We start from the raw sequence: 57,671 nt of genomic DNA, 5'->3' as shown, positions 1-57,671 counted from the left end.
CAGTCCATGATCCCCATCTCGCCTTTGTACTCACCGTTTGGACCGCCGGTCCAGAGCACCTCGTAGGAGGAGTAGTGCTCTTCAGGGACCTGATTCGTATTGACCGTCAACGTGTCCCAGCCCCACCGAGTCGGAAGCGCGTACATATCGTCCTCGTACGCGAACGAATCGAACGGCCACTGGAATTTCTCGAGGAAGTTGTCCATCTCCGAGAAGTCGTCAGGATTCAGTGATTCGATCGTCCCAGCTTCGGCGTGGCGGGCCGCCCAGGTATTGTTCACTGTGAGCAGGTCGTAATCGGACGTCCCGCCGCTCTTCAGGATGTTGAACCCTTCCGAGTCGCTAGCGAGGAGACTGATATTGACAGTGGCATCATGTTCTGACTCGAACTCGTTGACGATCGTATCGGTTCCGTATCCCTCCCACGTCAGTACATTGAGGGTAGTACCACCGCTCAACGTATCTCCGAGACAGCCCGCCATCGCCGCCGTTCCGGCGAGGCCGGCAGACTGAAGAAAGTTTCGTCGCGATGCTCCGATACTTGCACGTTCGTTCCCGTCCCCCGTTATTTCTTCGAATTTCCTCATTACAGCTCGTGTTACGTTGTCTCATAGAGGTATATAATACTTTCCCACACGATCCAACACACTGGATTGTGATCTGACAGCATCCAGCTATTACTTGCAATACTGGATCTAAGACAAGAGACCGTCGCCGTTCGTTCGGAATATAGTACGATATAATCTGACGGTGTACTCGCTTCTGTAGAAATCCACGCTCAGTACAAATTCCTCCTGGCAACGAGTTCAGTGAGTGAATCACAAGCTATATTGTGCGCCGTTTTAACATAGCGAATATGGTAGCCGATTCAAGGGAAAATGATGGTCTATCTCGGACTATAGTCAACCGAATCAGGGGATCGAACGGGTTCCTCGCAACAGGAGGGCCGATTCTGTTCCTCGAACTGTTGTTCTTCATCGGTCCGCTCGCGATCATGTTTTTCATCGCGACGATGCGGATGGAGGACTTCGCGCTGCAATACGCCTACACGCTCGAGAACTACGTCGGGGTGTTCTCCGGTTCGGCCAACCGCGCCGCGTTCATCAATACGACGACGATGGCGGTGCTGACGACGGTCACCGCAGTGGTCGTCGCTTACCCGTTCGCCTACTACATCGCCAGACGCGGCGGTGAGTACCAGAATCTCCTCCTGATTCTGGTCATGATCCCGTTCTGGACGAACTATATCGTTCGAATCTATGGCTGGCAGGTCATCCTCGGGTCGAAGGGCATTCTGAACAGCATGCTCATCTGGATGGGCGTGCTTAACGAGCCGATCCAGTGGATCATCAACACGAAGTTCTCCATCTGGCTGGGGCTGACCTATCTCTGGCTACCCTTCATGGTCCTGCCCCTGTACTCCAGCCTCGAGAAGATCGACGAAAGCCTGATCGAGGCTGCGTACGATCTCGGCGCGTCACGGGGGGCGGTGTTCCGTCGAATCGTCCTTCCGCTATCGATCCCCGGACTCGTCGGCGGGATCATTTTCGTCTTCATCTTCAGCATGGGCGCGTACATCGTACCAGCGATGATCGGCGGCGGCGAGCTGTTCGTCGGAACGCGGATCGGGTACGCGTTCGGTATCGGCGGCGACTGGCCGGTGGGCGCGGCGCTGGGGAGCGTCCTCATGCTGATCGTCGCCGGCGTCCTCTGGTCGCTTATGGGATACACTGATGTGGAGGAGATGTTCTAACGATGAGTACCGAAACGTCCGAGACCAACGCTGGCGGCGAAGCCAGGACCGCCCCGGTCAATTCGATCCTCGCAGTGGCGGAGCAGTACTGGCTCCCGATCTGGTCCGTGCTCGTGTTCTCGTTCCTCTACGCGCCCATCGCCGTGTTGATCCTTTTCTCCTTCGAGAAGGGGACGTTTTCGTCGATCCCCTGGGACGGGTTCACGACGCATTGGTACGCGGAGATGGCGAGCGACACGCGTCTCATCCGCGCGACGATGAACAGCCTGTACGTCGGCATCGCCGTGACGTTTGGAGCGACGACCCTCGGAACGCTCGGTGCGATCGCCCTCGTGCGATCCGATTTCCGGGGTAAGGGGCTCTACCGCGCGCTCGTGATCGCGCCCATGACGATTCCGGGGCTCATCCTCGGGATTGCCCTCCTGCTCTGGTTCAACTTCCTGAACATCAACACGTCGCTGCTGACGGTGATGATCGGACAGCTCGTGTTCGTCACGCCGTTCGTCTTGATCACCGTCAGTGCACGCCTTCGCGGCTTCGATCCCGAACTCGAGGAAGCCGCTCGCGACCTCGGTGCCAGCAAGTGGCAGACGTACCGCCGGGTGACGCTCCCGATCCTGATGCCCGGTATCGTCAGCGGCGCGTTGTTCGCCTTTACCCTGTCGTTCGACGACTTCCTGATCGCGTTCTTCACCAGTGGTGTCCAAAACACGCTCCCCATATACATCTGGTCGAAGGTCCAACACGGAACCGACCCCGTGATCAACGCGATCAGCACCATGGTGTTGCTGTTCAGTATCGGACTCATCGTTGCGAGCGAACTCATCCGCCGGCGCTGATCTCACTCGATCCCCCGTTTGCTCCTCGTTTTCGACAAAACATCTTCGATTGATAGGACATAGTCCTACCAAGTGGCATCCTTTTGAATCTAGTATAAATATTTATTACGATACGAACGAACGGGCGACACATGGAAATCTGGGACAGTCTCGAATCGGAATACGTCGATCGTACCCCAAAGAGCAAGGAACGGTTCGAAGAAATTCGGAACCACGTCCCCGCCGGCGTGGCCAGCACGTACCGCGCGTGGGATCCGCATCCGTTCGTGGTCGCCCGAGCGGAGGGCGTCCACCTGCACGACGTCGACGGGAACTCCTACCTAGACTTCGATATGAACAACGGTGCGGGGATGGTCGGACATTCCCATCCCGCCGTCACCGACGCAGTCAAAACCCAACTCGACAACGGAACGCTATTTACGCATCCGCACGACCTCCTCGCGGAGGCTGCCGAGGAACTCAAGAACCGGTGGGACTCCATCGATCTCGTTCGGTTTACGAACAGCGGGACGGAAAGCACGATGCACGCCATCCGGATCGCGCGGGCATACACGGGCAAGGACAAACTCCTGAAGATCGAGGGGTCGTATCATGGCGTCCACGACGCCGTCCTGATCAGCAAGTCCACGCCAGAAGGGAAGCTGGGCCATCCCGAACGTCCGACGAAGCTGATCGAGAGCGAGGGGATCCCCGAGGCGATCGCTGAGACGGTCGAAGTCGCCCCGTTCAACGACCTCGACGCCGTCGAGGCGATTATGCGCGAGCACATCAACGAGATCGGCGCCCTCATCGTCGAACCGATCGTGATGAACGTCGGCGTCACACAACCGTACAAGGAGTTCCTGCAGGGGCTCCGCGAACTCTGTGACGAGTACGGCATCGCCTACATCTTCGACGAAGTGAAGACCGGCGTCAAGGTCGCTCCCGGCGGCGCGGCCGAGTACTACGACGTCGAACCCGACCTCGTCGCGATGGCCAAGAGTATCGGCGGTAACTTCCCCGTCGGTGCCTTCGGCGGTCGCGAGGAAGTCATGCGGACGATCGAAGACGGCGCGGCCCACTACGGAACGTACAATGGGAGCCCGCTCGTGCTGCAGGCGGTTTCGACCGTCCTCCGCGACGTGCTCACCGACGACGCCTATCAGCACGTGAATGCGCTCGGCGAGAAACTCGTCGCCGGCTACGAGGACATCATGGCCGACGCCGGAATCGCCGGCCACGTCGAGAACGTCAACTCACAGGGGATCGTACACTTCACCGACGAACGCATCGAGAACTACCGCGATTTCATCGAGCACGTCGACACCGAGTTCCACGAGAACTACTGGTTCGCGATGCTCAACCAGGGCGTCCTGCCCCACCCGCACGACGCCTCCCAGCAGTGGACCATCAGCGTCCAACACGAGGAAGAACATATCAACGAACACCTCGAGGCGTTCAAATCCGTCGCCCCACTCCTCGCCGAGAACCAGTAACCGAGGATCGACGACCCTCGAACCGCTGCGTCAGTCGATATTCAGGCGGACCCGCCCGCCGATCGGACCGAAAACCATTCATCGTCGACCGCTGACCGTTAGAGCGTCTCTACGCACCGGTTTCGCTCCCACTGCATCACGCAGTCCCGAACCTCCTCTAATTTGCGTCGTTTGGTTGCTGATACACCCGGACGATCCCCAGGACGAGAATCCCCACAAGCGTGTCGTATTCCTCCAAGGCTCGCAATGCGAGTTCTGACGCCCGAAGAAGCTCCGACCGCCGTCCGCTGGGATCGCCGTTGACGCCCTCCGACGGTTCGGTTTCCCACAGATGCTGTGGAACCCCGCGGTGATCGTGCTCGTGATGACGATGAGGACAGTCGGAGAGTGGTATCGCCCAATCGGGTCCCCGGCCCCGGGTTTTTGTAGAGTCCCGTGTGAACAGATCACTACCTATCTTTTCGTTTTTTGTATATCGACCACGGAGTGATTTTTCACGTCCTGAGGCTCTGTTCCGAGAGGACATCGTTTAGCGCTTCCAAGAGGCGGTCCGCGTGCTCTTTTTCGAACACCAGCGGCGGACGAATCTTTAGCACGTTACTGTCTTTGCCGGTCGAACCGATGAGAACCCGACGCTGACGGAGTCCGTTAACTACTGTCGTCGTCTCACTCGGTGCCGGTTCCCAGGTCTCTCGGTCTCTGACGAGTTCGACGCCGATCATCAGTCCTCGTTGACGAACCTCGCCAATGAGTTCGTATTTGACGGCTAGTTCTTGCAGCCCATCACGCAGGTACTTGCCGACCTCGACGACGTGAGTCAACAGCGCTCGCTCCTGAATTTGGTCCAACACCGCCAGTGCGGCCGCGCAGGACACAGGATTCCCGCCGAACGTACTGAAAAAACCCGTCTGGTCGTACAGGGTCGACGTGATGTCTGACCGTGTCACGACGGCCGCGATGGGATGCCCATTGCCCATCGGCTTGCCTATCGTGACGATGTCGGGAACGACGCCTGCGCTCTGGAACCCCCACATGTTCGAGCCACATCGTCCGTACCCGGTCTGTACCTCGTCCGCGACGACGACCCCTCCCGCCTCACGGATGCGATCGATCATCGATCCTAATCGCTCTTCCCCGGGAGGGTAGATACCGTCGCTGGTGAACAGCGAGTCGAATACGAACGCAGCAGTTCCCGACCCTTTTTTCTCGAGGGTCTCCAACGACTTGCTTATGTCTTCGACTGGGTCTCGATCTGTGTGCATCCGGCGGCAAATTTCATCAATCGGTGGCTGGACTGTCTCGACGTGGTCCGGACAGAAACTCTCGGGCCAGATTGCGGGCGATTGCGCTGTCGTCGCATCGGTAATACCGTGATACGCGTTCTCTGAAACGATTGCGCCGTTGTTTCCGGTGGCTGCCGTAGCCAGCCGCCAGGCAGTGTCGGTCGCCTCGCTTCCGGAGTTAACGAACAGGACACGGTCCAGTTCGTCGGGCATCGTCGCCAGGATACGTTCGGCCAGCGTGACCGGAGCTTCGTGCAGGTACCGAGTGTTGGTGGCCAGTTTGCACGCCTGCCCCCCGATAGCGTCCGCGACTGCGGGGTTTGCGTGACCCACGACCTGTACGTTGTTGTACGCGTCCAGATAGCGATGGCCGGACGAATCATACAACCACACCTTCTCGCCGGCGACGAAGTGGACGGGGTCGCGGTACGATAGTGGTGACGATCCGAGAACCTGACGTCGCCGAGACGCCAATTCGGACGTGTCCATTCGGGAATACGGAATGTTACTGGCTAGCGCGACGGTTCGGAGGCGCCGACCGACGACGTCCAGTCCCCATTCATCAAGTGATCGCAATAGTTCCCATCCGTCGTCGACGCCGGCGATGCTGTGGTCGTCGGTCTTCTCAGGATGTTCGTCGACCCGCCACGCAACCGTGACTCCCCAGGTGAGGTGCCGTGCCGCGACGAGATCAACCAGTAGGTTAGCCTCCTCCTCTTCGAGTGGTGTGACGCTGACATAGCCCCGGATCACTGCCTGGGCCGCCTCGATCGGATCTTCGCGGCGATACATTACGCTCGCGAGAGCCATCACGAGGTCGCTTACGAGGGCCGTGTGGGTGAGATCGCCGAAATCTACGATACCACTGACCTGATTGCGCTCGTCCAGCAGTACGTTGTCGAGCGTGAGGTCGTTATGGATCACTTGCGCACGGAGTAAATCGAAAACCGGTTCGACCCGATCCTCGAATCGATCGAGGATGCGCTCGGCGAGTTCGCGTCGCTCATTGTCGGTAACGTAGTCGAGTAGTGATCGAAGCTCAGAGGTGTGCCGCAGGTCCCATAGTATGTCGTAGTCTGCGTCGGGATGGAAGAAGCCGCGGAGCGCCTTTCCAAGTCTAGCCACTACTGCCCCGTACTCGTATAGGGCCTTCTCGTCGAGTTCCTCCCCGGAAATAGTTCGCCCCGGTACGTGCGTAAACATCCGCACGAGGTATGTCTCGCCGTCATCGACGGACGTCCAGGGCGAACCATCGACCGTCGGAACGATCTCCATCACCGGGAGGTTGGGATCGATCCGATGAACGTGGCGCAGGGCCTCGGTCTGCAGGTCGAGTGACGAAACGTCATCGGCCGGACTGGAGATTTTCAGTACGTACGCCTCGCCGTCGTCGGCATCGATTCGAAAGTTCTGGTCCCGCTCCCCGCCGAGTTCCGTCACCGTCCCTTGCTTACCGAACTCCTGTTCGGCGATCCGTGCTGCTCGCTGTTCGTCTAACGCCGGGGGCTGTACAATAAATGGTTCTAACAACATGGGCGTGTCCATCATCGGTCGTTCACCGTCCGATCGTAGATAATCGAATCTAATAAAATTTCTCTTATATGTTGTCGAAAATTCACATTCGCTCTCGTGGGAAGTATTACGCTAATAACATTGTCCTAGCGAGCAACGGTTTGGAGGCACGATTTGGCTGCTCTTGGTTCAGTGCGACTGCAATAGTTCAAAATCAGGCTTTAGTGGCCACTGAACGACGGTGCACGTCCGATCGCACGACGGCTATGCGATCTGTGTGTAAATCTTTCAGTCGTTATTGTAGTCGCTACCATCGATGAGGCGGACGGTTGGCAAAATAGATCAACGAGCACTTCTCCCACTTCAGACGCTTTTGGCTGTAATTGAGGGCGCTAAGCCCCCTTCTGCTCACGGCAACGCCGTTCGCATGGTCAGCGGGACCGACGGTCCCGCGCTATCCTCAGCGAGCGCCGAAGGCGCGAGCAGAGAGGGGAGACAGCGCCTGCACGTCTTGGTTTCGTGTGAATCGGCACCCTTATTATCCCTTCGGTCGAAGGTGAGAATAAGATGCTCACCACGTTTCCGGCGGTGTTCACACGTGACAACAAGCGTGCATCGTCGGTTGTGGCCGAGTGTCGAACCGGTAGGAGTGGGACACTCCGAACCACCTGTCAAGGGAAGCCGCCTGTGGAGTCTGGAACCGCTGTGGGGACGTTCCCTGCACGTTCCGACACCGAAGCAGGAAGTCCTGTCCGTAACAAGCGAGGGCTGGGTAAGCCCGAGCGCGGTAGGGCAGGGTAGTTCACCCAAGTGCGACTGCCGCAACTCTCTGTGACCGCGCTTCCGAGGCGAACTCTTAGACCGTCTTTACATACTGGTCGCGTTCCCAGTCGGTGATGTGGTCCCGGAACGCCTGCAGCTCACGCCGCTTCGAGGCTGCGAACATGCGCACGACGTCCTCGCCGAGGAGGTCGACGAGCGTGTCGTCCGTTTCAAGCGCTCGCAGAGCGAGTTCGGGCGAGCGCGGGAGTGTAGGGCGGTCACCGGTCGGGTCACCTTCGGTCGGCGCCTGCGGCTCCAGTTCGCGCCGGAGCCCGTCGAGGCCCGCGGCGATCGTCCCGGCGATGACCAGATAGGGGTTGGCGTCGGCACTGGCGATCCGCGTCTCCAGACGGGCATCCCCTAACGGGACGCGAACCGCGGTCATCCGGTTGTCGTACCCCCACGAGGCGGTGTAGGGGACGAACGAACTCGGCTCGAACCGCTTGAATCCGTTGATGTTCGGTGTGCCGAGCGCGGCCAGCGCGTCGGCGTGTTCCATCAGGCCGCCGACGAAGTGCTGGCCCCGCTGGGAGAGCGTTCCGCTCTTGTCGGCCTCGAAGACGTTCTCCCCGTCGTCGAACGCGCTTACATGGAGGTGATAGCCACTGCCCGGTCGGTCAGCGAAGGGCTTGGCCATGAACGTCGGCCACTGATCGAAGCTCCGGCCGACCTGCTTGACGAGCCGCTTGAAGTCGAAGGTTGTGTCCGCCTGTTCGAGCGGTCGGCCGTAGTCGAACAGCACTTCGAGTTGGCCGGCTCCGTGTTCGTGGTGGAGCGCGGTGAGTTCGATTCCGTAGTCGCCGGCCCACTCGACGAGCCGGTCGTAGAAGTCGGCGACTTCCTCGGTCGCCCAGGAGACACACTCATGATTGCCGCCGGTCGCGGGGACGTACTCGTCCCCGGGGCCCTCCTCGAGAAGGTAGAACTCGAGTTCGCTTCCGGCGTAGAAGTCGAACCCGAAGTCGTTGGCCGCGAGCACCGACTCCAGGGCGGCCCGCGGCGAGCTCGCCAGCCGCTCGCCCTCATGGGTGAACGTACACAGGACCCGGACGGCGTTCTCGCGCCAAGGCAGCCGTGTTGCCGTCCCCGGGATCGGGTGGACGATCCCGTCACCGTGTCCGATCTCGGCGCCGAGTCCAGACCCCTCCGGGACGTGATTGCGCGCCGTCTGAGCCAACAGCACGAGGTTCATCGTGAATCCGTCCGCCCACTTTTCCAGGAAGGTGTCGGCGGTGAGTTGCTTCGACCGGGAAATCCCGTTGACGTCGGCGAACTCGATGAAGACGTGGTCGATCGCCGGGTCCTCGATCATCTCGACCATATGGTCGGTCGCGTCGCTCATTCGAGCATCGCCTCCTCGCGGATCTGTCCCCCGCGGTTCGGTCCCTCACGGATCGATCGGTGTGTGGTAGATGGTTTCATGGAAGGTGTGACACTGTCTGAATGGGGATTGCGGTAGAGGTACTATAATTTATTGTTCTCCACTCAATACCGGATACTGATGATACTAGTCCTCGACGACGAAGTCAGACCGGAGTATCGCTATCTCGGTCCAGAGATCGAACGCCTCACCCCCGAAAGCGACTATCACGTGTACGCGGAGGATCGCGATCATCCACCGCTCGAGGAGTACGATGGGGTCGTCATCAGTGGGAGCACAGCGAGCGTCTACGAGGAGGGGTATCCCTGGTTCGAAACGCAGATGGACCTGGTTCGGACGTGTCGCGATCGGGGTCTGCCGCTGCTTGGCGTCTGCTTCGGTCACCAATTGATCAACGCCGCGCTCGGCGGCGAGGTCGTCGAGGACCGGCGCCGATCCACGTTCGTCGAGATGACGACCGTCGAATCGTCGGATCCCGTTCTCGAGGGGGTCGAACCGATCGTGCCCGTCCTGCACTCCGATCTCGTCATCGAACCCGGCTCCGGGATGGAGGTCATCGCGGAGACCGAGTACAACGAGTACTTTTGTACGCGCCACGCCGAGGCGCCGATCTGGACGGTGCAGTTTCACCCCGAGTTCACCGAGCGTGTGCGAGACGAGCCCAGCGACTGGTCCGACGGGGAGCACTCGTTCGACGAGTGCAACGCGACGGCCGTGCTCGAGAACTTCGAGGCGTGCTGTCCGCAGTAGGACTCTCGTTGTTCGAGGGGAACGACGACACCGATTCGGTCGGAAATTGCCGGTACTGAACGACCCGGAACGGACCTTCAACCAGTGTCACGGACGTCCGTGTGACGACGCGATGTCAGAGTGATTAGCGTACCCATTGAACGTCCCAGGTTTGCAACTGCGCCTCTCATATCGTCGAGCCCAGTCTCGGCCACAACGTGTTCAAACGGTGCGCAGACCATTTAGCCATCGTGTCTCAGTTCTCCGTCGCGAACATCGAGGCAAACTCGAAGTCGGTCCCGCGGACGTCGAAGCGGTCGAGTCTAAACGGTTCGAGATCAAAGGGGGCCTCTTCGACGGTCGCCAGCGACCGGATCGCCGTTCCAATGCTACCCGCTGCCATCACTCCGGCGCCGTGGAATCCGGCCGCAACCACGAGGTCGTCGGGACCCTCCTTCGGCGCGTCGATAATACCTTTGGCGTCGGGGGTCGTCGCGTCGGCCATCGGACATACTTCGTAGCGGACCACGTCTGTTTCGGCGTCGACAGCGGCGAGCAACCCGCCCAGTTCATCTCTGATGAACGCGTCGAGCCGGTCGCCGAACGCCTCCTCCTCGCTCGGAGGTTCAGACTCATAACAGTGTTCGACGCCGACGAGCAGCTGTTCGTCGTCGGTCCCCCGCCAGTATGCTCCGTAGTTTGGGTCGCCCCCCATCGGGTACCCGTCATCGAGATCCGCGTCCAGGTATGCGACGTTCCATGTGAACGTCCGTATTGGCAGTTCTAGCACGTCCGCAAGCAAGTTCCGAGTTGTCGACCCTACCGCCACGACGACGGTGTCGGCCTCGACGGTGCCGTACTCCGTCTTGACAGCCGTCGCAGCTCCGTCCGTAACGCGTACCGAAGTGACAGTGGTGTCCGGGCGGAACTCGACGCCCCGTCGGCTCGCCTCGCTGTACAGCGTCGCCAGCAAGTCGTCCACGTCACAGTAGCCACAGTCTTCCCAGACCAGAGCACGGTCGTAGGGGGCGTTGTCGTCGAACACGTCACCACACTCTTCGACATCGACGATTTCGATCCCATCAACCGCTGCACTCTCTTCCGCGTTGTCGCGGTCGTCCGGTCGAACCCCGCGGACGTACTCACGGTCGATCCAATCGAAGGTCCCCGTTCCGTCGAGGTCGCGGAAGAACTCGGTTGCGTGTGCTGCCCACTCCGGCTGGTCGGGGTAGTCGACCGGTGCCGTCAGGACGCCGGATGCGCGACTCGATGTCCCCTCGCCGATGCCGGCGCGGTCGACGACCAATACGTCGTGATCCGGAGCGAGCCTATACGCCGCCGAGAGGCCAGCAATACCCGACCCGACGATGACCGTATCGTAAGTCATATCCATCGATTGGGGCTTGTTAGCAAAATAACTACGTGCGGCGGATTGTCGATCGGTTCTCAGCAGTAGCTGGAAGTCACAGCGTGCTAAGATGGCACGAACATGCCACCCGACGAATCACGGTGCCTATCGAGACGTTCGACTCGGAGCGTCGGGCTGCGAACCTGCCGGCACAGGTTCGCTGGCGCGACGGCGTCTTTCGCCTGCGCCGCCGTACTGAATCACAGATTCGAAACGGCAGCTATCGGGTGTTCCGGCGGCATCTGTGTACGGGTTGCGATCGCTCGTTCGACGATCAGACTGGCACGTTTTTCGAGCACTCCTCGGTTGCACTCAAAAATCCAGCTTCGCCGTGAAGCCTTCCGGAAGCCAGGAGAGGAAGCGCTCGAAACTGCGCTCTAACTCGCCGGCAATATACGCTACAAGAGGTTACTCGAAGACGGTCGCGAACGCGTCGTCGAGGATCTCGATTGCGTCGGCGACGTCGGATTCGTCGATGCAAAGCGGCGGGGAGAGGAGGAGCTGGTAATCCGGCCGGCCGACGGCGATCAGGAGTCCCATCTCCCGCGCGGCGTCGGCGACGTCGGCGACGGGATTTTCCTCCTCGTCGTCGACCCAGGAGTTCGTGAACGGTTTGCCGGTCTCCGGATCCTTGACGACGATTCCCCACAGAAGGCCGCGGCCGCGAACGTCGGCGATGACGTCGTGGTTCGCCTGCAGCGAAGCGAGTTCGTCCTGGAGAACGGGCGCCAGCGATCGGGCGTTGTCGATGAGCCCGTTCTGGTACTCCTGAATCGCGGCGTATCCCGCGGCGCAGGCCACTGGGTGGCCGGCGAACGTCTGGCCGACCGTCGTCCCGCCGTCTCGCACGGCGTCCGCGATTTCCTCGCGCATGACGACACCGCCCAGCGGCACGTACGATCCGGTGACGCCCTTCGCGAACGTGATCATATCGGGATCGACGCCCTCGGTTTGCATGCCGAACATCTCCCCGCAGCGACCGAACCCGGTGATCACCTCGTCGGCGATGAGGAGAATCTCGTACTCGTCGCAGATCTCCCGAACCCGCTCGAAGTATCCCGGCGGTGCCGGATAGCCACCGCTCGACCCGGCGACGGGTTCCATGACGATCGCTGCGATCGATTCCGCCCCTTCGTTTCTGACGACGAACTCGAGGTGATCGGCGGCTTTGTCGGCGAGTTCGCGCCCTTCGGCGTCGAATGCCTCGGGTATCGGGGGCAGAAACTTGCCGCCCCCCGTCGTCGCCGCGTGGGCCTGGACCGCGTTTCGCGTGGTCGGATCGCCGGTCAGGTTGGCTGCGCCGTACGTGCTGCCGTGGTAGGACTGCCATCGAGTCAGCACCTTCGGCGCGTCCTGAGTTTCGCGGGCGATCTGGATCGCCAATTCGTTTGCTTCGCTCCCCGACACGGAGAACGTCACGTCCGTGAGCGGCTCCGGGGCCACGTCGGCCAATTCATTTGCCAGTCTCGTCCGCGTGTCGTTTTCTTTCGCCGAGGAGACGTAGGGAATCCGTTCGAGTTGATCGGTGATCGCCTCGATGATCCGTTCGTTGTCATGACCGGCGTTGACGCAGTATAGCGACGCAACGAAATCGAGGTAGGAATCGCCGCCGGCGTCGGTCACCATCGCTCCGGTCCCCTCGGTTACAGGGACGCCGTCACGTTCCGGATCGTGCCAGTGCGAGATGTTTCTTGAATTCTCATCCGATTTAATAGCGAGATTGTTGGATTTCATTCTAACTAACCCATTGCAGTAGATGATATATATTATTATCGGCGCTCCAGACAGAGGGATATCGGTTCCATCCGGCCGGTGGCGCGTCGGCGCATCTAGTAGTCACCACCAATTTCTCCATTATTGGACTGAATACGATATTATGTATATTTATTGGACATGAGACTATATTGCCGGTATGAATCGTACTATAACGGTATATGATATGTCTTGGTGTATGTCTGTACGCCTGCTTTCCAGTGAGGATGTCCGTGAGAACGCACAAATGGCCGACGTAGTTCGTGCCGTCCGAGAGGCCTTCGCCGCGTACGAGCGAGGGACAGCCCAGATGCCGCCGAAGTCGTACGTAGATCTCGAGCGTTACAACGGCGACTTCCGCGCTATGCCCGCTTACTTGGACACTGGCGACTGGGACGCTGCGGGCATCAAGTGGGTTAACGTTCATCCCGACAACGGCGAAAAGCACGACCTCCCGACGGTGATGGGGACGATGATCTATTCCGACCCGGAGACGGCCCTCCCCCTCGCCATCATGGATGGGACCGAACTGACGATGAAACGGACCGGTGCTGCGGCGGCGGTCGCGACCGACGAACTCGCTGTCGAAGACGCAACGAGCCTTGGTATCGTCGGTGCCGGCATCCAGTCGTACACGCAAGTTGAGGCGATCGCCGAGGTCCGGCCGATCCAAGAGATTGTTGTCAGCGATCTCGACGAGAGTCGGGTCCGAGAGTTCGTTGACCACTTCGACGACCAGTTCGCCGTCCGCGAGGGCGACGTGAGCGACGCCGCGTCCTGCGATATCTTATCGACGGTAACGCCCGTCAGAGACCCAATCGTCGAATTAGACGATGTCGGCGACCACACGCACATCAATGCGATGGGTGCTGACGCTGCGGGAAAACAGGAACTCACTGACGATGTGCTCCTTGAGGCGACACTCGTAATTGATGACCACGCCCAGACGACCCATTCTGGCGAAATAAACGTTCCCTACTCGGTAGGCACGCTTTCTGACGAGGATATTTACGCCGATCTCGGCGAGATCGTTGTCGGAACAAAAGTAGGGCGCACAAGCGACGACGATATCACGGTCTTCGACAGTACCGGCCTCGCGATCCAGGACGTCGCGACCGCACGCATCGCATATCAGTCAGCGATTGAAAACGGGAACGGAACACCGCTCAACCTTCTTGACGTCGCAGAATCGCACGCCGAATCGTAGAACTAGTTCAGTATCGCTCTGTTCTTGTCACGTTTCGGCCGCGTTCGATACCAGTTTGTGGCCGACAGGACTCACGCGAAGTATCGTTCAGCGCCAGTTTACGGCCGTCTGATTCGTGATCGTCCGTCTGACGATACCCATCGACTTTATCCAAATATATCATATATAACTGGATTGAGTCCGATAGATATATGTCTCATCGGTTTGTATTCAGTCTAAAGTGAACACCGCTGTTTTTACATCCCTATGGGTGTAAAAATAGGTTTCAGCGTCCAACTGCCAGGTTATTTGTCCGACGAGCGATATCATTTCGGTTAAATGAGCGGGATGCTAAAACATTTCACTTCAACACGCTGACCGGTTAAGCGGAGTCCCTTTCCTACTCACTCGCTTCGCTCGTTCCTTGAGGAAAGGGAGGAGCGCACGCAAATTGTTAAGACTGGCCGCATCGTTGGAGTAACTGTCCATGACGGGCCACAGACAGTCCGCGAGGGTTGGCGTGCCAACGGAGCCACGGTGCGTTTCTCGACATGGACGGGTCGCGGTCAACCGACCCCGAAAGACGGACCGACGAAACGAACGTGACGCCCTGTGCCTCTCCGTCGCTCGTGACCGAACGGGCGTAGAGTAGAGGTCACGTCTAATTAAATTGCCTCTGGCGTCTGGCTGTGCGCTACAAGCGTCTTTCGTCGGCATGAGTCCCATGCCGAGAAGACACACGCAAGCCCCGTCCTCGACGAGCGCATCAGCGCGAGTAGGGCGGGGTAGTTGACTTAGCATTCTTGCTTGTAACAATACAATAAAGTAGATGCGATACAACATTCCGCGTAACCGATAGCACGGGCCAACATCTATGGACAAAAAAGATATCCGGATTCTGAACGCGATTGCGAAAATCGGAACGGGCAGCGCCGAAAAAATTTCTGAAGAAACCAACATCCCGAAATCGACCGTCCATTATCGGCTAGATAACCTGCAGGAGAAGGACGTAATCAGTAACGACCTGTTCGATTTGAACCTCGAGAAACTCGGGTTGAATATTATAGTTATTACGGAGGTTTGGGCAGACTACAACAAGGGATACCACAACAAAGTCGGAGAGAAGTTGAGCGAAGTTAACGGTGTTAATCAAGTCTACTTTACGATGGGCGAGACGGACTTCGTGGTCATCTCACGACTGGCGAACCGAAATATGGTGGAACATATCGTCGAACAATTTGAATCAATTGAGGAGATAAATCGGACGAGTTCCAAATTCGCTATCAAGACCATCAAAGACGAGAACCGTCCGCTCAACGACTTTGATATCGAGCTGCTATTTGACAACCTGAAACCGCTTCAGGAGTGAACTACTCCGCCCTACCGCGCTCGGGTCTCCTCGGCCCTCGCTTGTTGCGGACGGAGCGTCCTGTTTCTGTGTCGGAACGTGCAGGAACAGATCCCACAGCGTCCACAAGACGCTCCGCGTCTCGTGCGGCCCGGCAGAACGCCATAATGAGTGACGGAAGTTATGGGCATAGACTGAGACGGGCGAGTAATGGGAGGAGACCGGCGAGGCGATCTTGTTCGTCATCTAAGTGAGCAGGAATTGGATCGTCTGCTGAACGAAGCAGACGATCCAAAGATCATCAAGCGACTCACCTTTGCCAAACGTCTCTACAAGGGAGCAACGTACGAGGAAGCAGCCGACGACGTTGGCAAATCTGCGTCGACTGGAAGTCGCTGGGCGCGTCGATGGAACGATGGCGGACTTGGTCAGTTGACACCGAACTTCGGGGGCGGAAGGCCCCCGAAGCTCGGTGACGAGGAACAAGAGCGTCTTTTAGAACTTCTCCGGGAGGGGCAACCCTGGAAAGCACAGGAAGTTCATCAGCTCTTGGACGAAGAGTTCGGTGTAGAGTACCATCCGGATTATCTCGGTCGATTCCTCCGGAATCTCGGACTGTCCTACGCTAAACCACGTCCAAAGCGCCCCTCTCGGCCAAAAACGCAGATGAAATCCTCGAAGAACGCGTCGCAGACGCGTTCGACGAGGAGACAGAGACGGCACATAACAAGCGTCCTGATGATGAGGACGAAGGATGGGTCCTCGACGACGATATTTGCACGGATGGGGGAACTGTCGTCGGTTTTTGTGATGCTTCGCATCCACAACCATACGACAATTCGCATCGACTGTGGTACGTTGATGATCCGACACTGGAACGACCGCTGGTGAAGCTTGACGAACCAGCGGTCGGATGCTATACGCTCAACGGCAAAAGTGTCCTGACGTTCCCTGAAGATCAATCGAAAGAGAACATCTGTGCGCTCTTGGAGCAAGTCCGCGAGCAGAATCCGGGAACGCGGATTCTGCTCGTCTTGGATAACTTCTCGTCTCACATCTGTGAACACACGCGCAAACGCGCACATCAACTCGGTATTGATCTCGTCTTTCTTCCGGTCGGCTCACCGCATCTCAACCCGATTGAACAGGTCTGGAAAGTCCTCAAACGCACTGCCTCGCCAATCGTGGTGGCGAGCGAGAGCGCGTTCCGAACTCTCGCTCGCCGTCTCTTCGACACCCTTACCGACCGACTCGGATTTGCCAAGTCCTGGATCGATCAATTCCTCAGTCCATATTTGCAAAAGTTATCTTGATCATTACGGCGTTCTGCGGACGGTTCCAGACTCCGCAGGCGGCTTCCCGTTACGGGCGGTTCGGAGTGTCCCGCTCCTCCCGAATCGACACTCGGCCACAACCGACGATGCACGCTTGTTGTCACGTGTGAACACCGCCGGAAACGTGGTGAGCATCTTATTCTCACCTTCGACCGACGGGGGAGGAAGGGTGCCGATTCACACGAAACCAAGACGTGCAGGCGCTGTCTCCCCTCTCTGCTCGCGCCTTCGGCGCTCGCTGAGGATAGCGCGGGACCGTCGGTCCCGCTGACCATGCGAACGGCGTCGCCGTGAGCAGAAGGGGGTGCTTCGTAGGATCGCTAGACGAAGCTTGATTTCGGCGTTTTCACTAATGCCACCGCCGGTCGAAAACCGATACACTGCGGTTGATTCTACGGATATCTAACTGTTCGACGAAGATTGTAGACGGCACATTTGAGCACCATCTCGCGGAATTCGAGGTGCCAGCTTCGCGCACGCACGGCGGAGCCGAGCGTGCGCTTGATCGACGAAAAGACAGTCTCAACCATCCAGCGGCGATTGTACCAGCAGCTGCTCATCCGGGCGTTGTGTGCCCGGTCGAGCGAGGAGTAGATCCGGTGTTTGATCAACGGTCGGATGCGATCAAGATGAAGATCGTCTCGGAATGGCTTTCCATCGTAAGCACGGTCAGCGGCCAATGACCGCAGGTCCTCGGCGTTTCGCCGAGCGACCTGCGGACCAATCTTCGCATCATGTTTTTTCGTGGTCGTACAGTGAACATCGTAGACGTACAGCGTTTTCACGTCCACGAGGGCAGTGACTTTGAGCGAGCGAACGCGGTAGTGTTTTCGCGTCGCGTAGTACCGCGAGGGCTGGTCGCGGTCGAAACCAGTCGAGTCGATCGCGGCATGGCCAGTGCGTTTCTCGGCTGATTCGCCGAGAAACGCACGATAGGTCTCCATCGAGATAGTCTCAAACCAGTCACGCAGGACGGTAAAATGCGGAAGCCGCGTGAGGCCGATTTCGTCGAGAATGCCGGGCATTTCGCTCAACAGATCGATTGTCTGGCGGTAGGATTTCCCGAGTTCGATCCGCAGTGCTTGCAACGTGAGCATCGCCCATTCGGCGAACCCGCCACCCCCTACGGGGTCGGCGGGTTCGTCCGGATTCTCGACAACGTTTTTAGCTTTCGCAACGATTTCTCGGGTGAGGAGACGGAATTCGGATACCAAAGTAATCCGTCTCTTCGCTTTCTACGAAGATAACGAGATTGAGGCGACGCCGTCTAGCGATCCTACAGAGCAGAAGGGGGCTTAGCGCCCTCAATTACAGCTAAATTGCTGACGCCTTCACTGGTATCCTCTTGGCGATCCTTCCCTGTCGAAACGTTCGTATCTTGGAAGAATTTATAACTCATGTCTACCATAGTTGACTCATGTACCAAGCAAGAAGAGAATGTCGAACCATTCGACAGAAACTCGATCTGACCGGGCGTGTATCGACTCCTACGTCGGTCTCTAACTACCAATGACGAACAACGGCTTCAGCGACACGCTGCGTCGGAATCATGAACGGGCAATCTCTGAGGCAACAGCGGATGTTCAGTTCAATGCCTGGATCGATGGGGTGTCCACTACGTCTGATACCGGCCGACGCTTCGAGACGCGAACTCCTACAGTTGACGAACCAATTACAGCCGTCCCGCGCTGTGATGCGGACGACGTCAACGCGGCCGTTGATGCTGCTGAGGCGGCATTTGACGGCGTGTGGGGATCGATGTCAGAAGACGAGCGATCAGATGCCATCCTCGAATGGACGTCGGTCCTCCGGGCGAACAGCAAAGAACTTGCTTTGCTCGAGAGTCTCGACGCAGGCAAACCGATTGCGAACGCGAAGTACGAAGTGGGCAAGGCGCTCGATTACATCGAGTACTACGCACACGTCGTCCGGGGCGAACAAGGTAACCAGATCCCGGTCGCCGACGATGTCCACGCGTTCACGAAACGTGAGCCATACGGTGTCGCCGGCCTCATCGTTCCCTGGAACTATCCCCTCATACTGGCGGCGTGGAAGCTCGGCCCGGCGCTTGCGGCGGGGAACACCGTCGTATTGAAACCCGCAGAGCAGACACCGCTTTCGGCGACGCGAGTCGCTCAACTCTCTGAGGATATTCTCCCGGCCGGCGCGCTCAATGTCGTCCACGGGTTCGGTGATGAGGTCGGCGCTCCGCTGACGCGTCACGAGGACGTTTCCAAAATCTCGTTTACCGGCGAAGACATGACCGGTGAAACAGTGATGAAAGCTGCCGCCGAGGGAATTACCCCTGTGACGCTCGAACTCGGGGGGAAATCGCCATTCGTCGTCTTCCCGGACGCGGACCTAGAAAAGGCGGCTTCAATCGCTGCCGAAGGAGTTTTCTATAACACAGGTCAGTCATGCGAGGCTTTCTCTCGAACGCTGATCCACGAAGACGTCCACGACGAATTCATGGAATTTTTCGAAGCCGAAGCCGCTGCGCGGATTGTCGGTGATCCGCTTCGAGAGGAAACTACGACCGGACCGCTTGTGTCGAAGCAACAATTCGAGAAGGTTAAAGAGTACGTCAAACTCGGCCGGCGCGAGGGTGCTACAATGGTCCGTGGCGGTTGTACCGATTCACTCGATTATGAACATGCCGGCTGGTACATAGAACCAACCATCTTCGACAATGTCACAAACGACATGCGGATCGCACAGGAGGAAATCTTCGGACCAGTGGCGTCCGTGCTCACGTTTTCCGACTATGATGAAGCGATCACCATCGCAAACGATGTCGACTTCGGTTTGGCCGCGGGGGTGGCAACGACGAACCTCTCAATTGCCCACCGTGCTGCAGACGACATCCGAGCTGGCACGGTTTGGGTAAACCAATACGGACGTCTGGTTCCAGGGACACCGTTCGGTGGATACAAACGGTCCGGTATCGGGCGAGAATGTGCAAAAGAGACGCTCAAGGAGTATCAGCAAACGAAGACGATTAACATCCAGATCGATGACCCTAAACTCTGATTGACATTCATCCTTACTGAGACGCCGATCAATGACGGCTGTGAAGAGGTACCCCTTCGTATCAAGTAGCATATTTAGTCGGTGATGGATTGCTTACTAATTCAAGATACATATTAGCTCCTGTCACCGCCTAGTTAGGCCAGTTTGAGAAGTGAGCAGGTCGTGAAGATGGGTTGGAACAACGCTCGCAGACCTGCTCAGCAAGAGCTATGCGGCGGAATTTGACGAGTCTTAGGAACGGGAGCGGATGGTGACGTGCGAGCGTGACCAACCGTCGCGCTCGCGGCCTTTTAGCCCAGCAGAGACGTGGACCTTGTCACTCTCAACTGGGCCATTGAGAGTGAGAGGTAGCGCTTCAAGCGTTCTGGCGAACTGTTCGATGCACCGGTGAAGCGTTCGGTAGGAAACGTCGAGTTCAGCATCTATAGTACCCGTTAGATATTTTTACTCAGAATATGTTACTGAATACAGTGGATCATCTCGACAAGATCGCTGTCGAGGAATTGCAAGATGCCCTCGATAACGTAGAGGGAAAGGAGCCGATACAACGGCTGCTGCAGCAATAGCGTACAAGAACGGCGTCACGCAGACTAAACTCGCTGAGTGGCATGGTGTGCACCGACGCACAATCTAAGCTTGCTCGAGCGACTCGTCAATGTCGAGTCGCTTGAGCAGGCTGTTACTGATGCTCATTGATCTGGAAGAAAGCGAAAGCTCAAAGAAACAGAGCAACAAGAGTTTGACGAGACTGTCCACGACTCACCTGAAGAAGTTGGGTTAACGCGCCGGCGCTCATCCAACAGTACCTTGACAAAACCGACGATATCGAGTACTCACTTCCGAGTTGCCGGCGGTTGCTCAAGGAGGCGGGATTGAGCTACCAGAAACCACGCCGTACAGACGCCGAGTCTGACGCTGACGAGCAAAAGATGTTTGGCGACGAGATCAAAAAAGCGGCGGGAGATGGACGTCACAGGAGTCTGTATCGATTAAACCAAGAAATCCGTCCAAGTTGAGTCACTTGCCGAACTTCCAACAGCGATTGACAATGCTCTTGACCAACTCTCGGTTCAAAAGTGGGCAACTATTTCTAATCCCTACTATAGCCGGCGAATATTCGTGTTGAACCGACGGAACGAGTAGAACGCGAACAAGAGGTTGTCGAGACCGATTTTCTCGCGCGCGAAGATCGTGCCGGAATGCAAATGAGAACATATCGGGTGGCCTGAACGCGTCACTCGTGCCCACTACGATTTCCCAGCGATAGCGTTACCCGACCAGCAATCTGCTTCTGAAGAGGGTTGCCGGAATTCTCATGGAGTCACGTTCGGGTTATCAAAACGACACCAAACGGTGTCGCTACGAGTCCATGACCTTGAGCGTCCAGTCGCCGTCGGCTTCGACGTTGAGCCAGACGGTACCGCCAGCCTTGTACGACCGCGAGTTGTCGAACTCGCCGGTCCGATAGACGAGTATCTCTCGACTGCCGCCCGCACCGTAGCCGTCGACGATGAACGCGCCGTCCCCCTCGTGTGTCGCGACGACTCTGGTGCGGCCATTCGTCCACAGCGGCCCAACGACGCCCGATCCCGTCCCGGACGCCTGCACGGGGAGATTCTCAAGTTCGTCGGCATCGACCGACGGCTGTGAGAGTTCAACTGACCATGTGCTGTCGGCATCGATCTCGAGTTTGTAGGTATCGCCGTCGACGGCCATGATCGACTTGCCGGTGGTATTCCCGGATGTGGTCAGCAGATTCTCGTTGCGTCCAGTGCCGCCGGATTTCGTCACGTCGACGGTGATCTCCTCGCCCTCGTGGGAAACGTTCGCGACGAGGATCCCTTCATTGAGGTCAAACTGAGGGGAAATGCCCGATCCGGATCCCTCGAACGTGTGGGACTGGCCTGCCTCGAGAATGGTTCCGCTTGGTTTCTCTCTGTTCTCGGTTTCGTCACCGCCGTCTGCACGCTCGAACGTTTTGTCGACAAGATCTGAGGGGGTGATGACGTCGAGTCCGCGGTGCTCGATGTGATCGAGGAGGAGTCCGAAGTCGTCCAGTGACATTCTATTTTCGTTGATATCCACGTCCTCTTCGTCGACGATTCGTGGAACACGCACTACGGTGAGGTGGTTGTACTGATCGGAGAGGTTCGTGTGTCGGCGAACACCGGTGTGAAGTGCGGGACCCCAGATGAACGGAATCATATGCATCTCGGTTGGCGGTACACTCGTCGTTCCGGCGTTGGACAGGAACGTCGACTCGTGGATATCTCTGACGACGCTGTAAGTCGTTGCGTCCATCCGGTCCTCGGGAACGAACAGGTGTCGTGCGCCGTTTTCGAAGCCGTTGTTCGCGAGCGTATCACGAGCAGTTTTGAGAATCTGTCGCTGTTGGTCCTCGGACTGTTCTGGCAGCGGGGCCGACACCTGCGGGAGCGAACAGACGTCCCAGCCGCGGTCTCGAAGGTCGCGTAATTCGGTGACCCCCATCCGACCGGTGCTCCCAATTCGCTCGGGGCTGACTGGAACCGCCGCGGTCCAGTCGCGCTCTGCGAGCATCCCGGCCGCGATGTCGTAGTGCGAACTGTGGCCGCCGTAGAACGCGAGGATTACGGCACCATTGCTGGCTGATTTGGTTCGGCGAAGGTCGTCGACCAGCAACCTGGTCGGTCCATCGTCCGGTCCGTCCGCGATGATATTGAGACCGGTGACGTTCGACAGATCCGGATCGCCCTGTGGCTTCTGCTGGTAGCCACAGTCCATTCGGAACCAGCCGTCGTACCCGTCCGGGACGATTCGGATACTGGTGAGACGCTTGCTCTGTGTCGGGGCGAGAAACTCGACGATGATTCGATCGGCGGATTCCGGTTTGACCGCCAGCGAGGTATCCCAGTCTTCGAAATCGATTCCGTCGTCGAACCGAAGCTCCATGCGGGCCGTCGCCTCGTTGCTCTCGAGGACCGCCGCTTGCGATCCGAGTCGCGCCTCGTCGGAATCGGCCGAGAGTTTACCAGTTCGGACAGACCACTCGTCGAGATCCTCCAAGTCGGAGACTACCTGCCCCCTATCGATAGCGGGCCAGTTCGTGGGGCCGGTCACCATTTCGCCCCTACCGATTCCGTTGCCGTCGTCCGACAGGACGTCCATACAGCCAGCGAGAGTAGTCGATGCAGCACCGAGTGCGGCGAGCATTCGCCGTCGAGACGAACCCTCGTTTGCGTCGCGTTCATGAGTCATTGTAGATAGGTTACTCGTCGTTACATTGTCTCTCTGATTACGTAAACGGGACCGCTGATTTGCTGACCCAGCAAATCGAAGTTAGAGATTTTAGTCATCCCTGCATCGATGCAGCTAGATGTTCATGCGCGATTCGATCAGCGGGTACCTGACGAACCTCTCCGAAGCGATCTCGTACCCGTTCGAGACGTGGTGGGGCACGATCGGACTCGTCCTCGTCACGGTCGCCACGTACGTCCTCCTGATTCTCAGTACGATGCCGGAGTTCTCGATTCAGATGCTCGGTGACGGACTCCACTGGTTCGAGTACGTCCTCGTCTCGCTTACGGAAACGGTCTACCGAACCGATGGCTGGTCAGGCGTCGTGGTCATCGTCCTCTACGCCCTGCTTTCGGGCGTTGCGATTGTCAATGCTATCGCACAGTTACGAATTGGTGGCCTCTCGATTCTCACCGACCTCTCTGGCGTCGTCCCGGGGCTCCTCGCGTCGGGCTGTGCGAGCTGCGGTGCTGGCCTCCTCGGCTTTCTGGGCTTCGCCGGAGGGGTGGCAGTACTCCCGTACGACGGCGCGTTACTTCGCGTTGGCGGGCTCGCCCTGTTGCTGTTCTTCCTCGGACGAGCGGGCCATCCGGAACACTGCGCGATCACGACCAAGGCGGCGAAATGACGGCATACGACTTCGTCCGATCGATCCAATCGGATTGGCGAGTGATGCTGTGGGGAACGGCCGCCGGAATCGGTGTGTTCCTACTTTTCGGGCTTGTCACCGGTCTCATTTCGAACCCACTGTCCGCTCGGATGGTTCCGCGGACACCTGTCGACTACCTGTGTCTAACGCTGATCGCGCTATTGACAGGCGTCTACGCCGCACAGCGACTGGTGACCGAAGTAGTCGAAACCGGTCTCGAGGTCGACGACGAGGACGAGGCCGACGGCGCGAGTAGCGAGGATCGCTGGGCACTCGGTGGTCTCGTCAGCGGATTCCTGGCGGACGGCTGTCCGATCTGTAACGCCTTCCTGTTGGGTCCTGTTCAGTTCATCCGCGCTCATGACGTACTCCTCGCCGCGGATCACGGGTCGAAGACCGCGAAAACGCACAACGAGGAATGCGACGCCTCGTTTGCGACGATCTATCGGCGAGTGTCGGTACTGCAGGACCACGACCTCATCGAGAAACGCAACACCGTCGATCCGGACGGCTCGCATCGAAACAAGTTCGAGATGGCACTCGAGGAATTCCACATCGAGATCACCGATGGCACGTTCTCGCTGACGCTGGAAACGCGCGACATGCTCGCTGACGACTACACGTCTTTCTGGACCGATCGCCGGGGTGATGACTGATGCAAGCGTTGTTCGTGATCGCCAAACTGATAACGTTCGTTCTGAGTCTCGTCGTCGCGTATCTGGCGTATCACGGCTATCGACGTAGCGGTCAAACGCCGATGCTGTACGTCTCTAGCGGGTTCGTCTTCATCGGTGTCGGTGCAATCTGCGAAGGACTCATCTACCTCGTGTTCGAGACGACGAGCGCGTCCGCCGCCCTCATGCAAGCGGCTATCGTTTCAAGTGGGATGGTGCTCGTTCTCATTTCGTTGGAGAAGTAATATCGCAAGCGCCCGAGCACCATTCACGTTCGTCGCTCTCCCGTACCGCTCGCACTTTTTCCGACTCGGGGAATTGCCGTTCAGGATTTACGATCCCCTCCGAAACGAAAACGTATGAACCGACGTCTGTGTCTCCAATCGATCGCTGCCTCGAGTGTCACTACCGCTGCAGGTTGTCTGAACTCTCTCTCGAGTGGCGAAGGGTAGGCAGACAACAGCGACAGCAGTGAGCGAGAACGTGCCGACGGAGCGATTCTCGGTCCGTCGGAGCAAGATCTGAGCGAGTCGTCGCATCCGAGTTACGGCGACGACCTCCCGCCAGTCGAACTCCCCAACCCCCTGACCGGTGAGACTATCTCGACAGACCAGTTCGAGAGCGATCGGGCCGTTTTGATGACCTTCTTTTATACGTCGTGTCCCGATGGAATGTGTCCTGTGTTGATACTACGACTCCGCCGTGCACAGGAAGCGGCCGCTGCCAACGGGTACGGTGACGATATCCAACTGCTCGCGATGACGTTCGATCCGGAACGGGACACAAAAGACGCGCTTCGGACGTTCGCCGGCCAGCAGGGAGTCGATCTCGAGGCCGGGAACTGGGACTTTCTCAGACCGGAGCGGTACGAAGCGGCAAAAGAGATCATGACTGACCAAATTGGGTTGCCGCTCAAGAAGGTCGATGCCGAAAAGTACGATTCGCTCGAGTATCGGTTCCCCCACTATAATTTGATCCTACTCGCGAACGAACGGGGGATCGTTGAACGAGCGTATCCCAGAGGGGCAACGGTCGAGATTTCACGGGTAGTCGCCGATCTCGAAACGGTGGTGTCAGCGTAAGATGCGCAGACGGGATATCCTCGCCGGAGTCTGCAGTCTGGGTGCGATCGGTGGCGCAGGTGCACTGGCGATACGCGGTCCACCCTCGTTCGGAGACGGACCAAGTAAAACCAAAACCGGGAATACGGATGGAGCGGAGTCTACGGACACCGAACCGCTCACAATCAAGACGATCGATGCGCCGGGAAGCGAAGCCGGCGAGATCCGTGTTCCGGCGTCCGACCAACCCACGTTCATCGATTTCTTCGGTACGTGGTGTCCACCGTGTATCGAACAGATGCCCGCACTTGCGGCAGCGAACGATCGCATCGGTGACGACGTGCTATTCATTTCGATTACGAGCGAAGCGATCGGACGATCGGTGACGAAAGCGGAACTGGTCGACTGGTGGGAGAAACACGGCGGGGACTGGTTGCTTGGTCTCGACCCGACTGCGGAACTGACTGCACAGTATCTTGCGGGCGGTTATCCCTCTGCCGTTTCGATCGATACATCCGGACGTGTCCAGTGGTCTGACACCGGCGTCAAAACGGCCGACGAACTCGTGGCGGGGATCGAACAGGCGCTCGAGGCGGGGACGAACGCGTGATCGATGCATCGCTCCTGTCGACGGTCGTCTTCGCGCTCACCGCCGGCATTGCAACCTTCTTTAGTCCATGTGCGTATCCGCTGTTGCCGGGATACGTCGGGTTCTACGTCAGTCGGACGGACGGCGACGACACGTCACTCGGTGGGGCGACGACCCGAGGCATCGCCGCAGGCATTGGCGTTCTGGGAACGCTCGCGGCCCTCATCGGGGTGACGTTCGTGATCGGCCAGCAGACGCTATCCAACCTCACAATCTTCGAGTCGCTTGTCGGCGGACTGCTGGTGTTCTTCGGCACTCTCGTTGTCGTCGGTCGCGCTCCCTCGCTATCGATTCCGCTTCCGAAGCGGCGCTCGAGCATCCTCGGATTCGGAATCTTCGGCGCAGGGTACGCGCTCGCGGGAGCCGGGTGCGTCGCGCCTATCTTCCTCGCGGTCGTCGCCCGTTCGCTGTCCCTACCGGCCGAGGCGACGGTGCTCGTCCTCGTGACCTACGTCGGTAGCGTAGTCGCCCTGATGATTGCGGTGACGGTCGCGACCGGGATGGGACTGGTCGTGAGTTCGGGTCGACTTGCGGCGTATTCGGGGCATCTGAAACGACTTGCTGGCGGCATAATGATCCTCGCGGGGATCGGACAACTCTATCTGGCGTTGGTCGTCTACTGAAGCTGTTCAGCTTCACACGTTAATATACTGATGTCTCATTTGAAGAAATGAGTGCGAAAAGCAGTCTTCTGGAGAATTCCAGAAACCAGTCGACTGTGAGTCGATGGAGCCGGTGCTCGGAGGCGTTTCCCGCAGCTCTCCGGGCGCCGTGACGACAGTAAACGCTGTACTCGTTCCCGACCTCGCTACCGAGTTCAACGTCCAGAGCGTCCCGACGCGCATCGTCCTGATAGACGGCGAGGAAGTCGCCTGCATCGACGACGGCTTCCAGCCCGCCGAAACGCTAGTCGACTCCCTCGAGGCACACGCGACGCACTAAGCTCGTCGTCTCGCTAACTGAATTGTCGTGGATCCCGGTCCTATTCCGGTACCGTAGTCGCCACGTCGCGCTCTTCGAACGCCAGTTCCGAATCGTGCTCAGTTTTCGCCGTTTCCTTTTCGATCACGAAGTCCTCGAGAATGAGCACGTCAAGCCCCATTCCGTAGAAGTCCTTGATCGCCTGCGTCGGCGTCCGGACGATCGGTTCAGCGTGATCGTTGAACGAGGTGTTGAGGAGAACCGGTACGCCGGTGAGGTCGGCGAACTCGGAGATGAGCCGGTGGTAGCGCGGATGCTGGTCCTCGCGGACGGTCTGCGGGCGCGTCGAGTCGTCGGCCGGGTGCAGGACGGCCTCGAGATCCGTACTCTTCTCTGGCCGAACGTCGTAGGCGTCGATCATGAACGGCGCTGGGCCGCCGTCGATCAGGTACTCCTCGGCAGCCGACTCGAGCATCGACGGCGCGAACGGGCGCCACTCCTCACGGTGTTTGACGAACCGATTGACGCGGTCTCGGGAATCTGCGCTGCGGGGATCGGCGAGGATGCTCCGGGCCCCGAGCGCTCGCGGCCCCAGCTCCATCCGGCCCTGGAACCAGCCGACGAGGTCGCCCGCTGCGAGCCGTTCGGCGACGTATCGCTCGAGGTCGTCCGGTTCCGCGTACTCGAGTTTGTTCGTCTCGAGGAGCGATCGGATCTCGTCCGTCTCATACTCGGGACCGAGATAGACGCCGGTCTGGCGGTCTACTGCCGACGGTGGCTGCTGTGCCCACCCCGCACCGAGCGCGAGACCCGCGTCGTGGGCGACCGGCTGGACGAAGACGTCGTCCACGGCCGGCGACTCGCGGACGCGCTTATTTAGTTTGCAGTTCAGCGCGACGCCGCCCGCGATCGCAACGTTTGCCGTATCAAATTGATCGACGGCGGTCTCCGCGATGTCGACGACCGTCTCCTCGAGCAGTTTCTGGGCAGTGTAAGCGAGGTCTTTCTCCCACTGGTCGAACTCGCCGGGTGTCTCGTGTCGAGGACGGCCGAATACATCCTCGAGGGTTTCGACGCCGTGGCCGGTTCCCCAGCGTTTCGTCAGTTTGGTGACATCGTAGTCGACGCCCGTGTCGATCAGCTCCCGAAGGGCAGATTCGATCTCGGGGTTCTCGTCCCCGTAGGGCGCAAGCCCCATCACCTTCCCCTCGCCGTTGAACATCCGATACCCGAGGTACTCCGTCACTGTGGCGAAGAAGAGCCCGAGACTGTTCGGGTGTTCGTACGTCCGGACTCGGGTTAATCCATCTTCATCGGCGTGCCAGACGACCGTCGAATCGTACTCGCCCTTCGCGTCGATCGTGAGTACGACACCCTCGTCGAACCCCGACGGGTGGAACGCGCTCGCGGCGTGACAACGGTGATGCGGAATCGTTTCGATCGGCGGCACTGGCGAACCGATCGACTCGAGGCGGTTCTCGATCTGCCGCGTCGGGACGAACTGACTCCGAACCTGCGTAACGAGCGTCCGCTCGAGCGCAGTGAGTTTTCGTCCGATCCCAGGCGCTCGGATCGCATCGAAAACGTAGTGAGAAGCAATTTCACCACGGAGCTGCGGATCGTACGGGAGGAGAATTCGATCGAGGTCCGAAAGGGACAGGTTTCGATGGTCGAGACAAGCCCGAATCGCGCGCTCCGGGAATGTGTCTGTTGCATGTTTCTCCCGCGTGTATCGCTCTTCTTCGACGCCGAAGACGGGCGTGCCATCTTCGAAAAGGGCGGCACTCGGATCGTGCTGACCGTAGAGGCCGATTGCGGGTTTGAATGAGAGACGATAGTCGGTCATGGCTCGTGAAAGTAACGTACTGTAACCCGAAACGAGGAGATAGCAAAACGGTAGTGACGATTTTCTGGGTCAGCAAATCGTCGGTATCGATTCCGTGCACGATCAGCCGGTCGCTCTGGTTCCGCGCAAACGCCATGCCACCACCAGACCAGTCATCAACACGAGCACAATGACGGCATGATATACGATATCCAGAACCGCCCGGAGGCCGATCCCAACGACGATCGTCCAAGTACCGATGAAAGCCCCTAACAGAGCGAATGCTTGTACGCCCGCGGCGATTGAGAACATCGTGCGCGACCGAATCCAGGTCATTGTCAGGCCGACGAGGAGAACAGTGCCGATTACGCTCTCGGCGATCATCGCCTCCCGATGCTCGTATCCCTGGATACGGAAACCTGCGTGTACCATGGCGGCAAGGAAGAATGACGTCGCTTCTATACCCAGGAACGCCCGGACAATACGCCTCACGGGGTGTGTGCCTGGCCATCGGGCTTGCTCACCGGAGTGAGCCGCTCCTTGACCCAGATAGTCTGCTGTCGGTTCGGTTTCGGACGGGTCCATAGTGGCTCGAACGGGGACGACGGTATTGGTGGTACGCTAGAACATGTTCGAAGCTACGGGAATAAGACCGTGCACCGACAATACGGTGTATGCCCAAGGCCCGAGTTCGATTCAAACCACCGGGGACCTCCCTTGGTGGTCCCTTCCGGTTGTCCAGTGAGTATCCCGATGATGAGTTTCGACTTTTGAGCGCCTCCCCGACCGAGGAGGGATTGGTCGTCGTACTCGAAGCGACCGTGGGAGACCCGGCAGTCATCCTCGACGTATTCGAGGACGCACCAGAGACACGAGTGCCATCCTACGACGTCCTCCATGCAGACGATCACACAGTCTTACTGCAATTTCAGCTCCCGTTCGTTCCCCCGCCCTTTCGCGCGCTCTTGGCCTCGGGCAATCTGCCGCAGTTCCCGTACACCATCGAGGACGGCTGGATCGTCTGTGAGCTCACGACCTCGCACGAACGGCTCTCACAGTTCAGCGACGAATTAGAGGAGACTGGATTCACATTCGACGTTCTTCGGGTCACCCAATCGGTCGATCCGACGGAACTCTTGACCGACCGCCAACGGCAGTATATGACTGAAGCACTCGAGCGCGGTTACTACGACACGCCACGGAAGTGTTCGCTCACCGAGCTCGCGGGGATCCTCGACGTGAGCAAATCGACGGCGAGTATCGTGCTCCACAACGCCGAAGAGTGCATCGTCAAGGAGTTCTTCGACGACCCGATCGAGTGACATTGACGGCGGCGAGTTCTATCTCAGCGAAGTCACTACCCCATGATCAGCCCGAACAACATGTTCGAATGAACGCTGGTGTGAACACCCGACGAGCACTCACGCGGGAGAGCAACGACGAACGAGGATCTCATCGCTATTGGTGACGTTCTTCGGGGACAATCGGATGCCTGGGGGGACGTCGATCTGGTTCGCGAGTCGGACTCCGTGCGTGTCGGACTCCGTTGTAGACATTCAGACCGTGTTCGGCCAGCCAGCCCCGCCGAAATTTGTGTTGTCGGACGGCATCCACCCCTCATTGGTTGGCCACCGCAGCGTGTCATAGAATACGTCTCATCCCCTTTCCCTCGCGATTATACAGCCTCCAATTCGCGTGTGACCCTATGAGATTTGGCAGTCATGGGTGTTGCTCGACAGCAAGATGGTGAATACTGCTTGTTGGGAACCATTGTATGACACGCTCCACCGGGCAATCGTCGGCGCTCTCATCGAACGATTGACGGCACAGCCCGGCGAGGGTAAACATGTTTGAACGAATCCTGAGGAGGGACTGGCCCCTCCGTTCGGATGATGGTTCGAAAATCATGCCCGGTCCGATTTGGATCGTACCGTACCGAAAGCGGTCGACGAAAACCGGACGAACAGTATGAACGTCCCGTGCAGCGAGGTCCGCCTCGCTTGGTGATCTTCGGTCTCGGTGTCGTCCTCGGCTTCGTCGCGTCTCGGAAGCTCGAATTCACGTCCGGAGGCCAGTGAACGATGTCAGAAAAATGTCAATCAATAGATCAGCGTGACGCTGATCACTGTCTCCGAGACAGACCTCGATACCCACAAAACACTGATCGACGAGCCCCGTGAGAACGTCGAATCGATGGGCGAGATTCCCGGACTACTCTCGCTTCGATGTGGAGAGAATTGCAATGGTCGAAGAACCCGTTGAGGCCGCGACGCCTGCTCAGTTCGATGAGTTAGACGATGCTGGCTCACGCTATAGCGCACCGTCGCTGTCGGGATGATCGTTGCGCTCGCCACGCCCATGGTGGTTGTACTCCAACAGTTCATCTCGCCGTTAGCCATCGCCAGTCTGCTGTTCGTCGTCGCCCTGGCACTCGCTTGATTCCGGCCACGGGTGGTGTACTCGGTATCGGTGTGCTCGCCGGACTGTGGCTGGTATGGCGACTGGTCAGTCTCTCCATGGTCCTCCCCGACCTCACCCGACCGTCGGCAACGCTATTTTTCGTGATAACGTTCGGGATGATCGTCTCCGGTACCATAGGTCTAGTCGGCCTTGTCGGTGCGCTGCGACGTGCTTCTGGTCGGCTTGCCGTTCGTTCGTTGCAAGCTGTCGTGGTCGTGTTGGTCGGTGGAGTGACGATAAGTCTGTTAGCTGGCCTTTGATGGGTCAACGATACGACTAGGTCCGCTCCAATGATGGTGTGGCGGGAATGCTTACGCGCGACATCCGAAGAACACCGCAATCGACACCGGGCACTCGACCAGACACGAAACACACCTCTCGGATTCATCGGGCGGTCCCACCCGGTACTGGATTGAGCATCTGGCCCTGTCGGTAGCTCACTGGCTATCGCGGATATCTCACCCAATGTCCGAGGACGATTTCTCTACCCGTTATTTCAGCATCGACAAAACGGTTCTCTCCAGACCGCCACACCTACGTTGATCTCAGCACCCAAGGGGAGGTACTGTTCACGAGTTACCACTGCTAGTAATCAGGTCGGACAACTCGAAGAGTCGGACGTCATCACGCGTGTCAGCGACGTTCTTGAGATCGTCAGTATACCCGGAGCGGCTGAACAAGGCGTACAGCGGCTCCCTGTTTGTTGGCCCTTCTGGCCACCGGACCTCCGACGCTGTTCGTTCGAGGTCGGCGAGTACGCCTTCGCTCACGGGTTGGGACGTGAACTTGCACTCGCCGGCGACGAGGCCGTCGGCGGTGAGGCCGAGGACATCCAGTTCGTGTTCCTTGAACCACCACTGCCCGACGTCACGGAATTGTCGGTCGATGAGATCTGGGAGCGCTTGCTGGCAGAGTCGTTCGAACAGCGGGCTCACGTAGTCTGCTAGTTCTGGTGCGACGAGTTCGTCGTACGCGTCGTCGTCGAGCATACGAAGCTGGTCCTGGTTGCCGTAGACGAACCGGAACCAGAACCGGAACAGCGGCGCGGCGGTGCGATACCGACCGCGTTTCGAGGCCGTCGGTGATTCCGTCACGGGGATGTGGCGTTCGACGAGGCGGAGTCGGCGGAGCTTCTGAAGGTACGTGCTGAGCGAGCCTGACTCTACGCCGGCCATGCCCGCGATCTCGTTCGGGGTGCGCTGTCCGTGGGCGAGCGCGCGGAGGATGCTGAAGTACGTGTTCGGCTGTCGAAGTTCGGTGCGGAGCAGAAATTCGGGTTCGGAGTACAGGAGACCGCGCTCCGAGAGAATCCCCTGCTGGACATTCGTTCCGAGCGGCTGGTTGGGGTCGATAGTCTGGAGGTAGTAGGGAGTGCCGCCGTAGATCGACCACGCCGTGATAGCGGTCTCGGGATCGTAGTCTGGGAAGAACTGGCGTGTATCAGTTACATCGAGGGGTTTGAGGTCGATTGTCGCTGTCCGCCGACCGTACAGCGGTGCGCTTCCAGAGAGTACCTTGTCTTCCATGACGCTGATCGAGGAGCCAACGAGGATGAGCGTCATGCCGGTTTCCTGCAGTTTCATGTCCCAGACGCGTTGGATCCGAGAGGGGAGCGATTCGTCCTCTTCGATGAGGAACGGGAACTCGTCGATGACGACAACGGCGTCGTCCTCGCCGAGCGCTTCGAGGAGCGCTTCCCAGTCGCGGCGGACATTGCGTAGCGACGGGAACTGCGCGGTGGCGGTGTCGACGAACTGTTCGAGTTGGTTCTGGGCGGTGGACTCGACTGCCTGATAGTAGACGGCGTCGTCCCGGTCAGAGATGGACTGACGAATGAGTTCGCTCTTGCCGAGGCGACGGCGGCCGTAGATGACGACAAAGTCTGCCGTCTCGGATTCGTAGCAGTCCGTGAGTTGATCTAGTTCGATGTCCCGATCAACGAATTGCTCCATACCGCTGGTACCACCCCTACCGAAATAGAATTTCCGATTTTGGAAATCGTAATTTCTGAAATCATGATTTCGCTACACCGGATTGGGTACTTAATTGCTTCGTAGGATCGCTAGACGAGGCTTGATTTCGGCGTTTTCACTAACGCCACCGCCGGTCGAAAACCGATACACTGCGGTTAATTCTACTGACATCTAACTGTTCGACGAAGATTGTAGACGGCACATTTGAGCACCATCTCGCGGAATTCGAGGTACCAACTTCGCGCACGCACGGCGGAGCCGAGCGTGCGCTTGATCGACGAAAAGACGGTCTCAACCATCCAGCGGCGGTTGTACCAGCGGCTGCTCATCCGGGCGTTGTGCGCCCGGTCAAGCGAGGAGGAGATCCGGTGTTTGATCAACGGTCGGATGCGATCAAGATGAAGATCGTCTCGGAACGGCTTTCCATCGTAAGCACGGTCAGCGGCCAATGACCGCAGGTCCTCGGCGTTTCGCCGAGTGACCTGCGGACCAATCTTCGCATCGTGTTTTTTCGTGGTCGTACAGTGAACGTCGTAAACGTACAGCGTTTTCACGTCCACGAGGGCGGTGACTTTGAGCGAGCGGACGCGGTAGTGTTTTCGCGTCGCGTAGTACCGCGAGGGCTGGTCGCGGTCGAAACCAGTCGAGTCGATCGCGGCATGGCCAGTGCGTTTCTCGGCTGATTCGCCGAGAAACGCACGATAGGTCTCCACCGAGATGGTTTCAAACCAGTCACGCAGGACGGTAAAATGCGGAAGCCGCGTGAGGCCGATTTCGTCGAGAATGCCGGGCATTTCGCTCAACAGATCGATCGTCTGGCGGTAGGATTTCCCGAGCTCGATCCGCAGTGCTTGGAACGTGAGCATCGTCCGCTCGGCGAACCCGCCACCCCCTGCGGGGTCGGCGGGTTCGCCCGGATTCCCGACAACGTTTTTAGCTTTCGCAACGATTTCTCGGGTGAGGAGACGGAATTCGGATACCAAAGTAATCCGTCTCTTCGCTTTCTACGAAGATAACGAGATTGAGGCGACGCCGTCTAGCGATCCGACAGAGCACCTCGAGGAGAGTAACGTCGTCCCCGGGACCGAGACAGTTCGCGATGCATCGACCGGCGAGCGCTATCAGTTCCTCCGGGATTACACGATCAGCAACTCGACCGGCGAGATCACGGTCCAGTCGGGGAGTGAGATCGCCGACGGCCAGACGCTCGAGATCGAGTACGACTGCAAGGTCAGCGGGACCTACGAGGCCGACGCCTACGCCAGCGACCCGCGGACCGATCGGACGGAGACGATCACCGGGCTGACGACTGAGCGTGGCTGTGAACTCGCCGCCAAACTAATCGTCGACACGACGTCGTCGCCGCGCTGGGAGGCCGACGTCGTGACCCCAGCGACCGAACACGTCGATGGCCTCCTGGAGGCGATCGACGTTGACGGGATCGCCAGCGTGGCGATGAGCGTCTACGATCTCGAGATCACGCCGGAGCGACTCTCGCTGCGGTTGGGGTCGCGCAAGCGCGCCGAGGACTTGATTTTCTCGAGGTCGTACAATGATTCACGATGCGATTGGATCAAGTGAGAGCGTGCGCCAGATCTGGTATTACGATTTGCATGATCTCCTCAAGTGGGAGCGAACACTCGCGGCGACTTTCGTGTTCATCATGGTTGCAGTAGTTCAGATGCTATTTGGATATCTGATGTTAGCACCACGAGATGCACTCACGACTACAAAGTTACTTGTTATATGTGCCGGCGGGTTCAGAATGATCGTCCCCGTGTTTGGGGTTCTTGTTGGACACAATGCTATTGCCGCGGATCGTGAAATTCATCGGTTACGTCTCTATTTATCGGCGCCGTACGTTCGCCGTGAGTTCTTCTTTGGACGACTCCTGAGCAGGCTTTCTTGGACAATCCTTCCTGTCGGAGCTGGTCTTCTGGTCGGCGTCCTAATCAGCATCGCGCTCACTGAATTTTGTCTCACTCCTCTTATCGTGTTTATCACTGCCACGTTGACACTGGCTTCGCTGTCCGTCTCGCTTTCTGTCGCTATTTCGTCTGTCGTCCAGACGAGTCGCTCTGCGCTATTTATTGCTCTTGGAATTCTCGCCGTCTTCTACACCAGCTGGTGGATCACTTCGATAGCAGGGTTTTTCACCGGTAGTACAACCGTAGTTCAGCACGCGGTAGGGTGGAGCCTCCTCCCTCAACGAACGACCGGAGGGAGTGAGTAGGGAGGAGAGGAAACCCGTTCGAGAAGGGTTAAGACACTCAAACCCGTATGGTACTATACTACTGCCATGGCACAAGCCCATGACAGTAGGTGCCACGAGTAAACTGGCACCTGTGGCGCGAGAGTATCGCGTCCGGTACTCGGGAACGACGACCGCGAGCGGGTTCGATCCCCGCCCCCATTTTGAGGGGAGAGCGTGAGAACACCGGGAATTAAATCGGCGGGACAATCCACGAAACGGGTCCGGTAAATACGAACCGCAGCAACACTTCGGTTCGTTGCCCACTTCGTGGACGGTAAGAGAAAGCCGGGCCGCGTCCATGCATGGGGTCGCGGGGCACAATGTCGTTGCGGCAAAGCCCCGTCCTCAAGGAGTGACCGACCGCCGCAAGGCGGGAGGGAGCGAGTAGGGCAGGGTAGTTTACATTGTCAACTTAGTTGACCCGACTGAAGCATATAGTCAACTGTTCATCGTTCTACTAGGTGAAAATTCGATATTGATTCTGAGTGTAGCAGTCCTTTCATTAGCTGCTTGGCTCATCATCCCGGTCGTATTCGGCGTATCAACGTTTGAGCGGGGTGATATCTGAGACTGTCTGTCTGATTGAATCGGCGGCAGATTTCGGAATCCATCGTTGACGTCAACTTGCCACTGAATCTCAACACCATATCGAATCGTTCTAGAACTTAGATGCCATTGCAGTTGACTTGCCTTCATTCCCTCCAAGATAGCGTAGAACTGGGTGGTACCATCCGTGGAGTCCATAGCTTTGAGTTGTTACTGGGTTGTAATCATGTGCGCTGCAAAAGCACCTCATTTACGTGGTAAAGCGTTTTCTCCACTTATTGCTAGAAGTATCCGAGGACGGCAAGTCACGGTCTTGTTTATGTCTGTATTGCGATTTTTCTGGACGCCTTGACCTTTTCAATGCTCGGGTATTGCCAGCCACGATGCTGCCGAAGTTCGCGACAAACATCTGGACGTTCTGCGGCGAGGTTCACCTCCTTGTTCGGTCCGGTGATCACGACCATCCGGTCGTTCCATGACCGACTTGCAATGAGCCAATCTCAGGTGGTTTCCATCATATATACTTGTCCTGCGCAAGACCGACTCTCTATGCCGACCACAGGTACGATTTCCAGGATACGTAAATGGGTCACGACACAGCGTAACGTTACAATTTTCACGGCAATTCTTGTTTCTGCCCCCATAGCGTATGCCTTTCAATCGTTACCCGGTGGGACATCTGGTAGTTTCCTCTTGGTGATGACACTCGCGGTCGGCATTCCCACTGCCTATGAGGACTACTGGCCACAGTACGACCAGACCTGGAAGGCAGTTGTGTGGATACTCATCGCCTGTGCGGTGGCCACAATTGAATTCACTGGACTCTACGTTGTAGGGACAGTAGTTGCTGGCCTCCCTCCGTTTCTCGCTTCCGTCGGGGCGTTTGTCATCGCCTATTTCGGAAATCACCTGTTGTTGTCTCTTCGACAGCGAAAATAGTGGTTCAAGCAAGACTACGTCCTCAATTCGAAATTCTGTGCAGACGTAACCAACGTGATCAGTTCTAAAGTGCTTGCCGGAACCTATTGAAAATATTGGGTCCAGGGACTGAACTGCCGTGTCGCTAGATACGAACTCGGCAAGTGTTTCTTGGAGCGCCGTGGTGATGACGTCGAGGCAATGGTCAATCGATTCGCTCGCGGATTCTTCGATGGCGACCTCGTCGTGTCCGAGATTAGGGGCGCTGGTGTACGACGACGCCATGGCAGATCTCCTCAAGGGACGGCTTGTCGTCTATCGGATCGATCGGAGCAGGACGGTGTCGCGTAAAGATGGGATCGGGGTCGATGTCCTCTATTGGCTTCGCCCACGGCCTTGGAACAGCGAGAGGTCGATTGCTTCTGCCATCGCCTGGTAGCCGGCGTCGTTCGGGTGAAGCTTGTCACCGCTATCGTACTTCGGAAGGATTTGCTTGGGGTCGTCGGGATCGCGAATTGCCTTGTCGAAGTCGACGACGCCGTCGAATGCCCCACTCGTCCGGATAAATTCGTTGACCTGTTGGCGTTTCTGCTCGCCCTCTGTGTAGTAGTACCCTGCTCCTTTGAACGGTGTCAGCGTCCCACCAATAATGCGAACGCCCTTCGAATGGGCACGACGGATGAGTTGTTGATACCCGTCGATGATCTGTTCTGCCGTCACGCTGCGAGAATCTCCGTGAGGAACGCTGCCCACGACCCGTCGAAGCCAGTAGCCCCTTCGCTGCTGGCGCCCGCTCGTCGCTGCCACTCTCGGAGGTATTCGTAGCAGTCTGTGAGTTCATCGTACTCACTGTTTACGAGTGCTTCCCAGAGCGGCTCCCCATCGAGCTTCAACTGTGCGAGCGTATCGTCGGTTACACCGAATATGGGCGAGCGAAGAGCAGCATACAGTGCCCGTTCGTCGGTCGGATCGGCGAGCGCTCGAAGCAGATTCACCAACGCGGTGATCTCCGTCGAATCGTAGAAGCCGACCCCTGAGGCGACCGAGTACGGAACATCCGCATCCTCCAGTGCCCGTTCGTATTTCTTGAGATGGGTCCGACTGCGGATAAGGATGGCAATATCATTCGGCTCGATATCGCGCGGTGCCGGATGTTCGACACCGCCGTCTGCGGGATGTTGAGAGCTTACTGTCTGTTCGGTCTCTGGCTCGTTTTCAACGTCGTCTTCACTCTCATCGTCGCTGTGTTCGGGATAGATTTGGAGCGGTGCGGCCAGTAGCTGCGAGAGTCGCGAAGCAAGCGCCTTTGCCTCGAGTTCGGCCTCGAGACGACCTATGCGGTCGTCCTTTCGAGAGAGTTCATCCTCGAGGGTTGTAACACGCTCGTGAAGCCGCTCGAGTTCGCTAGCTTTGTAGACTGCGACCTCGCTGAAGTCAAATCCACGGACCACGGTCAGGAGGTCCGTGTCTTTGTGAATCAATTCCTCGGCCTGTTGTTCGAGTCTGCTGGAGTGATCGGGGTTTGGTTTGAATACTCGTTTCGGAAGCGTTCGCTCGAGTTGCCGGATTCGAATAGCGTACCGTCGCAGCCACGATTCAGAAGTGACGCAAATCACTCATTGCAGACTCGAACTCGGATACCGTTTGAGACATCCATTTACAGTCGACAAGCAATCGGAGTCAGTTACCCGTCTCGTGCACAGAATCTGTCGTTCGGAACTCCTGACTATCATACGGTCTGCTGTCCGTCAGTTCCGGCACAACCGAGACCCGTCTGCGGTTGCACCGGCACACCCGCTGAGAGGCGTCCGGGGTTCCATCTCGGCGTCGTCTACCAACTCTTTCAGCTGCAACAGTTATATTAGTTGAAAATGGTTATAAATCTGAAATTGCAATAGATTGACTATCTCACACTAATTTATTGGTGGAGAGTGGACCGTGGTAACATGCCAGCGCAAGAGAACGGCAACAGTGGTAGTACAGGTCGACGACAGTTCCTCCGTACCAGTGGCGTGGCAGCCTTCGGCGCGAGTCTCGTCGGAACGGGTTCCGCAGCGGCGTCACAGGACAGGCGAAACCCGCGACTCGAGCGTATCGGGCACACGACTCTCGGTGTGCGCGACGGGGCCAATACTCACGGTGCCGTAAGCGAGCAGCACGATCTCGCGGCAGTAGGGTCGTTCATCACAGTCGACCCCGAAGTGCGACTCGTCGACATTTCCGATCCCACCGATCCGGAACTGACCGCGACGATCGAAACGGGGCCGGGAGGGGACATCCGGAACTCGGACATCCACCCCTCGGAACCACTGGTGTTCACTGCCAACGAGGGGGCGGTCGACGAGGACGGTGAGGGCGCCGGATGGGCCATCGTCGATGCGACTGACAAGTACGATCCCGAATTCATCGGCCACTTTACCGTCGACGGCGCGTCCAGCGGGGTCCACAATATCCAAGCGTTCGGTGACGAGTACGTTCTTACGGTGGGCCACGGACGTGGACTCGTCGTCTACGACATCTCCGATCGCGAAAATCCCGCGGAGGTATCGTCCTTCCAGATGCCGGAACCGGGTGAGGACCACGACGACGGACACGAGCACGAGGGAGACGGCGAAACCATCCACGCCGCACACGTCCGCGACGAGTACGTGTTCCTCGCCCACTGGAACCGCGGCATGTACGTCCTCGATATGAGCGATCCCGAAGATCCCGACGTCGCCGCGTCATTCGACTACTCGGAAGAGGAGGCTGATATCCCGCTTCGGTCGTGCCACCACGCGGTCCCGCATCCCGAGAAGGACATCTGCCTGCTCGGCGAGGAGGTCGGCTCCGGAGATCCCGGATACAAGCACATCGTCGAGTTCAACCTCGAGAACGGCGAAACCGAGCTCCTGTCCTCGTTCCAGTTCCCACAACACGCCAATCAGCCGACCGGCAGCCAGGGGTACTGGTGGACGGGCCACTTCTCCGACTGGGGCGTGGGCGACCAGCAGGACGTCGTATTCAGCGGCGATTACAAGGCCGGTGTTCAGGTGTTCGACGTTTCGAATCCCGAAGATCCCGTACGGATCCACCAGTATATCCCGACGAAGGGGGCCGACGAGGTCCGTCGCGAGAATCCCGATCGTCTGGGCCTGGTGGATAACGTCCCGTTCACGTGGGGTGCGGAAAGCTCGCTTGCGGGAGACAGCGGATACGTGTACGTCTCCGACGCTACTACTGGCCTCCACATCCTCTCCCTCGAGGGGTATTGATACTGCCGGACCGCAGCCAGTGAGAAGCCGGTCGCGAACGCGCGACTGATCTTCGGATAGTTCGGTCCGACAGTTTAACGAACTCGAAAAGGCGGGGTAGTTATCGAACTCCCGATTTCCGGCGGCTCCACCCTTCGCAAGAACCCCGTTTCGCCGACACTCGGCGAATCGCCGTCGCTCAAAGATTCCGACAAGGGCCCCCTTTTTCAGTTTTTGAGGTGTTCAACAGAAATTATAATTCATGTGTGCAAATACCATCCCGTATTGTTCAATGACACTACCAGAACGAACACTGTCCGAGGCGAGCGGGAGTACAGTTGCGATCGATCGCAGAGACGTGCCGACCGACACGGTCACCGGCACCTCTTCGAGGGGAGGGAAGTGACTATGCGCCGACCGCAGCGACGCGACCTGTTGAAAACGACGGGTGTGCTCGGTCTCACCGGCATCACGGGTATTGGGAGTGCACGCTCCGCTGACTCCGGGCAGAAACCGAGCGACACCCTCCGACTCTTCAGCGACGTGGCCGTCGACAGGACGCGAGAGGTCGTAACGCAAGGCCCGTACGCGTACGTCGCGACCGTAGACGGCCTCGGCATCGTAGACTGGCGAAACCCGAGCCGACCCGAACTCGTCGGATCGATGACCGCCGCCGACCCAGCAGGCGGGATCCTCGACGCCAAAGTCGACGGCGACCTCGCCAGCCTCGCGAGCAACGGCGGTCCCGGTATCACGCTCGTCGACGTGAGCGATCGGACCGACCCGGTCGAAATCGGATTCGTCGACATCGGTCACCACATCCACAACAGCTTCCTCCAGGACGGCTACGCCTACCTCACCGTCAACGAATCCGGCGACGCCGCGTTCAGTGAGGCGCGAACCACGATCGTCGACGTACGGGACCCGTCGAATCCGGAGGTCGTCGGTGAGTACCGACTCAAGGACGACTTCCCCAAATTTGCGATGGGCGGCGTCAACCCGTGTCACGACATCTACGTCCTGGACGACCTCCTCTACCAGGCGTTCTGGGATGCGGGTATCGTCGTCGCCGACGTGAGCGATCCCACGGATCCGCAGTTGCTCGCACAGTTCGGGGAGGCACCGACGGCGGACGATCCAGGATTTGACATCGAGGAGTACCTCACCCTACCCGGGAACGCCCACTACGTCCAGCCCTCTCCGGACGGCGACCTGGTCTACGTGGGCGCCGAGTCGTTCCCCGAGGATTTCGTCGAGGAGCCGGACAACGACGATTACGGCGGCATCAAAATCTTCGACGTCTCCGACTACGACGACCCGCGGGAGCTCGCGCGCGTCGATCCGCCGAACGTCGACGCGTTCCGCACGTCACACAACTTCGACGTTACTTCGAACCGCCTCCACGCCTCGTGGTACGACGGCGGCGTAACCGTCCACGACGTGACCGACCCTGCAAACCCCGAACGACTCGCGGGTTACGCGACGGAAACCACGTCGTTCTGGGCTGCTGTGGCCGCCCAGGACTTTACTGTCGGCAGCGACATCGGCGGCGGCCTCGTGTTCCTCCACCGAGACCGCGGTAGGCGAGATGCTCCCGGGTTTGAGGGGACGTCCCGTCCCGACTCACCCGACGTACGGTGAACAGGGTCAAGCCCCGAGGCACTCGGTTCCTTTTTTGTGAGCGTTTGCCCGACAGTAGACGATAGTCAGTCAGAAAACCGTCGAAAACAGTACGTAAACGAACAACGTCGTCAGGAGCCCGCCCGTGAGCAGGTAGTACACGACCGGGATCAGATTGAGACGAACGACGCGTCCCGTCTCTCCGACCAGCCCAACGGTCGCGAGTGCCGCGATCACGTTGTGGATCGCGATGACGTTGCCGATCGCCGCACCGATCGATTGGGCGCCGACCAGGAGCTGCGTCGGCATCCCGAGGTTCCGGGCGACCTCGAACGAGCCGTCGAAGAGGCACGTGAGAAAACGTCTGAACAGGTGTATGGGTCTGACGCGTGAAGATCCTCGATACGGATCTGTGGGTCTTCGGGTCGCTGCGAACCAGCGAGCAGGCCGCTGAATTGCTTGCCGCAATCGACCGAGGTGAGGCGACGTCGGCGATTAACGCGTACATGGTCCAGAGGCGCTGGCTGCAGGGAGCGCCTCGCTTCCCTCGCGACCGACCATTCGGCTAGATCGCATAGGGGGTGGATGAGAGCAACCTCCTCAGAAACGATTATCGGTTGGCGTGAGAGAGTCCAGAGTGTGACTGATGACATCGCGTATCCCTCCGTTGACCTCATCCTCGGTCTCCACAAGCAGATCGTCGAGGAAGGCGACGCCATGGAACCCGGAGTCCGATCGGAGGACGCGATTGCATCCGCGCTGCAGTACATTTCGGAGAGGTTCTTCGGGCTGAATACCAGTGGATCAGCGTTCTATCTCGCCGCGTGGCACGGTGACGATCCCGAGGTAATCCAAGACCGCCTCGGGCAGATCAGTTCGACCGCCCAGGAGATCATCGATGTCGTCAGCGAGGTGCCCGACGATGAGTGATCGACCGCTTCTGCTCGAGATCGTTAATGCGCTCGAGAAACTGCTCTATTGAAAATGCGGTACGGCGGCGGGGTCAGTAGATTTTGAGCCAAAGAATTACGCATTTTGGCCGAGAAGTGACGCGACTTTCTCACCTAATCTGGCGATGCTTGAGGTGATCATCTCGAACCAAATCTATTCTAATCACAATCGCGGGTATTTTACTGAATAGCAACCATCAAAATTGCTGTATCCCCACGCTGTCCCCCATTTTCAATAGAGCAATTTTCCCAGCCCTCTTGGGCTCGTTCGTCGGACTTGTGGAACTCCGGCCGGGCTGTCTTCCAGGACAGCCCGACCTTGGGCATCAGTTGTCGGATGTGGCGTTCGCAGTACTCAACACCAAATTCTTCGAAGAGATAGTGACGCGCTAGTGGGACAGAGCAAGCGGGTGCGTCGTATCCAACTTCTTCGGGAGACTCGTGAAGTACCTCGACAAACTGCTTGTGCTCGTCGTCAGAGAGTTCGGATGGTCTGCCTTCACGCGTATCGTCGTAGACGACTTGCTTGACCGGCTCATCAGCGAGCCAGTCGAGCCGGTCAACCCAGCGAGACAGCCATGGACCGGTGTATCCGTACCGTTCAGCTACCTCTGCCATCGTCGTCTTCTTCGAGGTAGTTGATCACCGCTATCAGCCGCTGTGTCGGCTTCTTGTCCTCGATCTCCGCGAGACTCGCGGAGGTCGTCGAGAGTGGCAGCATCAAGCGTGGCTATACTTCCCAATTACACTCTAGCCTAAAGAATATTCAGCCGCCAGTATCACTTTGCAACGGCACACGAAGAGCGGAGCATCGACTTCGTCGAAACGGTTCTTAAGCAGTCCGCGGACGAAACAACACAAATCAGAACAGCAAGCGATCCTGGGTGGCCGACGTTCGTTGATGCACTTCAAACCGATTAATCGGGAAGGTGGGCCAGATCCTCTCCTACCTCGCGTGCACCGCGGCTCAACTCTGACCGCTCCTACACTTTGACTCCGATCCTCTCGATGGTGATGTCTATGCGACAAATTTCGTACGTCTTCCCGTCGAAATCGATCGTCACCCCGTCCAGGTGAACCGATACGGATTCAATCTCGTAGGTGCGCTCGGCGTCGCCGATCTCGATGTGTGTGTTCTCGATCAGAATATCGATGCTACCGAGTTTCGTGTTGCTCGTCTCCTCGGCGGCCGCGTCACTGTCGTGAGAAGGCGTCGCCGCGGTGAGCCCGCCGGGGACGATCACGAAGACGAGGATTACGACGAGGACTGCTGTGAGTATGTTTACGCCTAAACGCATACGATTGGAGTGTGGTCATAGACATAGAACTAGATTTTGTTTATTGCGTGAAAGTTCCAATCCAAAATATAATATCGAATCATTGGATTGGCAGCGCTGGCGTAGGACAGGCTATTGGTGTTCAACCTTCGACTTGTGAGTATCAGCATCCGTGCAGTGGCAGATTTGAACTGTAAACTGACAGTAACGGTGTGCAAGACTTAGAGGCTGTATACCACAGATCGTATCGATAAGGTGAGGGAGATATTGATCACTACAGCCAAACGTAATAGATTGATACTCCGGTGTGGGAGTTTCAGTGAGGCTACGACAGACGACAGCCATTGACCTCCTCCCGCGCCTAAAGTCGCGGGAATCCCACCATGGGATTTCAGGCCGGACGATTCGACACTAAGGTTTCAAGACGCATACGTTCCAAGCGTCGCCTGCTGGGTGTCAGCATCAGCTTGGCTGTCTTGCGGGCCGGTCAAACGGCCCCCTTCCTCAGCCGAGTCATCGCTATCCGTGTGTTTTCTTGAATGGCTCTCTCCGCTGAGGTAGCGGTCTGCAATATTGAGCGCGGCGTTGATGTCCGCGTGGGACTCCGAAACCCAACACTTCGAGTTGGAACACTTGAACGTCGCTTGATCGGGCCGGTAGCCCTGTTCCCCGCAACAGTGACACGACTTCGAGGTGTATGCGGGATTCACCGTCTCCACACGAATCCCCTTCTCGGCGGCCTTGTACTGGATCTGAGCGTGCATCTTTGCGAAGCCCCATCCGTGGAGCCGCCGGTTCATGAACGCGCCGTAGTCCAGATTCTCCCGGATGTGCGTCAGATCTTCGAGGACCAACACAGGATTCTCGAATTGGTCGGCGTAGGCAACGACTTCCGACGTGACTGTGTGGAGAATGTCGTCAATCTGTCGCCAAAGCGAATCGCCATAGGACTCTGCGATACGTTCGCTTCCGCGTTTCTGAAGGCGTCGAGTCGCCGTGAAGTACGTCTCACGGAGTTGTCGGACTCGCTTTCCTTCGTCGTTCCAGAGGTTGGGTGTAGCCGGGGAGCCGCGTTCGTCACGGTGACACACCGTTAACAAAGAAGCTTCCCCGATGTCTACCCCAATCGGCGTCTCGTCCGCCGAACTGGTTCGTTCCTCCACGTCTCGCGTTGCGACAACATGCAAGTACCACTCACACCCCGGTCGAACAGCCGACACTCGCCCATCTTCGCGTCTCCCGCGTGCAACGCTTCCAGCCACTCCCGCTGTTCGGGATTCGGTTGTGCGGGGAGCCACAGGTTATAGTCGTCGTGGTGCGGGATTTTGACATACCACTCGATTGCGTTCTGTGGCTTGTGGTTGAGCTTCGGCCCCTCGTTCGTGAACCGAACGGGATGGTCGCCGTGAAGCTCTTTCGCGTCGTAACTTCCGCCACAGAGTTGTGGGACGTACTTCTTGAGCGCGTTCTTCGCGTACCCCGAAAGATCGTAGTTGACCACCACATCGTTCGCTTCGGTCTGTGTGGTGCAATTGGCGTTGAACGCGGCTTCGAGAGCGTCTTGGTACGCCCGTTTTGTTTCGTAGAGTTTGTGGTGCTTGTGGGCGGTCGGTTCCACAAGCTTGAGTTCAAGCGTTTCGGTAAGTTCAGTCACATGTCACCCTCCCTGTGTCGCTGGATATAGTCTTGAACCGTCTCGCTTGAAACGCGTCCTGCTGTTCCCGCGTAGTAGCCACGTGCCCACTTAATTTTCTCGCCGTCGTGGTCGGCGTAGCGGTGGTTGTATTTCCGCGAACTGATTCCTTTGAACCAGTTGGCAAGGAGTGAAGGCGCGTGCTTCGGTGGGCTACTCACGAAAAGGTGAACGTGGTCGGATTGGACCGTGAGATCGATTATCTCCAACCCTTTCTCGTTGGCGATCTCGTGGAGGATTCGACGCACACGGTCGGCGACCTCATTAACCAGTACCGAATTTCGGAACTTGGGCAACCACACTATGTGGTAGTTAAGGTTGTAGGTCGCATGCCGTGTGGTTTTCATCCGTACCACACACTATGGTCAGAAACTATCTTAAAGCTGCTGAAGAGTGTAGGAAATCCAGCGGTTCGTAGCAACGTGGTTCGGACACGCTATGTCTACCGCTCGACCCGCGCCTGAAGACGCGGGTATGCGCTCGCACTATGTATCAGCCTCGGATTTCGATCCCAAATTCGGGAACGCAGCAACAGATTACGAACGGTACCGTGCCACGTACCCATCCGAATTATTCGATCGATTGAAAGCGGTTGGGGTCGGAACGGAGAATCAACGAGTCCTCGACCTCGGCACCGGAACCGGATTTCTTGCTCGGGAACTACGCCAACGTGGGAGTAGCGTCATCGGCGTTGATCTCGATAGGGAGTTGCTCGCTGTTGCTCGTCGTGCGAGTAGAGAAGAGGCTGATAATACAGAGTACATTTGGGCGAGGGCTGAACAGATACCGATTCGAGAGAACAGCGTCGATGTCGTGACCGCGGGCCAGTGTTGGCACTGGTTCGATCGTGACCACGTCTGTTCCGAAGTGCAGCGCGTTATTACGTCTGGCGGCACAATCGTCATCACGCATTTTGATTGGCTACCGAGGAACAGGAACGTCGTTGATGAAACGGAACAGTTGATCCTCGATTGGAATTCCGATTGGCCGGGAGCTGGTGGAACCGGCTTCTATCCGGACTGGACGCGCGATCTATCCAAGGCCGAGTTTCAAAACATTGAGACGTTCTCGTTCGAGACTACCATCGAGTATTCACACGACGCGTGGCGTGGGCGCATTCGGGCGAGCGCTGGAGTCGGAGGTTCGTTATCTGAGGAAGAAATCCGGGAGTTTGATGAGCAACTCGACGACCACCTGAAATCGTCGTTTCCCGACGAGCCGATCGAAGTCCCTCACCGATCGTTCACCGTCATCTGTACGGCCCCATGAGTGTTGAGTTCGCGTCCCTACCGTCAGTCTATTTCGTGAGTTTGATCCGAGGGCGAACCTCAGTCGTTCGCTGATCACATACTCTAAGTCTTGCACGCCGTTACTGTTAGTTCACAGTTATAATTATACACTGACAGCACGAATGTTCCAATCATCTCTCGTCACCGCGCTCTCTGAGAGGTGTGCCGACACAGAGGACAACTCCGAAGTCACCACAATCGCGAGTTCTGCTCTACCGCCGGAAGCCTTATCTTGAATTATCCATAATTCATAATTGAAATGGCGCACTCACCACCTCGGTCTGGCCAGCCGCCCATCCAACAGCTCCAGACGGTCGCCGATCTCCTCGAGACGCCAACGCTGGCTCGGATTTACGCTCATATCTTGCACCACGACCTCGTCACCGTTTCCGAGATCGTCGACGAACTCGACATCCCCCAGGGAACTGCGTACGACTATATTCAGAAACTCGAAACAGCTGGCTTAGTGGAAAAAACTCGAGAGCAACGTCCATACGAATACGACGCCGAGTCCATTTCACTCACACTCTCGACTAACGGAGAGACCCAAACGATCACGCCGACACTTATCGCAGCCATTGCTCGCCGCGCCGAAGACGATGACATCGACGTCTACATCGAGCGGCATGGTCTCGATGGCCTGGCAGTCGCACTCGAGTACGCCTACGAGTACGTCGATGGAACGGTCAACCATCGAATCGCAGCCCGAGAACTCGACCTCTCCCCGCTTGAGGCGGAGATTATCCTTCAGGCGCTAGAGCCAGTCGCCATCGAGTACGCCGACACGAGCCGGTCGCGAGCGAACGCGGATTGATTGTTGTGATGTACAACAACGCTTATAGTGTTGTGGAGACTAACAACAATTGATGGCCGAAGGTGATGATGGGACGACGCGTCTCCTCAAGCTAACTGAGGACTTCGGCGACACATACGTCGAAGTCGAGGCGTGGTCAGTGCCAGAGTCAGATCGGTATCCGGAAGGGGTGAAATACTCATTCCAGTACGGAAAGACGGCCAGTGAGACGGTCATCCGATACGACAACTTCCCGGACCATCCCGACGTCGGACGGCACCACAAACACCGCTCAAGTGACCCTGACGACGTCGTAACGGTGGACTTCAACGGCTTAGAGTCGCTGTTTAAACGATTCAAGCAAGAGGTGAAAGATTATGGCGAACCCTGGTAACAGCAACAGTAAGAGCAAGACAAACGGCGAGCGTACGATGCATATCCGGTTCCAAAGTGGCGACGAGCAGGGAATGCTCGAGACGCTTCGCGCACTCGATCGCGGCGAGAGACCCGAGCCGCATCTCGAGGTTGTGTTTCACGATCCCGACGACCTTCACCGCGTAGTCCGCCCGAAGAACCTCGAGTTACTTCGGAGTATCGTCCAACACGAACCAGAGAGTATTCGCGAGACCGCTCGGCTTGTTGAACGTGACGTCCGACAGGTCCACACGAATCTTGAGGAGCTTGAGGAGTTGCACCTGCTCGAATTTGAGCAAGCCGGCCGATCGAAGAAACCGACGGTATGGTACGACTCGATCGAGCTTGATCTGTCGCTCACCGATGCTGATTCCGAGGCAGCACGGGCGTGAGTCACTCAGACGCTATCTATAATCACTATCCAACTACCAGAAAAGAAGATTGACCGTTGCCTTATTAGAGCGTGTCATACAATGGTTCCCAACAAGCAGTATTCACCGTCTTGCTGTCGAGCAACACCCATGACTGCCAAATCTCATAGGGTCACACGCGAATTGTAGGCTGTATGATCGCGAGGGAAAGGGTATGAGACGTATTCTATGACACGCTGTCAAGTTTGTACTCGTTAGTATATGCTTCTTAGGTCCACATCCACAAAACGACTGACCCACCGCGATCGCGGTTGTACGTGTGGTTTCGTTACGTGCTGGTTTCTCGTTCGATCGGTCGACGTCGGTCCGAACTCGAGACGGAGGGAGAAGTGGGTTCCGAGGACATCAGGTGTCACTGGCTCTCGAGAAGACACCTTTGACACTTGCAGCCCCATCGAACACATACGTGGTCACTCTCACGCGAGAGCCACGATGACGGCTGGTGTAACGAGAAAAGAATCGAGTGTGCCCATTCTTGAGAATTGCTCGAGATCATCGCAAAAACGAATCGTCGACCATTGACAGACGTGACGAAACGAAGCAAAACCATGCCTATCTGGTCGAGAAAAATCGGTTGCTAAGAGATCGTATCAATGACCTCGAGGCCACGGTTGAAAAAAAAGAGGAGCGAATTACCGAACTTGAGGAAGAGATCGAACAGCTCAAAGTCGACCTCGCAGCAGTAACCGGGAAGCAGGCACGGGAACTGGTGAACGAGCTGTTACAACAAAGGAAGGCGATAATAATACGAAGGTAGCATCAGTGTGGGGGATGACGAAACGGGTGTTCAGGAAGGATCCTAAGTGCAGCTTCAACCATGAACGTGTGAGTAGATCATCCTCCGATCAAACTGCCAGTTCCAACTCATTTTTCGGAAGCCCTGCAAGATACAGGGCGCAAATGTGGCACGAGATCGTGACCGATCTCCGAAAGTAGTATTCGCTCAGTAAAGCAGGTGTATTTATGAGGAATCGTTCTGTGACATAAGCCGTCCGACCTGAATCTTCTACTCGTTCGACAGCGTGTACAGCGTATGGAAGACGAACCATCGACCGGCGAATCCTCCACTTATTGCAGGTGGATGCGCGAGGCAAGCGTGATACGGACATCGCTGAGGACACAGACGTGACCGGCACGACCGTTGGGAATCGCATCGAACGCCTTGAAGACCGAGGCATCATCCGGGGCTACCACCCCGACATCGACTACGAACGGGCCGGATATCCACTTGTCATCCAGTTCGTTGGCACTGTCCCCGTCACGGATCGGAAACCCATCGCTGAGCAAGCCCTCGACGTGCTGGGTGTTGTGGATGTGAAACAGTTGCTCGCCGGGGAACGAAACATTCAGATTCAGGCCGTGGCCGAATCGACCGACCGTATCGAACAAATCACCGAGGAACTGGACGACATCGGACTGCAGATTCATCGAAGCGACATCGTCTCCGAGCAAACCACCCAACCGTGGAACCATTTCCACATCGAGATCACCGAAGACGAAGAGTAGCTCGACCACACATAGGCTACTTGTAATCTTCAACTATGTCTGCCTGTATCACGATGATTCCAGCACCATATTTTGGAATTCAAATCAACCTGGGCGAATGCCTTGTAGAGGTCAATTCCATACAATTAACAGATAAAAAACACTTATGGAGTTAGCGCGTGTGCATTGATCTGTGACTGGGCGACTCGATACCGGAGACCTAAATCGGACGTTCGATTTGCTCCGGCATCCACGACGGCGGTACGTCCTGTACTACCTAACCAACCATTCCGATCCAGTGGAAGTGAATACCCTTACCTCGGAACTCGCCACGTGGGAAGCCAACGATACTGGTATGACCGTCACCGACGAGACTGTCGAGAGCATTCAGGCTACGCTCCATCATATACACCTTCCCAAACTCACAGACACGGGTGTCGTCACGGTCGATTCTGAGTCACGGACTGTCGAACTCCGTGAAACGGATGGCCTCGACACCTTCTTGACCGACGCGGTAGACATCGAGTGGAACAACCAGATCGCCGCTGACGATTGAACGTCGCCGAGTTTACGGTAGGCTGAATTCGGAGTCTCGAATACGACCGTCTCTTAGGGTCTGTGCCGGGTGTTAATCAGTAGAAAAATGACGAGACCACCTCAGAAATAATTTTATACTGAACACGATAGATACGCAAACCTACCGAACTGCTGTTCAGTAGATTGGTCGTGAAATAAACGAAGGCGCCGTGCTGAACCCATTCTCTAAGTCTTGCACGCCGTTACTGTCAGTTCACAGTTCAACTCTGCCACTGCACGGATGCTGATACTCACCAGTCGAAGGGTGAAACACCACTAAGCGACGTCAAATCGGCACCGTGACAATCGTCATTCCCCGAGAAAGCTGCTGGGCCCCGAACTGATTCAGAGAGACGGATATCGTCCGAGTGCCAGAGCTCCAAAGACTGTGATGTCCACCACAAAGCAACTCATCTCCAGGTTCCAACATTGACTTGGACTATCGTTCGTACTGTCGGAATAAATTCCTATTTCCGTAGCCTATTTAACTACTGGTGATTGAGAATATCCATGGGCAGTCAAAATATCCAGAACGGCGCCTCACTCGAATTGCCAGTTCCCGTCCCCTCTGATGATCTCTTCAGACACAGTTGCGCTGATGACATCCTTGCGTTACTCGTCGACAATCCTTATACATCGTTTGGCATCCGAGACCTGAGTCGAGCAACAGACCACCCTCACCGAAGCATTTCATCGGCAGTTGACGACCTGAAAGCGGTTGGGTTCGTCGAAATCGAGCATGCGGGCCGGAAAAAGCTTGTTCGGATCAATCGTTCCCGTCTGAGTAAACCCGATGATCCGATCATCCAGATCCCACAAGAGGAATTTCAGGCCCCTGTCCGAGAACTCGTCATGAAGTTAACTGACCAGATAGCGGATATCCACGGAATCGTCCTCTTTGGCAGTGTTGCCCGTGGAGAGGCTGATCGACGGAGCGATATCGATTGCTTTGTCCTCGTCGAAGAGACACAGGCAACAGCACAACAAACCGCCCACGAACTTACGTCAGAATTGAACGAGAAGGCCTTCGATGGTGACCGCTACAGATTCCATATCCTTGTGGAATCCATCGAGACCGCTCACCGCTACGGAGATCGATTGCAGGAGATCTTCGCGACTGGACTCACACTTAGCACATCAGAGACTCTCACACAGCTCAAAGAGGAGGTGCTGACAAATGGACGATAGCTACGTTGATGATGCACTCACCGACGCCAAAGTAGCGTTCCAGCAAACCCATGGACATACTGCCGAATCTGATCTCAATGTCTCTGATGCTAGTCTCGTTCAACTGCGGAAGGCCTGTCGACTTCTCGAAGCAGCGCGAACCCTGCGTGAGCAAAACGGATACTACACTGTTGTTATCGAAGCGTCGTTCGTAGCTGTCGAACGTAGTATTCAGTTTTACCTACTCCATCGAGGATATGCATCTGCGGAGGACTTGCGCTACGAACATACTGCAGTGTACCAGCAAGGTGCAGAGGTAAACCTGTTCAGCGAGGCGTTTGCCGATCGTCTTATCCAACTCTGGAAACAGAACCGAGCTGAGGTGTACTATCGCGAGACGGTCGCCAGCGCCGAGCAAGCCGATGCCATGCTGTCGCTGGCCAGAGCGGTTCATCAATATATTTTGAATTTTGCCTCGCTTCGGTACGAGTGTGTCTGTTCTCGATAATGTGTGAAAGAACTCACGTACGAGTCCTAACTGCTCAGTATGCAGCTGTAGTGTGCGGATGGGGCACTGAAACAACTGCGATGGAGTCGATCCCAGTGAGCGGCTTTCAAAGGGGGTCTCCGAGGACATCAGGTGTCTCTCGGACAACGTTGTAGCCTTTCCAGCCCACGTGCTCCAGCATGAGTTATCAGGAAGCAATCCTCATGATCATCGCCACAGAGGGGCAGGCAACGGCAACACGGGCGTTCGACATCGAACTCTGGAAGGAATCTCCGAACGACCCTGATCGTGATTCCGATTCGCTCCTCGCTACGTTCACCGACGATCTGGTGGAGACCACTGAAACGACCCGCCGCTGAGTCCTCGCGGGTCCACTGTCAGAGGACTCTCGGCGATACCGTTTCCCAGCCTTTTCTACCGCGAGGCACTATAGAGAGCACCGATGGGACGGGAGCCGACACTTACCGAGGCAGCAGTCCGTGACCTCGCACGCCCGCAGTCATATGATCGGGGCGAGGACTACTACGAGCACGGTGCCGTCCGCGAGGTCATCCGCCGTGGCAGTCACCTGCGAGCGGCAGTCGAGGGAAGCCAGTACGCCCCTTATCAGGTGCGGATCGAACTCGATGAGACCGGCATCGTTGACACGACCTGTTCCTGCCCGTACGATCACGGCGGGATCTGTAAGCATCGCGTTGCCGTCCTCTTGACGTACATTCGCGATCACGACGAGATCAGTCAGCGCCCACTCGTCTCCGAACTGATCGCGGAGACAGATCCAGAGGAACTCCAGGACCTCCTCGTTGATCTCGTTGAGCGTCACCCCGAACTCGCAGAGTGGGTCGAAACTCGACTCGAGACAGTCCGATCGGAAAACATAGCCGATCATCCCTGCGACCAGCGTCCAGACATCAATCGGGACTCAATCCGACGTCAAGTCCAGTATTTTCTCCAGCCCTCGGACAGGCATGGAACCCGGACCCACGATCCGTATGCGGCGGTCGAAACCGATGTCGAAGCGCTTGGAGAGATACTCAGGCAAGCGTGGGCTGCTCTCGAGGGTGGCGACGACGAGACGGCATTGAATGTTCTCGAACCGCTGGCAGACGAACTGATGGACGAGGAGTGGCTGCCCCTTTCGTACGACGATTCCCAGGGGATCTTCGAGTTTTTCGACGAGGTCGACCAAGCACTGGCCGAAGCACTACTCACGGCCGATCTCTCTGAATCAGAGCGTGATGACTGGGAAAGGAGACTCTGGACCTGGGAACAGGAGATGGGGAGCTATACAGATCGACCACCGTACAGCGTCGCCCTTGAGGCGGCCCAGCGAGGCTGGGATTTCGAGCCAGTCCAGCAGGCGATGCGGGGAAACAGCAGCGACGCTGACCTCTGGGAGGGAGATCCACCGTGGTACGCCGAGGACCTCATCAGAGCCCGCCTCAATGTTCTCGAACGCCAAGACCGCATCGACGAGTACCTGAATCTAGCCAAGGCAGCCGACCTGATCGACGCGTACGTTACTATGCTCGTAGTGGATGGTCGTATCGACGAGGCAATCGAGTACGGTCAGCACAATCTGCGCTCGCCCAACGAGACACTCACACTGGCTAAAACACTTCGGAAACACGACCAGCCAGAGGCAGCGCTGGAGATTGCCCAGCACGGATTGATCCTGGACGGAAGCGGGAAGGCGGAGCTGGCCGAGTGGCTCCGCGACCGAGCCAGCAGCATGGGTGAACAGGACATCGCGCTCGAAGCAGCCGTCGCCGCGTTCAAAGCCTCGCCATCGCTTGTGGCCTACCAGGCGACAGAGGAACTCGCAGGCGACGATTGGAACGCTGTTCGCGAGCAATTACTGGATGCTCTCGTAGACCGAGACACTAATCAGCAGGTTGCGCAACAACACGTCGATATTCTTCTGTACGCGGGACGGTACGATGAGGCCATTGCCATCGCAGACCACTTTTCGGACTACAAGGTGGTCAAGCCGGTCGTCGAAGCCGTCTGGGACGAGCATCCACAGTGGACGATCGATGCCTGCAAAGAGCAGGCCGAACCGATCATCGAAGACGGACAGTCACAGCGGTATCGACACGCCGTGGAGTGGCTGGAGACCGCTGGGAAAGCGGCTGACGCCGCGGATGAACTCGATGAGTGGCACACCTACGTTGAAGAGCTACGGGACGAACACTACCGGAAGTACAAGCTTCGGCCAATGCTGGAGGAATTGCTTGAAAAGTTCGAAACACGATAGTTCAAAGGGTTATCCAAGGACATCAGGTGTCACTGGCTCTCGAGAAATGCTGTAGGGACGCAATCGAGTATCGAAAACGGTCACGCCGGTGTAACGTCTGGGGAGCGGTGGCCGATCGGAAGATCGATATCGATCTCGTCATACCAGACGATAGGACGTTTCGCGCGACCATTCTGTTCGAGTTCGACGAGGCCGTAGTCCGCGAGTTCGTTGATGTTGTCAGTAACTTCTGGCGGATGACGATCGACAGTCCTCGCGAGTTCACGAATACTGTCTGGTTCGTGATCTGCGATCGCTTCGAGCAGTTTCAGATTCGTTGGTCGGAAGATCCGACCGAACGTCTCAAGATCTTCTACCGAAAGTGTCGACGGTTTCGGAGGAACGCTCTCGCCGGCATCGAGAGCGGCGAGCGTGTCTTCAAGATCGCTGCGATCGGACGACGAGTTGATTCGGACGTGAAGTGTTCGGGTCATGGATTCTGTGGGTCGGTGGTTACCAATCGGCTCGTTTTTCGTACGGGAGTGCTGTAAGCCCCGTGCGATACAGTGTTTGCAAGCCTGGGAAGTCGGTTTCGAATGTTCGGGACCCCAGATGCAATTCGTGAACGCCATGGTGGTTATCGAATCGAATGAATGGGTCCTCGTCGCCAGCGTTGCCGTAGTGGAAGGCGTATTTAATCCCTTCCGGGAATTTCGTCGATTTCGGTATCGAAAGAACGCGGACGCGAGCGACAGTCCCATCTGCATAGGCTTCGATCTCATCACGAACGACGGTGACGTCATCGTTCATCCCCGATTGTTAGTATACTCCCTAACATCATAACTGTTAGGGAACGGACTAACATATGCAGCGGGGATGGAAAACCTCTCAAGGGGTGTAATTGCCTGGAAAGTTGATCGAAAATCAGCATCAACCGCGGGGATCGTCGGTTCATAGTTGTGGTGCTCGAATGCCAGGACAGACTATTGATCCGGATTAGCTGGGGCGTGCCCTGTCGCGTACTGTTCAGCCATTTCGACCACATCGTAGACGTGAATCCCAGTTTTGAACCATAGCACACGATCAGCGACACTCCCGAAATCTTCGCTGGCACACTCCAGTCGCTCCGAAACCGCCAACACAAAGTTCTCAGACTCCACCTGCTGGATCTTCTCCAGCTTCGACTCCAAATATTCCGGCGTCCAGAAGCCGACGATTTCGAGAATCGCCCGCCGCCCATCGGGATGTTCGAGTGCGAAGTCGGGAATCATCACCTCGGCACCGAGGTCGAAGACGTCATCCTCGCGTACGAGTTCCCAGTCCGTGTTCGCTCGGTCCCACTTTTGGGCGAGCGTCTGTTCGACGTCACTATCGAACCGCTTACCAGCGCGGTAATGCGAATTGAGGCCTTCGCTCTGATCGAGTGTGAACTGCCGTGTCTCGCTGGTCGCCTCGTCCATGATAATTTCAGCGGCCATTTCCCACCGCTCACAGAGGGGTAACGCTGGCAGGAAGTTCGCCATGCGAATCCCATACTTTTGTGACTTCGAGAACAGCGATGCCGGCCCATCTAACACTGCCTCATACCCTGTGGCCTGATCCGTGCTCTCGACGCGATCGCCATCGGTGTCAATCGGATAGATGCGATGCATTAGCCCGAACAGCTTTACGTAGCTGAACACCGTCCCGAAGTGGTCCCACACACGAATCCGCATTTCCGTGGCATCGTAGAGGACCGCCTGGGCGAGCGCAAGATTGTATCGAGTCAGCAGCCAGTCGACGGTGAGGTCGGTGTGCTCGTATTCCTCGGCACTGCTGCCAGTCAAATTCGTCGTTGACGTCGACGTATCACCGGTACTCTTGTATCGGTCGGCCGTCCGCGTGCCGATTCGGACGAGCCGCTTGTTGTCTTCCAGGTCGGCGTACATCCCACGATAGCAGTCTTGGAGCGAGATCCCGAGTTCGTCGGCCACTGCACTATACACTTCCAGTTTCTGTGTGTCCTCTCCGAGCGTCGGCTGGCGGACGATGGGATATCGCTCGTTGGCTTTCTCGAGGAGCCGCCGCCGAATCTCTCGTGGGTCAACCGACGCGACGACTTCGAACTCACACTCGTCTTTAAGGAGCTTCGCCAGTCCTTGAACGATTTTGTAGTCGGTATCTGCAACGGTCAGCTCGTCGATTGCGTTTTCGAGGTCGCCCTTCGGCTCGTCGAGGTGGTCCTCGAACAGCTTGATGAGTTCTCGTGCCGTCTCACGATAGCGCGCTTCAGATGGATCGATGAACAGCGGTGTGACCGTCTCGTCGGTCGTACGCGACCGCGCAAGGTTTGCGGTCAGCACTACGCGTTCACCCCCTCTCGACGGCGCTGGGAGACGTACGTCTCCATCGTGTCCGCAGCAATAATCTCGTACAGACGTGCTGGCTGGCGGTCGTCCGTGGGCCGGAGGATCCGCCCGAGTCGCTGGGCATACTGGCGTTTCGAAGCACTTCCCGAGAGAATGATCCCGACGTTCGCGGCTGGCACGTCGATCCCTTCGTCGAGGACTTGGGACGTGACGAGCATCGCGTACTCCCCAGTTCGAAACCGCTCGAGAATCTCGGTGCGTTCGTCGGTCTTGGTCTGGTGCGTGATACAGGGGACAATGAACTCCTGAGAGATCTCGTAGGCGAAGTCGTTGTTCGCGGTGAAGATGATGGCTCGGTCGTTGTGGTGGCGCTTGATGAGATTGTCGAGCGTGTCGAGTTTCTTCGTCGCTGTCCGGGCGATTCGCTCGGCGCGCTGCTTGGCGATGAGCGCCCGCCGTCCTTGGGGGTCGTAGGAGGTGCGCTTGAGGAACTCCTGGTAGCCGCGTTCCTTCCAGAGATCGAAGTCGTGGCTGTCGACGTAGTCGCGATAGATCTGGTACTCCTCGTCATACGTCTCGTGTTCGTCGGCCGT

General features: G+C 57.5%; 49 protein-coding genes and 12 pseudogenes (2 of these 61 cut by a window edge). 36 read left to right on the top strand and 25 right to left on the bottom strand.

The window, feature by feature from the left end; genetic code table 11:
• Positions 1–587, bottom strand: the 5' portion of a protein-coding gene (locus NJU76_RS19990) for an ABC transporter substrate-binding protein (protein WP_254533550.1). Its footprint begins 577 nt before the window's first position; 587 of the gene's 1,164 nt are visible here — the first part of the coding sequence; it begins with the start codon at positions 585–587; its stop codon lies beyond the left edge, outside the window.
• Positions 588–856: 269 nt separating this feature from the next.
• Between NJU76_RS19990 and NJU76_RS19985 the strand changes: the two genes are divergently transcribed.
• The 3 genes from NJU76_RS19985 to NJU76_RS19975 all read left to right on the top strand — a co-directional run bounded on the left by NJU76_RS19985 (position 857) and on the right by NJU76_RS19975 (position 4,067).
• Positions 857–1,753, top strand: coding sequence for an ABC transporter permease (locus NJU76_RS19985; RefSeq protein WP_254533549.1), 897 nt, complete (start codon positions 857–859; stop codon positions 1,751–1,753).
• Between the two features lie 2 nt (positions 1,754–1,755).
• Positions 1,756–2,592, top strand: coding sequence for an ABC transporter permease (locus NJU76_RS19980; RefSeq protein WP_254533548.1), 837 nt, complete (start codon positions 1,756–1,758; stop codon positions 2,590–2,592).
• 131 nt (positions 2,593–2,723) lie between these two features.
• Positions 2,724–4,067, top strand: coding sequence for an aspartate aminotransferase family protein (locus NJU76_RS19975; RefSeq protein WP_254533547.1), 1,344 nt, complete (start codon positions 2,724–2,726; stop codon positions 4,065–4,067).
• Positions 4,068–4,561: 494 nt separating this feature from the next.
• Here NJU76_RS19975 and NJU76_RS19970 read toward each other — a convergent pair whose 3' ends face one another.
• Positions 4,562–6,898, bottom strand: coding sequence for an aminotransferase class III-fold pyridoxal phosphate-dependent enzyme (locus tag NJU76_RS19970; protein ID WP_254533546.1), 2,337 nt, complete (start codon positions 6,896–6,898; stop codon positions 4,562–4,564).
• Between the two features lie 820 nt (positions 6,899–7,718).
• The gene (locus NJU76_RS19965) at positions 7,719–9,026 is read right to left on the bottom strand and encodes a glutamine synthetase family protein (RefSeq protein WP_254533545.1); all 1,308 of its coding nucleotides are present in this window, start codon (positions 9,024–9,026) and stop codon (positions 7,719–7,721) included.
• Positions 9,027–9,185: 159 nt separating this feature from the next.
• On the opposite strand from NJU76_RS19965, the gene NJU76_RS19960 reads away from it, so the two are divergent.
• On the top strand, positions 9,186–9,815 hold the full coding sequence (locus NJU76_RS19960; RefSeq protein WP_254533544.1) for a type 1 glutamine amidotransferase: 630 nt from the start codon (positions 9,186–9,188) through the stop codon (positions 9,813–9,815).
• Positions 9,816–10,050: 235 nt separating this feature from the next.
• On the opposite strand, the gene NJU76_RS19955 is transcribed toward NJU76_RS19960, so the two are convergent.
• The gene (locus tag NJU76_RS19955; RefSeq protein ID WP_254533543.1) at positions 10,051–11,181 is read right to left on the bottom strand and encodes an NAD(P)/FAD-dependent oxidoreductase; all 1,131 of its coding nucleotides are present in this window, start codon (positions 11,179–11,181) and stop codon (positions 10,051–10,053) included.
• A gap of 122 nt (positions 11,182–11,303) precedes the next feature.
• Between NJU76_RS19955 and NJU76_RS19950 the strand changes: the two are divergent.
• Positions 11,304–11,519 (top strand): annotated as a pseudogene (locus NJU76_RS19950) (IS1595 family transposase); the annotation flags it as partial.
• A gap of 91 nt (positions 11,520–11,610) precedes the next feature.
• Here NJU76_RS19950 and NJU76_RS19945 read toward each other — a convergent pair.
• Entirely contained in the window at positions 11,611–12,936 is a 1,326-nt protein-coding gene (locus NJU76_RS19945; RefSeq protein WP_254533542.1) for an aminotransferase family protein, read from the bottom strand.
• 217 nt (positions 12,937–13,153) lie between these two features.
• Between NJU76_RS19945 and NJU76_RS19940 the strand changes: the two genes are divergently transcribed.
• The 3 genes and pseudogenes from NJU76_RS19940 to NJU76_RS19930 all read left to right on the top strand — a co-directional run bounded on the left by NJU76_RS19940 (position 13,154) and on the right by NJU76_RS19930 (position 16,801).
• A complete protein-coding gene (locus NJU76_RS19940; RefSeq protein ID WP_254533541.1) occupies positions 13,154–14,161 on the top strand; it encodes an ornithine cyclodeaminase family protein in 1,008 nt (335 codons plus the stop codon).
• Positions 14,162–15,014: 853 nt separating this feature from the next.
• On the top strand, positions 15,015–15,509 hold the full coding sequence (locus tag NJU76_RS19935; protein ID WP_254533540.1) for an Lrp/AsnC family transcriptional regulator: 495 nt from the start codon (positions 15,015–15,017) through the stop codon (positions 15,507–15,509).
• Positions 15,510–15,698: 189 nt separating this feature from the next.
• Positions 15,699–16,801, top strand: a pseudogene (locus NJU76_RS19930) (IS630 family transposase).
• Positions 16,802–17,214: 413 nt separating this feature from the next.
• Here the strand turns inward: NJU76_RS19930 and NJU76_RS19925 are convergent.
• Entirely contained in the window at positions 17,215–18,036 is an 822-nt protein-coding gene (locus tag NJU76_RS19925; RefSeq protein ID WP_254528552.1) for an IS5 family transposase, read from the bottom strand.
• Between the two features lie 295 nt (positions 18,037–18,331).
• Here NJU76_RS19925 and NJU76_RS19920 point away from each other — a divergent pair, with 295 nt between their 5' ends.
• Positions 18,332–19,852 (top strand): aldehyde dehydrogenase family protein, encoded by a 1,521-nt coding sequence (locus NJU76_RS19920; protein WP_254533539.1) that lies wholly within the window; start codon positions 18,332–18,334, stop codon positions 19,850–19,852.
• A gap of 258 nt (positions 19,853–20,110) precedes the next feature.
• On the opposite strand, the pseudogene NJU76_RS19915 reads toward NJU76_RS19920, so the two are convergent.
• A pseudogene (locus tag NJU76_RS19915) lies at positions 20,111–20,278 on the bottom strand (IS1595 family transposase); the annotation flags it as partial.
• Between the two features lie 44 nt (positions 20,279–20,322).
• Between NJU76_RS19915 and NJU76_RS19910 the strand changes: the two are divergent.
• A pseudogene (locus NJU76_RS19910) lies at positions 20,323–20,842 on the top strand (winged helix-turn-helix domain-containing protein); the annotation flags it as partial.
• A 113-nt stretch (positions 20,843–20,955) separates the two neighbouring features.
• Here the strand turns inward: NJU76_RS19910 and NJU76_RS19905 are convergent.
• Both NJU76_RS19905 and NJU76_RS19900 read right to left on the bottom strand, forming a co-directional pair.
• A pseudogene (locus NJU76_RS19905) lies at positions 20,956–21,051 on the bottom strand (IS1595 family transposase); the annotation flags it as partial.
• Positions 21,052–21,211: 160 nt separating this feature from the next.
• Positions 21,212–23,089: a polysaccharide deacetylase family protein gene (locus NJU76_RS19900; protein WP_254533538.1), complete on the bottom strand. Its 1,878-nt coding sequence runs from the start codon at positions 23,087–23,089 to the stop codon at positions 21,212–21,214.
• Positions 23,090–23,207: 118 nt separating this feature from the next.
• On the opposite strand from NJU76_RS19900, the gene NJU76_RS19895 reads away from it, so the two are divergent.
• From NJU76_RS19895 to NJU76_RS19860, 8 genes and pseudogenes are all read left to right on the top strand, one after another.
• Positions 23,208–23,756 (top strand): hypothetical protein, encoded by a 549-nt coding sequence (locus NJU76_RS19895; protein ID WP_254533537.1) that lies wholly within the window; start codon positions 23,208–23,210, stop codon positions 23,754–23,756.
• Positions 23,753–24,155 (top strand): annotated as a pseudogene (locus NJU76_RS19890) (hypothetical protein); the annotation flags it as partial. The gene NJU76_RS19895 and the pseudogene NJU76_RS19890, both read left to right, overlap by 4 nt.
• Positions 24,128–24,433: a transcriptional regulator gene (locus NJU76_RS19885; protein ID WP_425604339.1), complete on the top strand. Its 306-nt coding sequence runs from the start codon at positions 24,128–24,130 to the stop codon at positions 24,431–24,433. The pseudogene NJU76_RS19890 and the gene NJU76_RS19885, both read left to right, overlap by 28 nt.
• On the top strand, positions 24,433–24,696 hold the full coding sequence (locus NJU76_RS19880; RefSeq protein ID WP_254533536.1) for a DUF7521 family protein: 264 nt from the start codon (positions 24,433–24,435) through the stop codon (positions 24,694–24,696). The genes NJU76_RS19885 and NJU76_RS19880 overlap by 1 nt, the downstream gene beginning before the upstream one ends.
• A gap of 114 nt (positions 24,697–24,810) precedes the next feature.
• Positions 24,811–25,533: pseudogene (locus tag NJU76_RS19875) on the top strand (SCO family protein).
• A 1-nt stretch (position 25,534) separates the two neighbouring features.
• The gene (locus NJU76_RS19870; RefSeq protein WP_254533535.1) at positions 25,535–26,122 is read left to right on the top strand and encodes a TlpA family protein disulfide reductase; all 588 of its coding nucleotides are present in this window, start codon (positions 25,535–25,537) and stop codon (positions 26,120–26,122) included.
• On the top strand, positions 26,119–26,784 hold the full coding sequence (locus tag NJU76_RS19865) for a cytochrome c biogenesis protein CcdA (protein ID WP_254533534.1): 666 nt from the start codon (positions 26,119–26,121) through the stop codon (positions 26,782–26,784). Before NJU76_RS19870 ends, NJU76_RS19865 begins: the two co-directional genes overlap by 4 nt.
• A 94-nt stretch (positions 26,785–26,878) precedes the next feature.
• Positions 26,879–27,103: pseudogene (locus tag NJU76_RS19860) on the top strand (thioredoxin family protein); the annotation flags it as partial.
• Positions 27,104–27,143: 40 nt separating this feature from the next.
• On the opposite strand, the gene NJU76_RS19855 reads toward NJU76_RS19860, so the two are convergent.
• A complete protein-coding gene (locus NJU76_RS19855) occupies positions 27,144–28,928 on the bottom strand; it encodes a carbamoyltransferase family protein (protein ID WP_254533533.1) in 1,785 nt (594 codons plus the stop codon).
• A 102-nt stretch (positions 28,929–29,030) separates the two neighbouring features.
• Entirely contained in the window at positions 29,031–29,492 is a 462-nt protein-coding gene (locus NJU76_RS19850) for a hypothetical protein (RefSeq protein ID WP_254533532.1), read from the bottom strand.
• A gap of 89 nt (positions 29,493–29,581) precedes the next feature.
• Between NJU76_RS19850 and NJU76_RS19845 the strand changes: the two genes are divergently transcribed.
• Positions 29,582–30,229: a helix-turn-helix domain-containing protein gene (locus tag NJU76_RS19845; protein WP_254533531.1), complete on the top strand. Its 648-nt coding sequence runs from the start codon at positions 29,582–29,584 to the stop codon at positions 30,227–30,229.
• 1,707 nt (positions 30,230–31,936) lie between these two features.
• On the opposite strand, the gene NJU76_RS19840 is transcribed toward NJU76_RS19845, so the two are convergent.
• Positions 31,937–33,319 carry an ATP-binding protein gene (locus NJU76_RS19840; RefSeq protein ID WP_254533530.1) on the bottom strand — a complete coding sequence of 461 codons (1,383 nt, stop codon included), beginning with the start codon at positions 33,317–33,319 and terminating at the stop codon, positions 31,937–31,939.
• A gap of 182 nt (positions 33,320–33,501) precedes the next feature.
• Positions 33,502–34,323 carry an IS5 family transposase gene (locus tag NJU76_RS19835; protein WP_254533529.1) on the bottom strand — a complete coding sequence of 274 codons (822 nt, stop codon included), beginning with the start codon at positions 34,321–34,323 and terminating at the stop codon, positions 33,502–33,504.
• On the opposite strand from NJU76_RS19835, the gene NJU76_RS19830 reads away from it, so the two are divergent.
• Both NJU76_RS19830 and NJU76_RS19825 read left to right on the top strand, forming a co-directional pair.
• Positions 34,298–34,921, top strand: coding sequence for a hypothetical protein (locus NJU76_RS19830; RefSeq protein WP_254533528.1), 624 nt, complete (start codon positions 34,298–34,300; stop codon positions 34,919–34,921). The genes NJU76_RS19835 and NJU76_RS19830 overlap by 26 nt on opposite strands.
• Positions 34,893–35,573, top strand: a complete 681-nt coding sequence (locus NJU76_RS19825; protein WP_254533527.1) for an ABC transporter permease — start codon at positions 34,893–34,895, stop codon at positions 35,571–35,573. Before NJU76_RS19830 ends, NJU76_RS19825 begins: the two co-directional genes overlap by 29 nt.
• Positions 35,574–36,803: 1,230 nt before the next feature.
• Here the strand turns inward: NJU76_RS19825 and NJU76_RS19820 are convergent.
• The 3 genes from NJU76_RS19820 to NJU76_RS19810 form a co-directional block, all read right to left on the bottom strand.
• Positions 36,804–37,343 (bottom strand): hypothetical protein, encoded by a 540-nt coding sequence (locus NJU76_RS19820; RefSeq protein ID WP_254533526.1) that lies wholly within the window; start codon positions 37,341–37,343, stop codon positions 36,804–36,806.
• 90 nt (positions 37,344–37,433) lie between these two features.
• Positions 37,434–37,778: a GDSL-type esterase/lipase family protein gene (locus NJU76_RS19815; protein WP_340681258.1), complete on the bottom strand. Its 345-nt coding sequence runs from the start codon at positions 37,776–37,778 to the stop codon at positions 37,434–37,436.
• A complete protein-coding gene (locus tag NJU76_RS19810) occupies positions 37,775–38,674 on the bottom strand; it encodes a 3'-5' exonuclease (RefSeq protein ID WP_340681257.1) in 900 nt (299 codons plus the stop codon). The genes NJU76_RS19815 and NJU76_RS19810 overlap by 4 nt, the downstream gene beginning before the upstream one ends.
• 330 nt (positions 38,675–39,004) lie before the next feature.
• Here NJU76_RS19810 and NJU76_RS19805 point away from each other — a divergent pair, with 330 nt between their 5' ends.
• A complete protein-coding gene (locus NJU76_RS19805; protein WP_254533525.1) occupies positions 39,005–40,312 on the top strand; it encodes an LVIVD repeat-containing protein in 1,308 nt (435 codons plus the stop codon).
• Between the two features lie 387 nt (positions 40,313–40,699).
• A complete protein-coding gene (locus NJU76_RS19800) occupies positions 40,700–41,932 on the top strand; it encodes an LVIVD repeat-containing protein (protein WP_254533524.1) in 1,233 nt (410 codons plus the stop codon).
• Between the two features lie 69 nt (positions 41,933–42,001).
• Here the strand turns inward: NJU76_RS19800 and NJU76_RS19795 are convergent.
• A pseudogene (locus NJU76_RS19795) lies at positions 42,002–42,244 on the bottom strand (L-lactate permease); the annotation flags it as partial.
• A gap of 56 nt (positions 42,245–42,300) precedes the next feature.
• Here NJU76_RS19795 and NJU76_RS19790 point away from each other — a divergent pair.
• Entirely contained in the window at positions 42,301–42,480 is a 180-nt protein-coding gene (locus NJU76_RS19790) for a hypothetical protein (RefSeq protein ID WP_254533958.1), read from the top strand.
• A gap of 181 nt (positions 42,481–42,661) precedes the next feature.
• A pseudogene (locus NJU76_RS19785) lies at positions 42,662–42,841 on the top strand (DUF955 domain-containing protein); the annotation flags it as partial.
• Positions 42,842–43,107: 266 nt separating this feature from the next.
• Here the strand turns inward: NJU76_RS19785 and NJU76_RS19780 are convergent.
• From NJU76_RS19780 to tnpA, 4 genes and pseudogenes are all read right to left on the bottom strand, one after another.
• Positions 43,108–43,595 (bottom strand): annotated as a pseudogene (locus tag NJU76_RS19780) (winged helix-turn-helix domain-containing protein); the annotation flags it as partial.
• Positions 43,596–43,844: 249 nt separating this feature from the next.
• Positions 43,845–44,159: a hypothetical protein gene (locus tag NJU76_RS19775; RefSeq protein ID WP_254533523.1), complete on the bottom strand. Its 315-nt coding sequence runs from the start codon at positions 44,157–44,159 to the stop codon at positions 43,845–43,847.
• Between the two features lie 398 nt (positions 44,160–44,557).
• A pseudogene (locus tag NJU76_RS19770) lies at positions 44,558–45,792 on the bottom strand (RNA-guided endonuclease InsQ/TnpB family protein).
• Entirely contained in the window at positions 45,789–46,178 is a 390-nt protein-coding gene (gene tnpA / locus NJU76_RS19765; RefSeq protein WP_254532804.1) for an IS200/IS605 family transposase, read from the bottom strand. The pseudogene NJU76_RS19770 and the gene tnpA overlap by 4 nt, the downstream one beginning before the upstream one ends.
• 91 nt (positions 46,179–46,269) lie before the next feature.
• On the opposite strand from tnpA, the gene NJU76_RS19760 reads away from it, so the two are divergent.
• The 11 genes from NJU76_RS19760 (at position 46,270) to NJU76_RS19710 (ending at position 54,751) form a co-directional block, all read left to right on the top strand.
• On the top strand, positions 46,270–47,100 hold the full coding sequence (locus tag NJU76_RS19760; RefSeq protein ID WP_254533522.1) for a class I SAM-dependent methyltransferase: 831 nt from the start codon (positions 46,270–46,272) through the stop codon (positions 47,098–47,100).
• Between the two features lie 279 nt (positions 47,101–47,379).
• Positions 47,380–47,934, top strand: coding sequence for a winged helix-turn-helix domain-containing protein (locus NJU76_RS19755; RefSeq protein ID WP_254533521.1), 555 nt, complete (start codon positions 47,380–47,382; stop codon positions 47,932–47,934).
• Positions 47,935–47,986: 52 nt separating this feature from the next.
• Entirely contained in the window at positions 47,987–48,307 is a 321-nt protein-coding gene (locus NJU76_RS19750; protein WP_254533520.1) for a toxin-antitoxin system TumE family protein, read from the top strand.
• Entirely contained in the window at positions 48,291–48,719 is a 429-nt protein-coding gene (locus NJU76_RS19745; protein WP_254533519.1) for an HVO_A0114 family putative DNA-binding protein, read from the top strand. Before NJU76_RS19750 ends, NJU76_RS19745 begins: the two co-directional genes overlap by 17 nt.
• A 502-nt stretch (positions 48,720–49,221) precedes the next feature.
• Positions 49,222–49,515, top strand: a complete 294-nt coding sequence (locus tag NJU76_RS19740) for a hypothetical protein (protein ID WP_254533518.1) — start codon at positions 49,222–49,224, stop codon at positions 49,513–49,515.
• A 290-nt stretch (positions 49,516–49,805) separates the two neighbouring features.
• Positions 49,806–50,264: an Lrp/AsnC family transcriptional regulator gene (locus NJU76_RS19735; RefSeq protein ID WP_256567110.1), complete on the top strand. Its 459-nt coding sequence runs from the start codon at positions 49,806–49,808 to the stop codon at positions 50,262–50,264.
• A gap of 172 nt (positions 50,265–50,436) precedes the next feature.
• Positions 50,437–50,799, top strand: coding sequence for a DUF7344 domain-containing protein (locus tag NJU76_RS19730; protein ID WP_254533516.1), 363 nt, complete (start codon positions 50,437–50,439; stop codon positions 50,797–50,799).
• A 518-nt stretch (positions 50,800–51,317) separates the two neighbouring features.
• A complete protein-coding gene (locus NJU76_RS19725) occupies positions 51,318–52,007 on the top strand; it encodes a nucleotidyltransferase domain-containing protein (RefSeq protein ID WP_254533515.1) in 690 nt (229 codons plus the stop codon).
• Positions 51,997–52,494, top strand: coding sequence for a DUF8154 family protein (locus NJU76_RS19720; protein WP_254533514.1), 498 nt, complete (start codon positions 51,997–51,999; stop codon positions 52,492–52,494). The genes NJU76_RS19725 and NJU76_RS19720 overlap by 11 nt, the downstream gene beginning before the upstream one ends.
• Before the next feature lie 179 nt (positions 52,495–52,673).
• Positions 52,674–52,853 carry a hypothetical protein gene (locus tag NJU76_RS19715; protein WP_254533513.1) on the top strand — a complete coding sequence of 60 codons (180 nt, stop codon included), beginning with the start codon at positions 52,674–52,676 and terminating at the stop codon, positions 52,851–52,853.
• An 83-nt stretch (positions 52,854–52,936) separates the two neighbouring features.
• Positions 52,937–54,751: an SWIM zinc finger family protein gene (locus NJU76_RS19710; RefSeq protein ID WP_254533512.1), complete on the top strand. Its 1,815-nt coding sequence runs from the start codon at positions 52,937–52,939 to the stop codon at positions 54,749–54,751.
• A gap of 80 nt (positions 54,752–54,831) precedes the next feature.
• Here the strand turns inward: NJU76_RS19710 and NJU76_RS19705 are convergent, their stop codons facing one another.
• The 4 genes from NJU76_RS19705 to NJU76_RS19690 all read right to left on the bottom strand — a co-directional run.
• Positions 54,832–55,224, bottom strand: a complete 393-nt coding sequence (locus NJU76_RS19705; RefSeq protein ID WP_254533511.1) for an HVO_A0114 family putative DNA-binding protein — start codon at positions 55,222–55,224, stop codon at positions 54,832–54,834.
• A 19-nt stretch (positions 55,225–55,243) separates the two neighbouring features.
• On the bottom strand, positions 55,244–55,540 hold the full coding sequence (locus NJU76_RS19700) for a toxin-antitoxin system TumE family protein (protein WP_254533510.1): 297 nt from the start codon (positions 55,538–55,540) through the stop codon (positions 55,244–55,246).
• A gap of 173 nt (positions 55,541–55,713) precedes the next feature.
• A complete protein-coding gene (locus tag NJU76_RS19695) occupies positions 55,714–57,072 on the bottom strand; it encodes a DUF790 family protein (protein ID WP_254533509.1) in 1,359 nt (452 codons plus the stop codon).
• A protein-coding gene (locus NJU76_RS19690) for a DEAD/DEAH box helicase family protein (RefSeq protein WP_254533508.1) crosses the window boundary here: on the bottom strand, positions 57,072–57,671 show its final stretch. It continues 801 nt past the right edge of the window; 600 of the gene's 1,401 nt are visible here — the last part of the coding sequence; its start codon lies beyond the right edge, outside the window; the stop codon is at positions 57,072–57,074. The genes NJU76_RS19695 and NJU76_RS19690 overlap by 1 nt, the downstream gene beginning before the upstream one ends.

Origin of the sequence: Natrinema gelatinilyticum (genome assembly GCF_024266705.1) — an archaeon.
Lineage (GTDB): Archaea > Halobacteriota > Halobacteria > Halobacteriales > Natrialbaceae > Natrinema > Natrinema gelatinilyticum.
The sequence above is the reverse complement of the archived record's forward strand: the minus strand, read 5'-3'. Positions and strand labels throughout refer to the sequence as shown.

Excerpts from the sequence above, each read along its gene's own strand:
- NJU76_RS19870 (WP_254533535.1), top strand. The coding sequence starts at position 25,535 with ATGCGCAGACGGGATATCCTCGCCGGAGTCTGCAGTCTGGGTGCGATC.
- NJU76_RS19975 (WP_254533547.1), top strand. The coding sequence starts at position 2,724 with ATGGAAATCTGGGACAGTCTCGAATCGGAATACGTCGATCGTACCCCA.
- NJU76_RS19935 (WP_254533540.1), top strand. The coding sequence starts at position 15,015 with ATGGACAAAAAAGATATCCGGATTCTGAACGCGATTGCGAAAATCGGA.
- NJU76_RS19705 (WP_254533511.1), bottom strand. The coding sequence starts at position 55,224 with ATGACCCGAACACTTCACGTCCGAATCAACTCGTCGTCCGATCGCAGC.
- NJU76_RS19750 (WP_254533520.1), top strand. The coding sequence starts at position 47,987 with ATGGCCGAAGGTGATGATGGGACGACGCGTCTCCTCAAGCTAACTGAG.
- NJU76_RS19745 (WP_254533519.1), top strand. The coding sequence starts at position 48,291 with ATGGCGAACCCTGGTAACAGCAACAGTAAGAGCAAGACAAACGGCGAG.
- NJU76_RS19720 (WP_254533514.1), top strand. The coding sequence starts at position 51,997 with ATGGACGATAGCTACGTTGATGATGCACTCACCGACGCCAAAGTAGCG.
- NJU76_RS19880 (WP_254533536.1), top strand. The coding sequence starts at position 24,433 with ATGCAAGCGTTGTTCGTGATCGCCAAACTGATAACGTTCGTTCTGAGT.
- NJU76_RS19820 (WP_254533526.1), bottom strand. The coding sequence starts at position 37,343 with ATGGCGTCGTCGTACACCAGCGCCCCTAATCTCGGACACGACGAGGTC.
- NJU76_RS19955 (WP_254533543.1), bottom strand. The coding sequence starts at position 11,181 with ATGACTTACGATACGGTCATCGTCGGGTCGGGTATTGCTGGCCTCTCG.
- NJU76_RS19970 (WP_254533546.1), bottom strand. The coding sequence starts at position 6,898 with ATGATGGACACGCCCATGTTGTTAGAACCATTTATTGTACAGCCCCCG.
- NJU76_RS19920 (WP_254533539.1), top strand. The coding sequence starts at position 18,332 with ATGACGAACAACGGCTTCAGCGACACGCTGCGTCGGAATCATGAACGG.
- NJU76_RS19855 (WP_254533533.1), bottom strand. The coding sequence starts at position 28,928 with ATGACCGACTATCGTCTCTCATTCAAACCCGCAATCGGCCTCTACGGT.
- NJU76_RS19965 (WP_254533545.1), bottom strand. The coding sequence starts at position 9,026 with ATGAGCGACGCGACCGACCATATGGTCGAGATGATCGAGGACCCGGCG.
- NJU76_RS19940 (WP_254533541.1), top strand. The coding sequence starts at position 13,154 with ATGTCTGTACGCCTGCTTTCCAGTGAGGATGTCCGTGAGAACGCACAA.
- NJU76_RS19840 (WP_254533530.1), bottom strand. The coding sequence starts at position 33,319 with ATGGAGCAATTCGTTGATCGGGACATCGAACTAGATCAACTCACGGAC.
- NJU76_RS19985 (WP_254533549.1), top strand. The coding sequence starts at position 857 with ATGGTAGCCGATTCAAGGGAAAATGATGGTCTATCTCGGACTATAGTC.
- NJU76_RS19900 (WP_254533538.1), bottom strand. The coding sequence starts at position 23,089 with ATGACTCATGAACGCGACGCAAACGAGGGTTCGTCTCGACGGCGAATG.
- NJU76_RS19980 (WP_254533548.1), top strand. The coding sequence starts at position 1,756 with ATGAGTACCGAAACGTCCGAGACCAACGCTGGCGGCGAAGCCAGGACC.
- tnpA (WP_254532804.1), bottom strand. The coding sequence starts at position 46,178 with ATGAAAACCACACGGCATGCGACCTACAACCTTAACTACCACATAGTG.
- NJU76_RS19945 (WP_254533542.1), bottom strand. The coding sequence starts at position 12,936 with ATGAAATCCAACAATCTCGCTATTAAATCGGATGAGAATTCAAGAAAC.
- NJU76_RS19800 (WP_254533524.1), top strand. The coding sequence starts at position 40,700 with ATGCGCCGACCGCAGCGACGCGACCTGTTGAAAACGACGGGTGTGCTC.
- NJU76_RS19775 (WP_254533523.1), bottom strand. The coding sequence starts at position 44,159 with ATGCGTTTAGGCGTAAACATACTCACAGCAGTCCTCGTCGTAATCCTC.
- NJU76_RS19700 (WP_254533510.1), bottom strand. The coding sequence starts at position 55,540 with ATGAACGATGACGTCACCGTCGTTCGTGATGAGATCGAAGCCTATGCA.
- NJU76_RS19710 (WP_254533512.1), top strand. The coding sequence starts at position 52,937 with ATGGGACGGGAGCCGACACTTACCGAGGCAGCAGTCCGTGACCTCGCA.
- NJU76_RS19805 (WP_254533525.1), top strand. The coding sequence starts at position 39,005 with ATGCCAGCGCAAGAGAACGGCAACAGTGGTAGTACAGGTCGACGACAG.
- NJU76_RS19825 (WP_254533527.1), top strand. The coding sequence starts at position 34,893 with ATGATTCACGATGCGATTGGATCAAGTGAGAGCGTGCGCCAGATCTGG.
- NJU76_RS19715 (WP_254533513.1), top strand. The coding sequence starts at position 52,674 with ATGAGTTATCAGGAAGCAATCCTCATGATCATCGCCACAGAGGGGCAG.
- NJU76_RS19850 (WP_254533532.1), bottom strand. The coding sequence starts at position 29,492 with ATGGACCCGTCCGAAACCGAACCGACAGCAGACTATCTGGGTCAAGGA.
- NJU76_RS19760 (WP_254533522.1), top strand. The coding sequence starts at position 46,270 with ATGTCTACCGCTCGACCCGCGCCTGAAGACGCGGGTATGCGCTCGCAC.
- NJU76_RS19960 (WP_254533544.1), top strand. The coding sequence starts at position 9,186 with ATGATACTAGTCCTCGACGACGAAGTCAGACCGGAGTATCGCTATCTC.
- NJU76_RS19845 (WP_254533531.1), top strand. The coding sequence starts at position 29,582 with ATGCCCAAGGCCCGAGTTCGATTCAAACCACCGGGGACCTCCCTTGGT.
- NJU76_RS19895 (WP_254533537.1), top strand. The coding sequence starts at position 23,208 with ATGTTCATGCGCGATTCGATCAGCGGGTACCTGACGAACCTCTCCGAA.
- NJU76_RS19755 (WP_254533521.1), top strand. The coding sequence starts at position 47,380 with ATGGCGCACTCACCACCTCGGTCTGGCCAGCCGCCCATCCAACAGCTC.